Genomic DNA, 57,671 nt, shown 5'->3' with positions numbered 1-57,671 from the left:
TTCATTACGAATATCAGCTGCGTTTTCTTTCATGGTTCTGAACTTATGCATCTTAAATGGAAGCATGCCTGCTCCAAGACGTTTCCCGTTATAGAGAATACTTCCGCGATCTTCTGCTTTAATCGCCAGGCCGACAGGTAAAGCTACTAATAAGAGTATCGGCAATAATACGAGAAACAATACTACATCTAATACACGTTTAATATTTTTCTGGTATTTCATCGTCAAGCAGCTCCATTTCGTGATATATTTCTTGCAAGGCTTCGCCAAAAGCGTATTGCGGTGCATAAGCTATAGTTGCTTCAGCTCGCGCACCATCCATATAAGAAGGCGCAAAGAAATCTTTAACATCTTCGTCTTTGCGTTCAATCGGTGCCTGGTTTGCAAACGCTCTATTGATCTGTTCAGCCACTTCGAGGTTGGTCAAAGTTTCACTGCCTTTGACGTTCAAAATCAAGGCTTTCGTTTCATACTGACTCGCTTGCCAAATTGCTTGTGCGGCATCTTTAGCATACAGAAATTCTCGTTTCACATTGCTCGCCCCCATCACTGTGAGTGGTTGGTTTAAGTACGCTAAGCGCATAAAATAATTAATCATGTAATTATTTTGTTCGTTAGCGCCGAATAAATGTGAAAAGCGTAAACAAGTGATATCCAAACCAAAATGAACTGTATAATATTCTGCTAACATTTCAATATATCTTTTATTCAATCCATATAACGACTTAGGTATCGTTTCAACTGTGTCCCTTTCCTGCCATGGCAAGGTTTCAGTTTCTGAATAGACAGAGATAGAAGAAGCCACAATCACTTTCTTACATTTTTTGGCTGCGGCAGCATCAAATATATTTTGCGCCAGCTGCAATTCTGAAGTATAAGCACTGATTTCTTTCTTCGGCCCTCTGCCGCCTGCTAAGTGAACAATAATGTCACCTTCTTGAAAAATCATTTCTAAAGATGCTTGAGAATAATCAGTTTGAATACGTTTCGATTGCTGGTCAAGATGAGCCGCTTGGCGTGACAGTATTGTATAATCTTCATGATGTTCCTCTAGTAACTCAGTAAAGTAACGTCCTAAAAGACCTGTGCCTCCTGTAATTCGAAAGGCCATTTAGTTTTCCTCCTTTTTCAAAGGATAAATAAAGAAGCCAACTTTATCATAAACGCCATTTACCGGGCGAATTGTATCTCCTTGGTTGTAATAACGGTAGGATTCTACTGTTCCTTTTGGTGATATAAATTGTGTATAATCAATTTTTTGATTGGGCGTTTCACACATAAACTCTAACACAAAAGGATTAACTTTTTCTTCATTTGTAAAAATAGGTTGTTCATCTTCTAAAAGATGTTTAAATGTTTTTTCCAATAAATCATCTTCATTATAATATTGAATCAATTTATGCATATGGCAACCATCAAATCGAGGCGTAATTTCAATAATAAATGCTTCGTCATGCATCACTTTTACTTGCGCGTAAATCGGTCCATTATCGATATGCAGTGTTTCTAAATGTGCTTGGATTGCACTTTCAATCGAGGCCATAGGATAGTCAATTTCCGGATCAATAACGTGTTTATGAATCAACCCAGGATATTGAGGCCAAGTTTCACGCATAGAAACTAAAGTAAATTGTAATTGTCCATCCACTACATAACCATTGACACTGATTTCATAACCTTCTATATAGCGTTCAATAATCGCAGCGCCTTCTCTTGAGTGTTCCACTGCCTTAGCAATAGCTGCAGGTAATTCCTCTTCTGATTCTACTAAAGAAATACCACGTTGTCCTTGCCCATCTGTCGGCTTTACAAATACTGGGTATTCAATAGCTGTTTGATGATTAATTTCGTCAGTTATTTCAAAAGGAACCGCTCCTGAGATGCCTTTCGTTCGATTACGCATGTCATCTTTATGATTGCAAGCGTAGGCAGTTTCATAACTTACGAAGTGCGGTAAACCTAGTTCTTCAGACAATTTGTTAGCTACAGGCATGGCTAAATCCGACCCGACAGAATATACTGCATTAATATCGTTTTCTCGAATATATTCAGAAACCGCCGCTTCATCGATAATATTAATTTCTGCAAAGTGTTGCGCTGCATCTGCACCTGGTCCATCTTTTTTCATCGCAATCGCAAAGGTTTCATAACCCATATCATTCAGTTTTTCAATGGCTTCTGCTTGAACGGGCGCTACACCTAAAATTAATATTTTCTTCATATTAAGACCTCACTGACTGCTTGATTCACCTTTTTAACAACATATCCTACTTCTTCATCTGTCATCTGAGGGTACAGCGGTAACGTCAATTCATTTTGGTAATGTGCAAAGGCGTTCGGAAAGTCTTTAATATCAAATCCATAATTCTTGTAGGCTGTAAAAAGAGGAAGCGGTTTGTAATGTACATTTGTGGCAATTCCTTCTTCAGCTAAGCGTGTAATAATATTATTACGCTGTTCTTCAGTAATACCTTTTATCCACGTTAAGAATAAATGACAACTTGATTCTTTTTCATTGTCAAAGTGCTTTAAGGTTTCTAGATATTCTGGATTTAAATGCGCTTCATAATATTCCACGATTTCTTTTCGACGCTTAAGATTGTCATCATATTTATCTAACTGATCTATCCCTATAGCGGCATTAATATCTGTCATATTAAACTTATAACCTAGTTCTTGTATATCATATTCCCAGTTTCCTTTTTGCATTTTACAAAGTGCATCTTTGCTTTGACCGTGCAAGATTGCAACTTCAAAGATTTTAGCAATATCTATACCATATTGAGAATAATCTTTAGTCCAAGTCACTGCCCCGCCTTCAGCTGTAGTCAAATTCTTTACAGCATGAAAAGAAAAAGTTGTAAAGTCAGCAAAGCGACCGCTAGGCACTCCATTTTTTTGAGCGCCAAAAGAATGTGCGCCGTCATCAATAACAGCAATTCTGTTTAATATTTGATGTATTTTATTTTGCGTAGAAAATAAGTTTTGTTTTCGTTCAGCTATTTCAAAAATCTTTTCATAATCGCATAATTGACCAGCAATATCTATTGGAATAATAGCTTTGGTATTCTTTGTAATTTTGTCTTCTAATTGATTGTAATCCATTTCCAGAGAATCTTTTTGCGTATCTACTAATACAATTTCAGCACCTACATGATGAATAACAGAAGCGGAAGCTGTGTATGTATAGGCAGAAGTAATCACTTCGTCGCCAGGCCCGATGCCTAATAAACGTAAGGTCATTTCAAGGGCGGCAGTAGCAGAATTCATACACACTGTGCCTTCAGTTCCCATATATTCTGTTAAATTTTCTTCGAATTGTTTTGCTTTAGGACCCGTTGTAATCCATCCGTTTCTTAACGTTTCAACAACACTCTCAATTGCATCTTCAGATATTTGCGGCGGACTAAATGGTATTTGCATCCCTATCTTCTCCTTTGATTTTCATCTTATTAAAAGTAAACATGCCATATACGCACACATTGTATTTAAAGTTGTCCTGCGAATTTCACTATTAACGAAAAAAATAAATATAGGGAATCTTTGAATTAATCATCTAATAAGCATAACTATATTTCTTTTCGTATTGATACCATGTTTCAATTTATTAACAGTATAGTCTATCCACTAAAAAACATTCAATTATTATGTATAATCAAAATTATTATTTAACAATCACAAAATTAACAAAACAATATTTTAATGTAAAACTCATAAATTTGACATTACCTTAACAAAGTTTACATTGGTTTAATATAGAGTTAGCTTCTTTATACCGTTATTCTTTATGACACATATTCTTTATATAATATAAATACTATTTACTGTTATTTAACCTTTTTCTATTGGTGCGTTAAAGAAATGGCACATAATGAGATATTCTCCTCCACCATCTCAGCGTGCAATAAGTTAAGTTTTAATAATTATTAAGGTTACTCATCTTTAAGGAGTAAAATGTATAGGCTCCACTCCGCTCCCTATACATTTTGCAGAATCTTTCCATTAAAAAAGCAGGAGCCAGGACAAAATTAAGTCCTGGCTCCTGCAATAATAGAAATTCTGCTCTTATTTAATTGTACCTGCGTCTTTATCATGCACGCCATGTTGATAATAATCTTTATATTCTGGTTCCATAGGCTCATTTCCTAAGATGATATCTGCTGCTTTTTCAGCAATCATTAAGACTGGTGCATGAATATTACCGTTTGTAGTCGTCGGCATGACTGACGCATCGACTACGCGTAAGTTTTCCATGCCATGTACTTTCATTGTTAATGGATCTACAACTGCCATAGGGTCAGAAGCTGGTCCCATTTTCGCACTGCAAGATGGGTGTAGTGCTGTTTCAGCATCACGGCGTACCCAATCTAAAATTTCTTCATCCGTTTGTACTTCTGGTCCTGGAGAAATTTCACCTGCATTATATGGATCCATTGCAGGTTGCGATAAGATATTACGTGCGACACGAATCGCTTCTACCCATTCACGTTTATCTTCTTCAGTTGATAAATAGTTGAAAGTAAAGTCTGGGTGTTCGAATGGATTTTTAGATTTAATCTTCAAGTGACCGCGAGAATTAGAGTACATTGGTCCAACGTGTACTTGATAACCATGTTCTGTATCTGCTTTTTGGCCATCATAACGTACCGCAATCGGCAAGAAGTGGAACATCAAGTTTGGATATTTCACATCATCATTTGAACGGACAAAGCCACCGCCTTCAAAGTGGTTTGACGCTGCTGGTCCTTTACGGCTGAAGATCCATTGTAAACCAATCCAAGGCCATCTTAATAAATTCAAGCTTGGCTGTTCAGAAACTGGTTGTTTAGCCGCATGTTGAATATATACTTCTAAATGGTCTTCAAAGTTTTCGCCTACACCTGGCAAGTTGATACGCGGCTCAATACCTAATGATTTCAAGTGCTCTGGATCACCGATACCAGACAATTGTAGTAATTGCGGTGTATTGAAAGCACCACCTGATAAAATAACTTCTTTAGCAGTAACGGTATGCTCTTTACCATTACGTTTAAATGTTACGCCTGTTACTTTGTTGCCTTCAAAGTTTAATTTAGTCACAAATGAACGTGTTTTAACATGTAAGTTTTTACGTTTCATGGCAGGTCTTAAATAAGCACGTGATGCAGAAACACGACGTCCATTATGCACTTGGCTGTCGAAAGGTCCGAAACCTTCTTGTCGGAATCCGTTAACATCTGGTGTTTTGTTATAGCCTGCTTGTACACCCGCTTCAAAGAACGCTTGGAACAGCGGGTTCTTCGCTGGTCCACGTTTCAGTTTGATTGGGCCGTGGTGACCACGATATTCATCGTCTTTCGTCGAACCGAATGTCTTTTCCAATCTTTTAAAGTAAGGTAAGCAATGCGCGAAATCCCAAGTACTCATACCTTCAGGCGCACCCCATTTTTCATAGTCCATCGGGTTGCCGCGTTGATAAATCATGCCGTTGATTGAGCTTGATCCGCCTAGTACTTTACCACGCGCATGTGCGACTTGACGTCCGCCCATATGCGGTTCATTATTTGTACTGTAAATCCAGTCGTAGAAACGATTGCCTGACGGGAACATTAATGCAGCGGGCATTTGAATGAATAAATCCCAGAAATAGTCGCTGCGTCCTGCTTCTAATACTAATACTTCATTGTTCGGGTTAACGCTTAAACGGTTGCCGAGTACTGATCCAGCACTTCCGCCGCCGATAATAATGTAATCATAATCATAAGATGTTGCCATATATTTATATCCTCCTATTATTATGGTTAGTTTAATGCTGAATAGATGTAGCGATTTCAGCTTTGTTCAACCTATTGTCAAAAAATAAAGCGGGAAAGCAGGGGTATTTAGCGATGAGGCTGAGACATAATAATGTCTCAGCTCTTCTATCTGAACTGGCAGTAGCTATCTGAATAGAAAATGCGCTTGTTCCAAGCTTCTTTCTATTCTAGTTAGCCTTGCCGGGGCGGGAAGACGAAATAATTTTAATCAAAAATTATTTCTGTCCCGCTCCCATTCAGTGACAATCCTGCTTTGCTCGCTCTATCGATACTTTAAATTTAACCTTGGAACCAATTGACTGGCTCTGGTTGATAATTCGTTAAGACATGTTTAGAAACTAAGTACTCTTCAAGGCCTTCTTTTCCTAATTCACGGCCGATACCTGACTGTTTATAACCGCCCCAAGGAGCTTGCGCGAAGTAAGGATGGAAGTCATTGATCCAAACTGTACCCATGCGCATACGGCTAGCGACACGTTGTGCTTTGCCGATATCTTTAGAGAACACCGCGCCGGCAAGTCCATAAATAGAGTCATTCGCTAAACGCACCGCATCTGCTTCATCTTCAAAGCCTTCAACCGTAACAACCGGTCCGAAAACTTCTTCCTGCACGATACGCATTGAAGTGTCACAGTCCGTGATGACTGTTGGTTCGAAAAAGAAACCATCTTGTAAGTCCTTGCGTTCAGGACGCTTGCCTCCTGTGGCAATAGTAGCGCCTTCTTCTTTAGCGACATCCATATAGCCTTCAATTTTAGCTAAATGTTCCGCAGAAATAACAGGTCCCATTTCAGTTGTTTCATCAAAACCATTACCGACACGAATTTTTTTAACTCGGTCAATTAACGCTTTCTCGAATTTATCTTTAATACTGTTTTGAACGATAATACGTGAACCTGCTGAGCATACTTGACCAGCATGGAAGTAACCGCCGTTAAGCGCTTGATCGACTGCTAATTCAAAGTCTGCATCTTCAAATATAACGTTCGGATTCTTACCGCCAAGCTCTAATGCTACGTTTGTCACATGATCAGCAGCTTGTTTCATGATATGTTTACCTGTTTTAATACCGCCTGTGAATGATACGAGGTCGACATCTGGATGGCCAGATAATACGTCGCCGACTTCTGAACCGGCACCTAATATCAAATTGATAACACCTTTAGGGAAACCGACTTCTTCCATCAATTCGAAGACACGAATTGTAGTAAGTGGTGTAATTTCACTTGGTTTCATTACTAGTGAACAACCTGTTGCAAGTGCAGGTGCAATTTTCCAAGATGCTTGCAATAAAGGATAATTCCAAGGTGTAATCTGTGTCACTACTCCGAGAGGTTCTTTCAAGATTTTACTTTCAGTTCCTGGGATTGGAGAGTTGATCACTTCACCGCCATCTTTATCTGCAAGTCCTGCAAAATACATAAATACATTATGGATATCATCCATATCTGCTAATGATTCTTCGTAAGTTTTACCTGTATCTAATGTTTCAAGTTTCGCTAACTCTTCACGATTTTCTTTAATCTTGTCAGCGACAGCTCTAACTTTCTGTCCTTTGACTTCACTTGTTTCATTGGCATATTCGCCTTCATCAAATGCGCGTCTTGCAGCCTCAATGGCACGTTTTGCATCTTCAGGTGCTGCTTCCGCGACTTCAAAAATCACTTCTTGGTTGTACGGATTGATAATTTTGCGTGTTGCTTTATTAGCACTATCTACCCATTCGCCGTCAATAAAATGTTGGCGAGATAAATGGTTTACAAGTTCCATCATTTCGACCTCCGTTAACTTTGTTAAATTTTTATTTAACGAATTTTACAAACTTTATGTTACCATGGAAAAGAGAACAAAGTCAAATTAGGTGGAAAGTAAGGTGCGGAAAAGTGCGATTAGGTTGCGAGCAATAAGAAGCAGAGAGATTAGACTGTTCTTTAGTCTAGTCGAGCTGCGCCTTATTGCCGAGAAACCTGCACTTTGTAGCCCGTATATCTCAAGGTGCTGGTGACAGCGTTTAAGATTTGAGTAATAAGAAGCAAGAAGATTAAACCGCTCTTTGGTTTAGCTCGCCTTGCGCACTTATTATCGAAAATCTTGCTGTCGAAAGCCCGATTATCACAAGGTGCTGGTGAAGACAACGACTTGCTCCCGATTAATAAGCAACTCTGCTCTCTCTTTGTTTTTCCCACCAGCATTGGACTAATTCATTAATTAACTCTAAAATAAATGTAAATGCAGTAGACGGAGGTTTAGTATGGCAAGTTCTAATAAATATGAACAAGAAATTGACGAAGCCAAGGATTTAGTAATCAGTGCCATTGGTGAAACAATGGATTTATATGGTATCAATCGCAGCGTCGGCAACTTATACGGCACAATGGTATTCGAAGACAGCATGACCCTCGATCAAATGCGCGAGGAACTGCAAATGAGCAAACCAAGTATGAGTACAGGTGTAAAAAAACTGCAAGAGTATGACTTAGTGAAACAACAATTTACACGCGGTAGTCGTAAACAACACTTTGTAGCGGAAAAAGATTTCTTTTTATTCTTCCGCAATTTCTTCAACATTAAATTCAATCGCGAAATCACTGTAAATATGGAATCTTTAAAAGAATCCGAGGAGATTATCAAAAAAATCCTTGAGGCAGATGATGTAGATCCAGAAACGAGAGAACATGCTGAAAAAGTATACGCACAACTTGAGCACTCAACTGTTTATTATAAATGGTTATCACAAATCAGCGACGCCATTCAAAGCGGCGAGATTTTCAAATATTTTCCAATACCTGAAGAATAGCGAGTATGAGCGGCAGAGTATCGCTAAGATTTAGAGACAGCTTCGTTATACTGATTTATCAAATATAAGTGTCTAGAAAACATTGGGTTCTAGGCACTATTTTTTTGTGGAAATTGCTGGAAAAGCTAGGAATCTAGACACTAGTTTCCAAGTTGTGTCTAGAAAACACCTTATTCTAGACACTAGTTTTCAAGTTGTGTCTAGAAAACACCTTATTCTAGACATTAGTTTTCGAGTTGTGTCTAGAAAACCTATAATCTAGACACTAGTTTCCGTGTTGTGTCTAGAAAACACCATAATCTAGACACTAGTTCCTGAGTTGTGTCTAGAAAACACCTTATTCTAGACATTAGTTTTCGAGTTGTGTCTAGAAAACCTATAATTTGGTATGTCATCCCACCATCTTGGCCAATATATCCGTTTATTGGACATGTTCGCTCCATTCTTGGCCAATATCCGCATTTATCAGACATGCCTCCATAAATCTCGCGCGATATACACGCCAACAGCCACACCGCCACCCACTAATACCACCACACAAAAATAGCACCAGAATCCCTTCAACCAAAGGATTCTGGTGCTTTTACATTGTTATTTCAGCGGTGTATCATTATCTCTATTTTCAGCGATTTCATGCATATTCAACACCCGCTGCTCTGCTTTTTTCAGTCGTTCAGCCCTTAATTCAAGCTTAATCCGATCTCGCGACAAGGTGATGATAAAGGATATCATCATAAAGACGAATATGACGATTAATGGCACAGAAGCCAGTATCGATGCCGTCTTTAAAACTTCAAGCGCGCGTTGTCCACCTACAAGCATTAATGAGAAAGGCAGCAAGCAAAGTGCGAACGCCCAGAATAGACGATTGGCACGCAATGGTTCGCCCACTACTTTCTTTTGCGAAGCGGATGCTAAAATATATGAGCCTGAATCGAATGTTGTGGCCAAGAATAAGAACGCAGAAATTAAGAACAAGACCACTACGATGTTACCGAACGGCAATTGATGCATAACTTCAATAATTGCTGATTCAGTACCATGTGTATTCAAGAATTCTACTACATTAAATTGATGTGTGATTTGTAAATAAACTGCATAGTTACCAAAGATACCGAAGAATAGAACACAACCTAGTGTTCCGTACACAATCGTACCCAAGATAACTTCTTTCAACGTACGGCCTTTAGAAATACGTGCAATGAACAGTCCAATAAACGGCGCGTACACAATCCACCATGACCAATAGAAAATGGTCCATTGTTGAGGGAAGTGTGTCAACTTACGCCCATCAATACCGCCGAACGGTTCCAGCCATGTGGCCATTTCAAAGAAGTTTTTCAACATGTTACCGAAACTTGTCACTGTCGTATTCATGATAAAGACAGTCGGTCCTACTACAAACACGAAACCTAATAGTAAGAATGACAACCAAACGTTGACGTCACTCAAACGTTGAATTCCTTTTTTCAAGCCAGTGTAAGAACTGACCGCAAACACTACCGTAATCGTTAACAAGATAATCGAACGTAGTACCATATTACTGCCGTCCAGTCCTGTTAACTTCTCAATACCAGCAGAAATCATCGGCACACCTAAAGCTAATGAAGTCGCTGCACCGCCGAGCAATCCGAAGATAAACAGAATGTCGACAATCTTACCAGGCAATTTATCCGTTTGCCCTTTCAAAATCGGACGGCATGCTTGGCTGATCTTATAAACCGGTTTCTTCTTCACGAAGACTAAATAACCGATTGGCAATGCCGGCAACACATAAATCGCCCACGCAATAGGTCCCCAGTGGAACATGCCGTACATCGTCGCATATTCCAACGCGTGGTCCGTCATACCTTTCGCTCCATGCGGCGGAACTTGATAATAATACGCCCATTCAATGACGCCCCAATACAAAATATCAGAACCGATACCCGCACAAAATAGCATCGAAGCCCAGCTGAAATTACCGAACTCCGGACGGTCACTCGCTTTACCTAAAGTCACATTTCCATATTTACCGAATGCAATGTAAAGCACGAAGCCTAAAATTACGAGGCCCAACGTCAGATAAACAGCACCAATCGAGTTCGAAATCGACTCATTAATGTCTGTGATGACTTTTTGACTCGCTTTCGGAAAGGCCATCATCGGCACTACCGCAATGAGCAGCACGATAACCGTTCCATAAAAGGTCGTCCAGTCCATAATGTGGGACTTTTTCGCTTTGCTTTCTTTTTTAGCTTTTTGCAATGTATTTGCACTCCCTATTTATTTTTTTGTGTTGAGAAAAATATATAAATCATTTCCCCGCGAAACATACACATCTCAACAACTTATTTAATAGCTACATAAAGACAGTAACGAATTATTTATAATAATGCAAATTCATGCAGATTAAAATATTGCTTCCAATGAATAAATATATATTTTTTGTAAGCGTTTCAACCCGAGTAACCGGCGATAGCGTAGTGTTAAATTAAAATTTAACGAATTGAACGAACTTAATATACGTAAATTTTGCATATTTATTCTTTTTAACCGAATAAATATTTTTTTAAAAGAAAGCTTTGGAAAGCAAATTTCCCATCCGAAATACTCTACCCCTATTCTGTTAATTTCACATAAAAAACCTCGGCTAAAAAATAACCGAGGCACATCTAATATTATTAACTATTTTGTTTAGCGAACGCTTTACCAATTGCTTCTAATTTATGCGGCGCATCATGCATCGCCATTTTAACTTCTACAAAGTGCATCATATCCGGATAAGCTTTAATTGCTTCAAAGGCTTGATCTAATTCTTCGCTTGTGGAAACATCATGCACTTTCACCACATCTTCGCCGCCAAAGACTGCAGGCAAGGCTTTGTAATCCCACATGTAAATATCATTATATGGTTCATTTTCACCGTGGATTTTACGTTCAACTGTATAACCGTCATTATTAATCACGAACATTACAGGTTTCAAACCTTGACGAATCATAGTTGAAATACCTTGTACCGTCAATTGTAATGAGCCGTCACCAATCAACAATAAGTTACGACGGTTCGGATCTGCAATTTGTGTACCAATTGTAGCCGGCAATGTATAGCCGATAGAACCCCATAAAGGTTGTCCCACGAATTTATTACCTTTATACAACGCTAAATCATAAGCGCCAAAGAAAGAAGTCCCTTGTTCAGCCAAGATTACATCAGAAGGAGCTAAGAAATCTTGCATCATCTTGAAGTAAGTTTCTTGTGTTAATACATCGCCACTCAATTCATATTGACCCGCTTCTGGACGTTTGAATTTCGGATAATCCGCTTCATTCACATAATCCATTTCCAACAAGCCATCCATTAAATCCGGCAACGTCACATCTTCTGCCACTGTTTCATTCATTTTGAAATTGTGATGATTCAACATCACGACATCATCAATATCAAATTCGAATGAGAAGCCAGCTGTTGCAGAATCCGTCAATTTCGCACCAATATTCAAGATTGCATCACTATTATCTACATACTCGCGAATATTTTCTTCGGCAATCGAGCCATCATAAATCCCCATGTAATAAGGACTTTCTTCATTAAACGCACCTTTACCAAGCGATAATTGGGCTACAGGAATATGCGTTTGATTTACTAATTTTTCCAGTGCTGCATGCAATTTGAAACTATTAATTTCATGACCTGCAATAATTACAGGTTGGGAAGCACTTTCCAATTTATCTTTTACCATAGAAATATATTTTGAGACATCATGAGGTTGATGCTCCGGCACTTCATAAGCAGTGTCCACCTCTATTTCCGTCATTGCCACGTCAATCGGCAAATGCAAATGCACCGGACGTTTCTCAGCTAACGCCGCATTCAATAGACGCGGAATTTCCGTTTGTGCATTATCAGGTGTAATGTAACCTTGCGCTGTCGTAATCTCTTTGAACATCTTGCGGTAATTATCAAACGTACCTTCACCAAGAGAATGATGCACATATTTGCCTGCATTTTCAACCGCACGCGTAGGCGCACCAGTAATAGCGACCACCGGCACACGTTCTGCATAAGAGCCCGCGATACCATTTACCGCAGACAACTCGCCTACACCAAACGTTGTGACCATCGCACTGATACCTTTCATACGTGCATAGCCATCTGCCGCATAACTTGCATTCAATTCGTTTGTATTACCAACCCATTCCATATCATCTCTGCTGATAATATCGTCTAAGAATGCCAAGTTGAAATCACCCGGCACACCAAATACCTTCTCAACGCCCGTGTTGCTTAAACAGTCCATTAAATACTCTCCGACACGTTTCTTCATTATTCATTCCACCTTTGTCTCTATTTCTAATACAATTCTAGGATAACGCTTCCAATAGAATTAGGTCAATTATATTGACTTATATGTGCGAAAGAAAGATTTAGAAAGAAGGTCGAAGCTAAAGAGGGCCCCCATCAAAAAAAGCAGACAACGCTGCCTGCTTGTCTGCTACTCTTCACCTTTTAAATATTTCACTTCTTGGAACCCTGGTCGATAACTGGCCATTTCTTCCATCATGGCATTCCAGTCATTGCCGACTTTTGCTTTAATATGTTGCAATAAATCATTTTGCGCTTTGTTGATTTCAGTCACTAATTCATGACCTTTTTGCGTAACGAACAACTCTTTCACGCGGCCATCCTCTTTGGATTTCTTTTCCACAACGAGTCCTTCCTCTTTCAGCTTGCGCAAGGTCTGATGACTGCCTTGTTTCGAGATTTCCATACTCTTCAATAGGTCGCGAATTGTAATACCCGGCACTTTGTCGATAAAGAATAAGAAGCGGTGATGTTGGCGGCTCATACCTTTCTTCTCAATAATTTCATCCGCCGTGTTGATAAATGTCTTGTATGCAAAATAGAACAATAGATGCTCATAATCATTATTGTACTCAGTCAATTCTATACATTCCTTTACTTCAAATTCTCTCTGAAAAATTCAGATAATTATTCCTAGTTTATCATATTATGAACTCAATAATAGCGAAAACAATCATCAAACAACCAACAATTAAGAAAAATTTACCATATTTTTTATCTCCTTTGAAAAGCAGAAAATACAGATTAAAAATAACTAATGCACTAATAAGAGAAGAGACCCAACTTGCTAAATCAATCACATTAAAGAGCGATAGCAAATTTAAAATGATAGCCACTATCATGAGGCCGATACCTAAATAAGTTAACCACAACTTATCAACTTTCAATTTTTTCACCTCATTTAAATTATTCATTTGTCTTATATTATATCGCATAATATGTATTAAAGAATAGTTGCTCAACTAAATAATTGAATAATGCTTAATACTAAGTTAAAACACGTTACGAAAATCATAAAATATGCAGTTTTTTTGTAGCCGTTGCGGTAAGTGATTAATGTGCAAACTAATAAAGTGAACGTCAGCATCAAGTTGATGAGACCATTAGGAATAGAAACAACTTTAAAAACAACTAATATATTTATAAGCATCAAAATAATTAATATACCGACCAAAAAATAATCTATTTTACTTCCTTTTCTCATACATCTCACCTCATCTCTAGCCTAACATATGCAGTTCATTTTATTTATCGCACTAATCCTTGTACAATCACATTAACAATCCACAAAGGAGATGGGCACATGGTTCAATTCAAGACCGTGCAAATTACTGAGTTAACAGATGAAGATTTAGAAGCAATGGGCCACCAAGGCCAACTAATAGATGTGAGAGAAACCGAGGAGTACGAAGCGGGCCATATCGACGGCGCGCAGTCTTACCCACTCTCATCACTCAACACCAAATTCCCTCTCGACCAAAGCAAGACCTACTACATTTATTGCCAAGCCGGCAAACGCAGCCAACAAGCCAGCCAAATGCTGAGCGACAGCGGTTTCACAGTCGTCAATTTAAACGGCGGCTACCAAGCTATTCAAGACAGAGCAGAAGCAGAACAATCCCAAACTGCCCCTGCGGAAAAAGAAACCTTTGAAGAGCAGCCGCATCCTGAAAACACTGCTGCCACTGAACTGAAACCTGACCGCAAGAAAGTCAATTACAGCGGTATGCAATGTCCAGGTCCTTTAATGAATGTCAATCAAGAGCTCAAACAACTGCAACCAGGCGAACAACTTGAAGTACTGGTTACGGATCCAGGCTTCGCGAGTGATATTAAGAGTTGGGCAGCACAAACTGGTAATACTTTAGTAGACTTGAAACAAAATGATAAAGAAATTACTGCAGTTATTGAAAAATCCGCACAGCAACCGCAAGATTTAGCAGTACAGCATACTGAAAAGGGCACTACTATCGTCTTATTCAGCGGTGAATTAGACAAAGCCTTAGCAGCCTTTATTATTGCGAATGGTGCTCGAGCTGCAGGTCGTGACGTTTCAATTTTCTGCACTTTCTGGGGCTTAAATGCCTTAAAACGCCCTCATTCAGGTAAAGTGAAAAAGACAGGTATTGAACGATTATTCGGTATGATGCTGCCTAACGGTCCTGAAAATATGCCGCTTTCTAAAATGAATATGCTCGGCTTAGGTCGACTAATGATGAAAATGATTATGAAACAAAAAAACGTGGATTCACTTCCAACTCTCATTGATAAAGCAATTGATAACGATATTAAACTGATTGCCTGCACCATGAGCATGGATGTGATGGGCATTAAAAAAGAAGAATTACGACCAGAAGTTGAATTTGCAGGTGTCGGCACTTATATCGGAGACACTGAACATGCAAACCACAATTTATTTATCTGATGAAATAATTCAACCCCTTATTGCGTTAAAAGACGCAATAAGGGGTTCTTTAATTATTATGAAACTATCGATTTAATAGTGATACATTGTTTATAAATATTTTTTATAGAAAGGAACTAATCCTTTCAAAGCTTCGTCTACTGCTTTAGGTTGATCATATAAGTCATAGTGAGAAACACCTTTGACAATGTTCAATGTTTTTTTATTACTTAATGCTTGATCAAATAAATTATAAGCACAGCGATAAGAACCAAAGGCACCCGGTATATCACCTGCTACAATATATAACGGTTGATCCAACAATTTATCAGCTAAATGATAAGCATCAAAACCAATAATGTCAGCTTGATTGATAACACGATATCGATTTGTTACATTTTCATGATAGCCGCGATCTGTTCTATAGTAATCTACCGCTTCTTTAATGTCGATATCATCAAGTCCTTGCTCTTTACGTTGTGCTTCGCTGTCAGGCGCATACGGCATCAGTGCTGGTTCTGCACCCTTAGCCTCTGCCTCGCGTTGATCTGCAACTTGATACAAGGTTTTCAATGCAGCATCTGGCATGAAATTTCCTTCTCGTGCTAACATTCCGAAATTGACACCTGCAACAGAACCAACTGCTTTAATACGTTTGTCAGTTAAGCTGGCATTAACTGCATAACCGCCGCCTCCGCAAATACCTAAAATACCAATTCGTTTGTCATCTACAATATCAAGTGTATTTAAATAGTCAATAGCTGCTTTGGCATCATCTACCCGGTAATAAGGCACTTCAATATTTTTTGGTTCTGCAGCAATCTCACCTTGGTGTGACGCATCAAATGCTAAAGTTGCGAAACCTTCTTCAGTTAATCGTTTCGCATAAATGCTTGCAGTTTGTTCTTTTACGCTACTTATAGGGTGCATGACTACAATAGTTGGTAACGCGTTATCTTTCGCATTATCCGGTGTTCTTAAAATCCCTGCAGTTTCCACATCTCTTGTTTTAAAAGTTACATATTGTTCTTTCAAAAATAATCACCCTTCCGTATTTTTAATTCACTCTAGTGTTTTATAACTCAGGTGTGTATAATTTAAATATATCAAGAAATTTCATTTATACAATTTATACCCTCGAACGTTCGTGTATTAATACACAGATCTAGAATATCGGGTTCTAAATGAGGAGATGTTCCAATATGGATAAACGTGTTATCAAAACGCAGCGTAATATTACTAAAACCTTTTTAGATTTATTTTATGAAAATGACTTTGAGAAAATTACTGTTAAAAAAATAGCTGAAGCTGCTGAAATAGAACGCAAAACTTTTTATCTTCATTATCTAGATAAATATGACCTGCTTGATGCAATTGTTCAAAAACACTTTGAGCACTTAGATGAAATATGTGAAGCAAAGAAAGATTTAGGTTTAGAAGAAGGTACGATAATCTGGTTTAATTTTTTCGAAGAACATCAAATATTTTTCAAACGACTTTTCGATATTAAAAATGCTGATGAATACAAACAGAAATTGCAAAAATTTATTATGCGCCAACTAGCGGGTAAATTAAGTACAACATTTATGAAATCACATCATTTAAACGAACAGCTTTTCTCAGAATTTTTTGCTGCAGGCATTGTACAAATGGTAATGCTTTATATTCAAGATGAAGTTTCAAATAAGGGAGCCATTGAGAATCAAGTTGCCCAATTATTGCAAACGGTAGATACATCCAAATAACGAAGGGCGATTCAGAGCTTCGCGATATTAAGCGTAGTTTATAAAGAGTGGGAAATATATTGGACATGTTTCCCATCACCTTGGCCAATATATCCATTTTATTAGCCCTATCTAACTTCACTCCACCCCATACAACCACACACTTTTTTATGTAACAACTTAAAAAAGCGAGACATTCATTCATGCCTCACTTTCCATTTATCGCTCATTTCGCGTGTTTAAATTTTTTAACTGTATAAATAAAGAGCGGGATAACTACAATTAATTCCACTAGAATAGCGATTGAAGAAATCCAACCGATATTCGCATGTGTGATACTTTGTGGCAGCAATGAAAAGTCCCATAGACAATGATATATCATCAAAGGGATAATATTTTTCATTAACACTGCTAAGCAACTGAAGACCAGACCGAACAAGAATGTCGCAAATAGTTGGATTATCGTTGCAATTAAAGATGCTCCACCTAGTACATTCACTGAGTGCAGCAATGCAAATAAAGCGCTACTGAATAAAATAGCAAATTTAGCTGTTCTCTTTTCCAATAATACATTGAGTAAAATTCCTCTAAACATCAATTCTTCTGAAAATCCCACAAAAATCGTCATGATAAAGATTGTAAAAATAAGAGAAGTACGACTACTGAAGTCACCCGTCGTTACCAACATAATAACTGTAGTAAGAATGATAATAATAAACGGAATCAGCCATTTCGTGAAACGTACTTTTTGCGATAAAATCGTCACTTTCATTCTTGTATAAACTATAAAGGTAAATATCGCCATGATAATTTCAAAATAAATTAATACCTTAGCCATGTTTGGATCAGTGTAATTGTAATGGAAGATAAAGTGTTGCGTTATCATTCCGACAGCCATAATCCCAATATAAATAATCGCAGCTATAACGGCATTTTTTTCTCTTCTCGCCAAAGAAAGTACCTCCTCAATAACACGCATTTATTTTTTATATTGTATTTCAACTTAATAACAGAGTATCATTTTTTTTATGAGGAAAGGGTGCAAAAATAAAAACAGAACATTTGTTCGTGTTTTTCTTTGAAAATTGAGATCCAAAATGCTAAACTTAATTCATGAGCCAACAGGCTGTATATTGCAGGTGAGTACCTCACATTCCTTCATTCGGCAAGAAAGTGAGGTGGTATGGATGGACATTATTATCCATGAACTCACGATTAATTTTTCTTCGATTGTTCAAGTGACATTACTCGCAACAGCGATTAAGTTTTTAATCAGCAAGGATAGCAATAAAAAAGACTAGCTATGCTACCACATAACTAGTCTTTGTACACTCATATTGAGGTATTCACAATTTCAGATTGCGAGTCTGTGCTCTGGGGCTGGGACAAAATAATGTCTCAGCTCCTACTTTATTTACAATTAAATCTTACCAAAATTAACAAGTGCTTTCAATCAAAGCGAGGTATGCTTGAAATTTAATTGTGTTCTATTGATTGGACTGTTAGTTGTCCGCTTCTTCCAACATTTCTTGCCCCTCTATAAAGAAGTTCGCCATCACTTCAGCACCATCTTCTCTAAAGAATAGTTCTAAATTATCTTGTGATTCTTGAGCACGTTCTTTAGAACTTGCATACATTTTCTGTTCATAATCATTTAAAGCTTCATCCAAGTTACCGTCTGACGCGGCGATTGCTTGCGCTAACATATACGCGTCATACATGGCCATGTTCACACCTTCTCCGGCAAAAGGACTCATGAGGTGTGCTGCATCCCCTATTAATGTAATATTCTGCTGATGTTGCCATTGAAATCCGATTGGCAAACGATAAATTCGACGAAACATGATATTTTCATCAGAGTAGCGAATATATTTAAGCAAATCTTCGTCCCAATCTTGATACTCTTCTAATATCCGCGCTTTCAATTCTTCATTATTCAACGCTTTGTATTCATCTAACTGATCTCGGTCTAATTGATAAGCAACGTAAACAACAATACGTCCATCTCCGTTCAATTGACCTAAAATCAATTGGTCGCCGCCTAATCCCATCATTTTACCATTTTTATTATATTCAGCTAGGTCAGGATATTTTGTTTGGACATCAGGCACGCTGAGTTCGATAAATGAAACACCTGTGTATATTAAATCAGTATCTGCGAGGAACGGTCTTACTTTTGAAAAGGCACCATCTGAACCTACGACTAAATCAAAAATTTCTGTCTCATTATTAGTAAAATTAACTTCAACACGTCCATCATCTAAAGTTTCCATATTGTTAAACTCATAACCATAATGAATACGCTCTGCATCGATTTTATTTTGAATTAAATCACATAATTCACCGCGATCGATTTCTGGGCGTCCGCCTTCACCTTCAGCATCTTCTTCAAAGTATAATTTTCCGTATTTATCAACGATTTTAGTATCTTCACCTTCAAAGCGGGCAAGTGCTTTGAATGCGTCGAGTAAACCTGCCTCTGCTAAAGGTAATTGTCCTGTATCGTGGTGAATATCTAATGAACCGCCACGAGAACGGTTGACATTACGATCTGCTTTTTCATAGATGTGGACATCTAAACCTTGATTTTGCAAGAGTAGCCCTAACATTAAGCCACCTGGACCACCGCCGATAATTCCGATTCTTTTATTTGTCATGTTCATCATCTTCTTTATATAAGTTTTGCGCTTGGTCTTTAATTTGGGCGAGGAAGCGGTTAAATTGTTGACGTTTCTCTTCATCCGTCATCGCTTCTTTGCTGGCTGTCAGTATTGCATTTACTGTTTCTTTAATATCTGCACCTAGAGTTTGCATGTCTTCTCTATTAAAGTTTTGGAATTGTTTCATACGTTGTGCAAATTCATTTTGATCGGCATTTTCTTTTAAAAAGTTTGCGCCCTCAGCAGTGATTGTATAGATTTTTTTATTGCCTTCTTTTGTAACAGACACAAATTCTCTATCTTCCAACATTTGCAAAATCGGATAAACCGAACCTGGGCTTGGGGAGTAGAAACCTTTAAATTGTTCTTCTAAATCTTTAATCACTTGGTAACCATGTTTAGGTTCCTCTTGTAAAGAACGTAAAATCATAAACTGTAAGTTACCTTTTTTAAACATGCGTTCATGTCCTGGTCCACGACCACCAAACATTTTCTCAAATCCGCCGAAACCTCTTCCGAAATCAAATCCTTCACTATCTCTCATATTTCTAAATTGATCAAATCCACGTCTGAACATATTGAATTCCTTCTTTCGTTTTCTTCATTTCGATATATCGGAAGTATAAGCGATATATCGAAATAAGTCAACGATATATCGTTATAATTTTTACGATATAAAACAAAAAAGCTGCTAAACCTTGTTGTAATAAGGTTTAACAGCTAGAAATTATAATTAGCTTTCAGTCACTTCTTTTGTTTTACATAAAAATTTTGTAGCTAAGAAAGCAAGAATAAATGTTCCAATTCCAACTAAAACGTAAGTTAGAAGTTGATTGAAATTATAGATATACATTAATGGTGATAATATAACAGCAAGGCCATATGAATTAGCTTTAATGTGTAATAAAGCTAAAATTCCGCCTCCTAATGACGATGCTAACAGCATAATAGTCAGAGGTTTCAATCCTGTACGCAACACTACACCGAATAAAGCAGGTTCACTTACTCCGAGCAATTGAGTTACAGTAGCACTGATACCAGCTGTTTTGAATGAAGGTTTTTTACTCTTGAGTGAAAGTGCCAAACACACACCCGCATTTGAGAAACCGTACATTGCAGCTAAAGTAATTAATGGGTTAAATCCTGTAGAAGCAAGTAATGATGTTTCAACAATGATGAACATATGGTGTAATCCAGTCATTACTGCTAATGGATAAATAAATCCAATTAAGAAACCGCCTATTCCAAATGGGAGTCCAATAAATGATTTTACCATTGCAATGCCGCCATTTTCGATTATATGTACAATAGGTCCCATAATTAACAATGAGAAAGCCATCATGATTAAAATAACGAAGAATGGAGTAAATATCAGATCTAATGCACTTGGCATGATTTTACGGAATCTCTTTTCTAACTTAGCACCTAGTATACCTGTAAATAGTGCGGTTAAAATACTACCTTGGTAACCTACAATAGGAATGATATGTGCAACCATAATTGGTTTTGCATCTCCGCTAGCCACTTCATAAGCATTAGGTAAAGCAGGAGATACGAGCATTAAGCCAATCAGGAATCCGATAATAGGTGTGCCGCCAAATGTTTTAAATGCACTCCAAGCAATAAACGCCGGTAAGAATGCAAAGGCTGTATCTGTTAAAACACTCACCAGTGTTTTAAGATATTCAGGTATCATATCTGGTGTCATGCCGAAAACACCTAATACAGATTCATTTAACATTACTCCCTTTAATCCAAGGAATAAACCTGTGGCACCGAGTATAGGAATGATTGGAATAAATACATCAGCAAGTAATCTTATAGCCTTTTGTAATTTATTCTGCTTTTTCTTTTCCATTTCTTGTTTTGTTTCTTGTTTGAAATTATATTGTTGTTCTACTGCGTTATAAACTTTGTCTACTGTTCCCGTTCCCAGAACAATTTGATATTGACCGCCAGTATAAAATACCCCTTTAACTTCGTCTATATCTTCAATTTTTGCATCGTCAATTTTATCTCTGTCGTGAACAGACAATCGTAATCTTGTTACACAATGAGTGGCGCTTTCTATGTTGTCTTTTCCTACAACTTCAACTATTTCCTTAGCAATTTTGTTGTACTTATTACTCATGGTGATAGCCTCCTTTAAATTTCATTCAATTTAATCACAAGTGCTTCGTAAGGTCTTAAGTTAATATCAGTTCCATTCAATTTTGTATTTTTATAATTATGAAGCAGTACTTTAATATCGTTGCTTTGTAATTTAATTTTTTCATTTTGATCAGACAAATTAACAATAATTTGAATGTTTTCATTATCACTAATTCGGTAGTAACTAATGATATTATCCTGTGTCTCTTTATCTGCTTTAAAATCTCCATAGATTAAAGTATTGCTATATCGAGAATCATTTCTTAAATGAATCATATCTTCATAAAAATGCAAGAGTGAGTTAGAATCAGCAATTTGGTCTTGTACATTAATCGTTTTAAAATCATCATTCAGTGCTAACCAAGGCGTTGCTTCTGAAAAACCAGCGTTTTCTTCAGAATCCCATTGCATTGGTGTACGTGTGTTATCTCGACTTCTTAAGTTCACAAAATTGAGTGCTTCTTTTTCGGTGTAACCTTCTTGAAGAGAACGCTCGTAATTATCAATACTAGAAATATCATTAAATGCTTCAATAGAATCCCTCTCAAAGTTTTTCATTCCGATTTCTTGTCCTTGGTAAATAAATGGTGTGCCTCTTAAAAAGAAATACAGAATGCCTAAAGCACTTGCTCCAATATAATTCTGATATTTTGTATTTTTGATAAATTTGGAAACGGCTCTTGGTTGGTCATGATTTTCAATAAAAGATGCACCCCACCCTACTTTTTGGAGAGCTTCTTGACTGTTGAAAATTAAATTTCTCAATTCTTTGGTTGTCCAATTAGTTCTTTTAAACCAGTCGCTGCCGGATTCCACATCAATATCTGCATATTTAAAATCAAAAATCATAGAAAAGTATCCGTTTTCTCCAATAAATTCATCTAATTCGTCATACTGAACTCCAGGCGCTTCTCCTACTGTTACACAGTCGAATTTATCAAAAGTTTTTTCTTTTAATTCATGTAAAAATTTCTCAATTCCCGGTCTATTTCTCGTTTTAAATTTACATGTCACTAAACCATCTGGTCCGTCAGCCGGCAGAGAACTATAATCTTGATCCTTTTTCAAGAAAGTAATTGAATCAATTCTAAATCCAGCTAATCCTTTTTCTAACCAACCATTTATCATATGATAAATTTCTTCTCTTAATTCAGGATTTTCAAAATTCAAATCTGGTTGTTTCTTATCAAATACATGTAAATAATACATGTCTTCATCAGGCACTTTTTCCCAAACGCTCCCTCCAAAGATTGAACGCCAATTATTTGGAGGGTTGCCGTTAATACCTTCTTTGAAAATGTAGTAATCTCTATATTTACTTTCAGGATTGTTGATAGCTTCTTTAAACCACTCGTGCTCATCAGACGTATGATTGATGACTAAATCCAACATGATCTTAATCCCATATTTATGTGCTGTTTCAAAAAGATAATCTAAATCTTCTAAAGAGCCGAATTCAGGATTAATATCATCATAATCAGAGATATCGTATCCATTATCAACCATAGGAGATTTATAAATCGGACAAATCCAAATCATTGTAATACCTAATTTGCTTAAGTAAGGAATTTTTTCAGTAATGCCATTTATATCGCCGATTCCATCATTGTTACTGTCTTTAAAACTTCTTGGATATATTTGATAAACTATTTCTTTTTGCCACCATTTTTTTCTCAAGAAAATTCTCCTCTTCTAGTATGGTATCGATACCATACTCTGTATATTTTTAAGAGCAATACAAATTGCTCTTAAATCAAGTCGATAATCTTTCAATTATATTTAAAGATAAATCTGAATGTTTTAAAGTGTTTTCTGTATCATTAATCAAGTTCATTAACTTTCCAGTAGTCTGTTCACCTATACCTTGGATAGGTTGGGAAATCGTTGTTAAAGGTACTTTAAGCAACGATGCAAAGGGCTGGTTGTCATATCCCATAATCGCTATATCTGAAGGTATTGAGATATTATTTTCAGTTAAAGTTTCTATTAAACCCGCCGCTACTTCGTCACTTCCTGCGAATATTGCATCAGGTCTATTTTCTAATTTTAAGTTTATAATTTGCTTGGCAACGGAATGCCCATCTTCTATGGTATGAATGTCTGTATATATCAAACCAGAGTCGATTTCTTTATGAAATTCTTTCATCGCTGTTTGAAACCCTAAATTTCTAGATAAACCATGATTAGTGTCAGTATAAGAACCACCTGTACAGTAAGCAATTTTTTGATATCCTTTTTCAATCAAATAGCGCGTTGCATTATAAGTTGCTTGTTGTTGATCAGTTGAAACAATAGGTATCAATTCTGAATGAATATTTTGATTCCCAGAAACGACTATAGGTCCATATTGAATATAATCTTCAACTAAAGAAATATCATTCTCTAACGAACACATGATGATACCGTCAATTTGTTTTTGTCTCAGCATATCCAACAACTGCACTTCTTCATCTTTACTGTTATGAGTCTGCATAATTAAAATGCGATATGCAGTTGAAGAAAGTTCTTTTTCAATCACTTCAATGAGCGACGAAAAATAAGGATTTGTAATTCTCGGCACTATAACGCCTATATTATAAGATTTATTTGATCTTAATTGAGTGGCCGCTGAATTAGGTACATAATTCAGTTTTTCCATCGCTGTTTTGATTTTTTCTCTGTTTTCATCTGAAATATAAGGATGATTATTTAAAAAGCGTGAAATAGTAGTGGTTGATAAACCTGCTTCTTTAGCTACATCTTTAATAGTCGCTATTTTCATCACCTACTCTATATATGAAATCGATTTCATATATAATAATAAAGCGTTTTCACAACTGTGTCAATACTTCTTTTTATCTCTAAAAAACAAAAACTGCTGTACCTTATTTCTAAAGTTCAGCAGTCGCATAATCTATTTACTTTCTCTAATTTCCTCTGCCAGTTTATCACTATAGCCAAAGAACCATGTCAGTACAAATCCAACTGCAAATGAAATTATAAGAACGAGTATATAAAGCGGTAGTTGTCCAATATCTTTTAAGAAAAGCAACATTCCGGGTAAAACTGTAATGGCCATTCCTGAAGCTTTCAAATGGAAGATAGCAGCAAAAAAACCACCTACAGCTCCACCAATCAAACCACATACGAAAGGTTTGAAATATCGCAAATTAACCCCGAAAATTGCTGGTTCAGTAATACCTAATAATGCCGAAAATGCAGATGGTAAGGCTAATGCTTTGAGCTTAGCTTTTTTAGTTTTGATTCCCACAGCTACAGCCGCTGCAGCTTGAGCTGTCATCGCCGCAGAAATAATCGGGTTAAATTCATTGTAGTGGAATTTTTCTAATAACTGAATTTCCATAAAGTTAAAGATATGATGTACTCCAGTTACTACAATAATTTGTTGGAAAAATCCAATTAAAATACCCGCAATACCAAAAGGCAAAGCTAATACCCATTCTGTACCAGACAATATAATTGTTTCAATTGAATGGAAAATCGGTCCAATTACAAATAAACCTAATGTAATCATTACAAGCAATACTAAGAAAGGAGTAACTATTAAATCAATAGCGTCAGGAATGCGCTTCCTTAAACTTTTTTCAAATTTTGCTCCAATTAACCCAACAAAGAAAGCGGGCAAAACTGATCCTTGATACCCTACTATTGGAATAAATCCAAAGAAATTTAAAGCTTTTGCAGTACCATTACCAACTTCATACGCATTAGGAAGCGCCGGGTTGACCAGCATTAACCCTAATACTATTCCTAATACTGGGCTTCCCCCAAATACTTTAAATGCACTCCATGCAACTAATGCAGGTAAAAAGGCAAATGCAGTATCAGTCAGTACTTGAGTGAATAATATAAAATTTTGAGGGATATCTTTTGCTGTTAACCCCATCCATCCCAAGATTTGTTCATTCATAACGACCCCGCGTAATCCCATAAATAGCCCTGTTGCCACTAATACTGGAATAATCGGTACGAATACATCACCAAATACACGGATTGCACGTTGAAATGCGTTTCCTTGTTTTGAACCTTTTTCCTTTATTTCTTCCTTACTGCCACTTTCAATTCCAAGTTTCGTAATTTCATTGTAAATTTTATTGACGGTACCGGTTCCAAAAATAATTTGAAACTGTCCTGAGTTATAAAACGCTCCTTTAACTTTATCTATCTCTTCTACTTCATCTTGCTTTACCGCTTCTTGGTTTTTTACCATAATCCTTAATCTGGTAGCACAATGTGCAATAGACTCAATATTATCTTTCCCGCCCACTGCCTGGATAACTGACTCAGCAATCTTCTTATCACTCATTCAATTCACCTCTTATAAATTTTTCCACTTCATCTCTTATAGGAAGGCTTTCAATAGCTCCGTACTCAGTAGTTGCTAATCCTCCTACGGCATTTGCGAATCTCAAATATTGATGTCCTTCTTCTATTAAATGATTCCGATCATGGTTTAACAATTGATAAATAACCGCACCTATAAATGCATCACCTGCACCTGTTGTATCTTTTACGGTCACATTAAATCCATCCTTATTTGCGATTAAGCCCTCTTTAGTGTAAATAGATGCACCACTTTTGCCTTCTGTATAAATAACAATTTCCACATTGCCCTTAAATAATGATGTGATGGCCTCATCTTTATCCTTAATACTAGAAATAAATTCTAATTCTTCATCAGATATTTTTAAAATATGAGCTTTAGGAATAAATTCTAAAACAGTTTCTCTTAGAGCGTCTGGAGAATCCCACAACGGAAAACGTAAGTTCGGATCAAATATTACAGTGCCCTCCGCTTGCAACATCTTGTCTATTAATTCTACATGCGTGTGCTTAATAGGATAATCCACTAAATCTACTGAACAAAAATGCAGAATGTCCGTTGAATCAAACTCTAATCCAGTTAAATCCTCAGTTTGCAACAACATATCCGCTGAAGGCTTTCTATAAAAGGCGAAGTCACGTTCACCTTCCTTAGTTAAACTTACGAAAGCAAGCGCAGTATTGGCTTCAGGGGTTTTCTTTAAATGTTGTGTATCTACACCGATATTTATCAAGGTATCTTCAATTTTTTCGCCAAATGCATCTTCGCCCACTTGGGTAATAATAGAAGATTTGCCACCAAGTTTAGCTACACAACTTGCTACATTCGTTGGTGCCCCTCCAACTTGCGGCTGAAATTGTGTTACTTCTTTTAATTTTGAATCGCGTTCACCGGGTATAAAATCAATCAGTGCCTCACCAACAGCATATAATTTATTCATAATTAACCTTCTTTCAACTTATATTGATTAACTTCTAAATCAGCATTCCCTTTTTCAACCTTAATTTGACATTGGCTATATGGTATTTGTGGAAATACTCTGGAACTCATAACCTTTGAACCATCATTTATAAATATTTCTATACTTGAATTGTCAATAAAAACTTGCATGTTTGAGAAAACTTCACCTAAATCAACACTTCTTCTTTGATCATCTTGATTGCTAGGTAATTGGCCACTATTCAAGCGATTTAATTGAAAAATATTTTTGATGAAATCTATGTCTATTTCAATAGATTCTCCTACTTTATTTGCAAGTAAAATAGTTATCCTTTCAGAACTATTATCTTTAATAGAAAAATCTATTTCTAATCTTCCCGGTTCAATCAAGTCCCATTCTCTACTATTATTTCTAAGTTTAAAAGTTTCTTTTATCCCTTTATCTCTTAGTTTAAAAATATCTGGATGGATACGTTGTTTCAATTGATTTTTTTCAATCGATAGTATTCTAGGTAATGTCATACAGTGTGCCCATTCATATTGGTCAGTTGGATATTCAGTATCTGGAAGCCCCATCCAACCAATTAAAATTCTATCGCCATCAGCAGATAATGTAGTTTGGGGCGCATAAAAATCAAAGCCATTATCTAATTCATTAAATCCATCATGTGATATTTTCAATGTGTCATAATTAAAGTTCCCCACTAAGTAGCCGGATTGATAAATATTATTGTATTTATTACCTTCTTTTTCTAAACCTTGAGGACAAAATAAGAAAACTTCTTTATCTTCAATTCTAAAGATATCAGGACATTCCCACATATAACCGAATTCATTTAAACCTGTGTTAATTTCACCAAGTAAATTAAATTCAAATAGTTCTTTTGATTGATAAATTAATGCCCTTCCTTTTTTATTATCATTTTGAGCTCCTACTACTAAATAGTACTTGTCTTGATTTTTCCAGATTTTAGGATCTCTAACATGTTCTGTGTAACCACTTGGAGGTCCTGAAATAAATGGTACTTTTTTAATAATTTGAAAATCATTATTTAATTGAGCATAAACTTGATATGGAACTCTTTTCCAATCTTTTGTTCTATGGTTACCAGTGTAAAATACATATAATTTATCATCGATTTGAATGCTAGAGCCACTATAAGCCCCGTGAGAATCGTAAAGTGTATCTGGGTATATTACTGGTCCTTCATTTTTAAATGTCGCCAAATCTTCAGACGAAACATGATACCAATATTTCAAACCATGAACCGGGCCTAACGGAAACCATTGATAAAATAAATGATATTTTCCTTTATAATAAATAAATCCATTGGGGTCGTTTAAAAGACCCGTCACAGGTTGAATGTGATAATACTGTCTCCAAGGAGATTTCTCTACTCTCCTTACCATTTGAGTATATTTTTCCTCAGAAATGAAATCCAAACCTTTATATCTATCTTCTCTTGTCCACTCCATTAAACAATCTCCTTTTTGGAACCGGTTCCATTTTTATTTAAAAAAGTAAAACGCTTTCACTTAGCATTTTACTTTCCCTTTTACTTAACGTCAATACTATTGTTTTCTATAAATTGAAAATCCATAACTTGTAGAATTTCAATTTTTTCATTATTAATAATACTAATAAGGTTTCGACTGGCAATTTCTCCGGTTTTTTTGTACGGAAAAGCAATCGTGGTAATTGTTGGACTTACGATAGAAGTAGTATCATAACCTCCAAATCCAGAAATAGATAATTGTGACGGTACTTCTATATCTTGGTCGCGAGCTGCTTTTAAAACACCTAGAGCAATATTGTCGGTTCCACAAATAATGGCATCATATTTAGATACTATGCTTCGAGCAGCTTTTTCAGCATGGTACAAATTGAAATCAGTATAATAAATATCGGGCTTAATATGATAGGTTGATAATCCTTTTATCACACCATTTTTTCTTTCAATACCAACTGATTGATCATATTCTTCAACACCTAAATAAGCCACTTTTTTAAAATCATTGCGTCCGAAAACTTCCCCAATTTTTCTACCAGCAGAAAAATCATTTTGTATTACTGAAGGAATATTTTCATAAGATTGCCCTACTAGAATTACAGGTGCTTTAATTTCTTGAATCGCTTTGATATGTTCCTTTGTGATTTCTGTAGCCAGAAGCATAATGCCATCGACCTTGTTTCTATCTAGTGTATATAAAGCCTCTACTTCTAAGTTTTTATCTTGATTTGTATTTACTATTAAGGTTTGATATTTAATCTTGCGTAAGTACTTTTCTGCTCCCTCTAATGTTTGATTAATTGCATATGAATCTAGGCGCGGAATAATCGCTCCAATCATAAAAGTTTTTTTAGCTTTTAAAGATTGGGCAAATTGATTAGGTAAATAGCCTGTTTCTTTCACTATCTCATCAATTTTATTTCTTGTCTTGACACTCACCGAGCCCCCGTTTAAGTAACGGGAGACTGTACTTTTTGATACTCTAGCCATTTTAGCAATATCCGAAATATTCATTACCGTTCACCTTTCTAATTATTCCCACACTTCTCCATTATGTGAACCTGCCACTAAACGTAACGGCCCATTAAAGACGATACGTGATACATATTTAATCAATGTATCAACGTCCATACGATTGTCATCTTGTACCCAGTACTTAATCACTGAAATCATAGAACCTGTGACATAACTATGAAAATACTCTACTGGAATGCCCGCAATATTATTATTTTCATCTGCTTGATCCATTAAATTCTCTTTAATAATATCTCTGATTTTTTCTTCTAATTTACTGCGTCGGTCCAAAGTCAGAATAACACGGTAAAAATCCATATTTTCTGCTATATGTGTGATGACATTTTTCATAATAGTCTCTGAAAATTCTTTGTTGAATGCTTCAGGGCTATCAGTATTTTTAATATTAACGCGGAAACGTGTTAAATCATATAATTGTTTCGCATACTCATCTTCCATAGATTCCAATAAAATATATTTATCTTCGTAATGCAAGTAAAATGTCCCTCTATTAATATCTGCCGCTTCTGTAATATCACTTACTGTAATGTGATCTAAATCTTTTTCTTCTAATAAATGTATAAATGCATCCTTAATTGCGGCCTGCGTTTTTCGTACGCGTCTATCAACTACCATAAATAATACCCTTCTTTCAAAGTTAATGAACAACTTAGTTTGATGTGTCTATAAATGCACATATCGTTCTAAATTGAGCATTGCATCTATTGATATTCCTATTATAATAGTCAAAGTAATGATAAATCAACACAGTGTTTAATAATTATTTATTGGGAGGCCAAAATATGAACATTTTTAAAAATAAATTACTTTGGATAGCACCAATCGGATTATTGGTAGTCATCATGTTATTAGCAGTTGCATTCTATCCTGCTTATAATCCAAAACCTAAAAATATTCCACTAGCAGTTGTGAACTTAGATAAAGGTACTGATATGCAAGGTAAACATGTAAATATCGGTAAAGACTTAACAGACAACTTATTGAAAAATAAATCAGAAGCAATAGAATGGAAAGAAGTATCTAGTGAGAAAAAAGCACGTGAAGGCATGGATGATGAAAAATACTTCGGTACGGTGGTACTAGAAAAAGATTTTTCAAAACATGCACTCAGCAAAACACAAGCTTCTGTTATGAAAGCTAAAAAACAAGAAATGGAAGATAAAGTAAAATCAGGGGAAATTCCACCAGAAGCAGCACAACAAATGGCTGAGAAAATGAAACAATCAGGTTCACAAGATGTCAAACCTGAATCAGCACAACTTAAAACAATTATCAGCCAAGGCGTTAACTTACAAGGCTCTCAAATCGCAACTAAAGTGTTAGATGGATTAGGCCAAAAAGTGAATGCTAAAATCACAAAACAAAGTTTAGACATTTTAAATAAACAAAATGTAGCTATTCCAGCTAAAGATATTGAAAGTTTAACTCAACCTGTAAATGTAGATAATATTACAATTCACAAAGTGAAAGATCACCAAGCAAATGGTAATGCATCATTCTTAATGTTTATGCCAGTTTGGATGGGATCATTAATCACATCAGTTATCTTGTTCTTCGCATTCCGCACAAGTAACTTGGTAACTCGTAAAAACCGCTTCATTGCAGCACTTAGTCAAATTGTCATGACTGCTGTCAGTGCATTAATTGGTAGCTTTGGCTATATCTACTTTATGAAAGATGTATTAGGCTTCCATTTCGATCATCCGAACCGTGTAGCATTTTATATCATGATTGCATTTATGGGATTCATCGGACTCGTACTTGGTTGTATGACATGGACAGGCATGAAGATTGTTCCAGTCTTCTTCCTATTATTGTTCTTCAGTATGCAACTCTTAATGTTGCCAGAACAAATGCTTCCAGAATTCTACCGCAAATATATTGTTGGTTGGAACCCATTCAGTCACTATGCACATACACTCAGAGATATCATCTATATGAATCAACATATTGAAATGAACGCAACAATCTGGATGTTTATCGGCTTCATGATTTTCGGTATCGTTTCAGTTATCGCAGCTTCATTTGTTCGTAAACACTCAGACAAACGTGCAGAAATTCCAGCATAATTTAATAAATTGGGGAAAAGAAATCCACCGTCAAGTTGGGGCTTGGCGGTGGATTTTTTTATTATTATTTAAAAAGTGACTCAAATTCTTTAATGGATTTGACTTTAAAAGGTTCAAAATCAAATTTTTTAAGAGGTTTGTTTAAATTAAGATGGTGCATAAATCCTTTAGTTAAACCATCCACATTATTTTCTACTATAATTGCTTGATCTTGTTTTAAATATTGAATTGTTTCCTTTAAATTGACAGTTATAACATCTGTATTTACAGCCAGCGCTTCATATACTACTAAACCTAACCCTTCGTAATTAGAAGAAAGCACAAATGCGTCACAATGAGCTAATAGAGGATACGGATTATTCATTCCTGTCAAAATTATAATATTATCTCTTGCAATAGAATTCCTTACTCTATTTATAGTTTTAGATTTTAAAGGTCCGTGCGGAGCAACTATTATCAAAAATATATTAGGGTTTCGCTCAAAGGTTCTTTCAAATGCATCTATTAATTTATCATGACCCTTTTGATAGTCATAACGCCCTATATTAATATATACTTTTATATTTTCATCAAATATAGCATTTAACATTTTAGTCTTTGAAACTCTAAAATAACCATAAAAATCTATATTAGGGTGTTGACTACTTTGTATATTTTCAGGTGTTATATAACTATCTACAAAATCCAGAAATTCACTTTTCTTGTTATCGAATAAAGAATTAAATTTTTCGTTCAAGTTTTCTTCTTTTTTAAGTAGTTTATAATTTTCGACAACGATTTGGCGACTTTTCTTAAGCTGTATCTCAGTTTTGTTTACTAATTCATAATTTTCTTCATTACGTGCAGATTCTAGTCTATTATTTAAAAGTGCTTCGTAATTACTAATTTCCTTCACTAAATTTGGGAAATAATAATTCAACTCATTCTGATTATCCTTTATTTTTGGTAATATAAAATCTTTATATTCTTCAAATAAAAGCTCGGAGATCAGATTGTTTTTTTGTTCACCAAAAATATTTGTTATTCTTTCATGCGCTTCATCCATCATTACTGATGTATTTTCAGCTACATACCGTAAATACGGATTAAAAGAGTATCTCTCATTAATATCCTTAATATTTTTAATTACAACGTCATAATTTGTATGTTTTGATTCTTTAGCTAATTTTACAATTTCATTTATTTCTTTTTTATACTCTTCAAGAAGCATTTGGGTTTCAGTTTTGTAAGCATTATCATTAAAAGAGTAATCTACTTTAACATCAGCTAAAGTTTTAAAAATATTTTCTCTGCCTAAGCGTTTTGTTCTGTCTTCACCTAAAAAGTTGTTAACTGTTACTAACTTTCTTTTTATTCCAGAAATGTTTGCATTTAAGTTTTCTCGTAAGTTTTCATGCACCATTACTACTTTATCAGCATCTTTATAAGCTCCAAAGACTATTTTTTTACTAAAATTCTTCTTAGCCTCATATTCAGCAAACATATCAGTATGCACCCATATTAATTTTTTTGCATTGATATGTCTCATCATTTCTGCTTCTTTGCGCTCAAATCCAGTATAATGGATAAACCAATCTATTTTTAAATCTCCAAAGATTCTTTTGAATTCTTCTTTATAAATTCTACCAAGCTGTTTTTTTCTTCCTTTTGCAGAATAATCCTCGTTCCATAAATATCTTTTCAATAATAGGCGATCAGAAATATTACCATTTACTTCTCCAGTCACAGGATAGAAAAGCACATTATCGGGTAAATTTAATAATCTATAATAATGTTCTGGTTTAATTTTATTTTTTTCAAAAAAACAAATATAATTACGTTTACTTGTATCTAAATTTTCTAAAGTATTTATGAGGGCACTTGTTACCCCATTATTCCAAAAGCCCCCACTTAAAATAGCTACTGTTTCTTTTCCATTATACAAATTATATTCTTTAACTTTTTCATCTATATAATTAAATAATATATTTTTAATTACTCTTTCGGCTCCATCTATACAATCTGAATATGTAAACCTTTCGTTAATTATTGAATAATCTTCAATAGATAGATTATCAATAGCAATTATAAGATCCTCCAAATTTTCAATTCTTTTAAAGGGATATTTATCAATATCTTCATAAACACCTCTGCTCTCGATATATTCCTCATAATCATAAGTATATAATATAACTGGTTTATTCATATTTGCATAATCGTACATAACAGAAGAATAATCTGTAATCAACCCATCGGTAATCGATAAAAATTCATAAGTTTCATAACTGCCAGGGAATTCTTTAATCTTACTGTATTTATCAAAAGAAATATTATTCTTTTCAAAATCATGTAATTTAACATATAAAAGTGTGTCATGGGCAAGTGTTTTTTCAAGATAATTTAGAAGTTCTTGAGTGTGACTAGTTTTCTTTACTTTACCTACTGTCCCCCTCCAAGTGGGCATATAACATAATATTTTTTTGTTCTCAATATTCAAGTTTTCTTTAATTTTGTTCTTTTCGATATCATTTAAAAATATTGAATTTCTCGGGGAAGGACTAACGACAATCTTCCCTTGATAGACATTTTTTAAATTATAGGCTTCTGATAAGATATCTTTAGTATATTCATTGCTTACAAATATTTTATCAGCCATGTAAAAGTTCCTTTGAACATTTGAAACATCAACAACTACAGGCATATCTTTCCCCATATACTTTAATGGAGTGCCATGCCATATAATATAATACTTTTGTCCTTTTTTCTTATTAAAGAAAGGATAAAAAGTTGTATCGTTAATTAAATATTCACTGGTTGCTAACAATTCATAGTATTCTACCGATAAATGTTCAACTATTTGAACATCTTCTATTCCTTTAACTTCAAAAAATCTCTTAGCTTTTTCTACGTTTTTAGCTACTACAAAAATTTTAGCGCGCTTTACTTTGTTTTTTATTTCTTTGATTAAATAATAATTATGTCCCCCTACAGAATCTCCATGAGTTGATTCTAATACAAAATGTTTTTTCTTTATTTTCTTATTTCTAAATGCATCTACATATACAAATTTCCCTTTATTTTTTGTGTAATTTTTTAGCTTATTTCTAATTTCCTTAATCTGTACCATGTTTTAAAATTCTCCTTCAACAACAGAGTTTATTACTTTACTATTTCTTGAATAAACTTTCTTATCTCATCTTTCATCTCACCATTATTTAAAGCAAAATCTATTGTAGTTTTTACAAAACCAACTTTTTCACCAACATCATAGCGTTTGCCTTCAAAATCATATGCAAAGACGTTATCATCTTGATTTAGTCTTTCTATAGCATCGGTAATTTGTACTTCTCCACCAGCACCGAAACCTTGATTTTCCAGATAATCAAAAATTTGTGGCGAAAGAACATATCTGCCCATAATTGCTAAATTTGATGGTGCTGTTCCTGCTGCAGGTTTCTCTACAAAATTATTTACTTGATATAATCTGCCATTAGAAGAATTTGGATTTATAATTCCATATCTGTGAGTTTCTGAAGGTTGAACCTCTTGAACACCGATCACTGACTTTCCAGTTTCTTCATATTTATCCATTAATTGTTTAATGGCCGGAACTTTTCCTTTTACAATATCATCTCCTAATAAAACGGCAAAAGGTTCATTTCCAATAAATTGTTTTGCGCACAAAACTGCATCGCCTAAACCTTTTTGTTCCTTTTGACGAACATAAAATAAATTCACCAAATTAGTAGGCTCTTGTGTCTTTTTTAATTCCTCTATTTTACCTTTTGTTTCTAAATTCATTTCTAATTCTTTTTGATTATCAAAATGATCTTCAATTGCTCTCTTATGCTTTCCAGTAATAATAATTACGTCCTCTATTCCTGCCTCTGCTGCTTCTTCAACAATATATTGAATAGTAGGTTTATCTAATATAGGTAGCATTTCTTTCGGCATTGCTTTTGTAGCAGGTAAAAATCTTGTCCCTAGTCCTGCTGCTGGTATTATCGCTTTCTTAATCATAAATATTCTCCCTAGACATTGAATTTTCATACAAAAAAGACTTCTAATATTTTCCATTAGAAGCAAATTGGTTTCCTTCTATTTTAAAAAGCAAATTTAAAAAGCAAAACTTTCTTAAATCAATGTAAATTATATGTAAATTTTCCATTAAAATCAATGGAATTTTTAGAGACTTTTAAATTTAGTACAATTATTTTTGCTTGTCTGTTATTTTTTCTAACAACAACTAATTAATGTCTTTAAATAACTTGTAATAACCAATTATTTAAATAGGTTAATGTAGATTATTGCAATAGCTACTTCTTAAAAATAATTGTATAAATAAGTCATAAAAGATATACTAAAGTATAGTTTAGTGTAAAGATTGTATACATATTATTAACTAATCTTTAACCTAAAATAAGCAGTCTCGCCTGTAATCATATTTAAATCATTCGAAAAGTAACCGAAAAATAGATAAGAGGAGTTTTTGAAATGAATAAAGTAGGAAAGGTGTTCTTAAACCAAGCAAGCAGAAAATATAAATTCTTTGCACAACCTATTAAAGCAATGTTTACAAGTCCTTATGTTGCTAAGATTACAAGATACGCAAAATATTATAAACACAATAAACTTAAAGATAATTATATTCTATATCAATCACGTGACGGCAAGAGTATGACGGACAGTCCCTATGCCGTCTTTTTATATCTGCTTTCCCATAAGGAGTATAAACATTTAAAACATATTTGGGTCGTGGATACGCAAAAGAAAAAACAAGAATTTGCCAAAATGTACAAGCACTATTCAAATGTGGAATTTGTAGTAAAAGAAAGTAATGATTGTTTACAAATGCTTACAACAGCAAAATACATTTTAAACAACTCAACTTTCCCAGCATATTTTACCAAAAAAGAGAATCAAGTGTACGTCAATACTTGGCACGGTACCCCAATTAAAGCAATGGGATTAGATGTTGAAGATAATTTACTCGGTTCTCAAAATATCATCAGAAACTTCTTAAGTTCTGATATTCTAGTTAGTCCAAATCCTCATACTTCTGAAATCTTCAAGAGAGCTTTCAGCTTAGAGGGTTTATACAGCGGAGAATTATTAGAAATCGGCTATCCTAGAATTGATCTTACGCTTAATGCAGACAAGAAAAGGGTCTTCAAGCATTTAAAACAATCCGGTCTGCATATATCTGACAGAGAAATTATTTTATTTGCGCCAACTTGGAGAGGCAGCGATGTCAATAAACCGGAAGATAGTTTGAAAGATGTCTATCGCATGGTAATGGAATTGAAGAATAATACCGAATATCAAGTACTAGTAAAAGTTCACCCCTTTGTTTATAAAACAGCTTTAAAATATAAAGAACTTAAACCTTACTTGGTGCCAGATTCCTTTGATACTAATGAATTACTCAGCGTAATCGATTTATTAGTAACCGATTATTCTAGTATTTTCTTTGATTATCTTGTTACCGACAAGCCAATGATTTTCTATTCTCCAGATTATGAAGATTATAAGAACGACAGAGGCTTCTATATTAAGCCGGATGCTTTACCAGGTCCATCTGTCTTTAATACGGATGATTTGATAGAAGCAGTCAATCATGCACAAGCAAACACTTCAAAATACGCCAGACAATATCAGGAATTTAAAGACTTATATGTTCCCTATGAAGACGGCAAAGTCACTGAAAGATTAATTAACGCTATGTTCTCTTCTGAAAAAGGGCAATCATTAAAGACTAAAGAAACGATTTTAATGTATCCTGGCGGAATGAAAAATAACGGCATCACTACTTCAGCAATTAACCTCTTAGAAAATATTGATTATGACAGATATGACGTTACGATATTTTTGAATAATACCCACAACACAGAAATCCTTAAGAATCTTTCACAAGTCAATAAAAATGTACGCATTATTTTAAGAAAGGGTCCTCTTCTAGCGAGCACTTCAGAGAAATACAGAGATATTTTCGTAAAAAATAGAGGCCTTAAATCACCATTAGAAAAAATAGCTTATCCAACTAAAGCTTACGAGCGTGAATTCCGAAAAATCTTCGGGAGCTCAGATTTTGATTATGTTATTGATTTCAGCGGCTACTCAATGTTTTGGTCTAAAATTTTACTAGCAACGCAATCCAAACGTAAATTAATATATCTTCATAGTGATATTGAAAGTGATATGAACCGTACAGTTAATGGCAACCGTCCGCACTATGTTAATTTAAAAGGCATTATCAGCTTGTATTATAAATTTGATTATCTGGTAAGTGTCTCTGAAGAAACATGCAAAGTAAATTTAAAAAAACTAGCTACACCAAATACTAGAGAGAAATTTGTATCAGCAATGAATACGATTAATCTTCCTAAAATCCAGCACTTACTCACTGAAGATACGGACTTCTTTATGCATAAAGGACAACAAGTGCTTGCTATTCAAAAAGATAATGAAATCGTCAGTGTTCCTTTTAATGATAAAGATTTTAAAGTCATGGCAATGGGCAGACTTTCTCCTGAAAAAGGCTTTGATATCTTAATCAATGGATTTAGCGGTGTTGTAAAAGACTATCCGACTGCAAAATTATATATCTTAGGAGACGGACCGCTAAGAAAAGCTTTAGAAGATATGATCAAGCGTTTAAAACTCGAAGACAATGTCTTCTTAGTAGGTCAAAAAAGTAATCCGTTTAATATTATGAAACACTGCGACCTCTTCGCTTTGACTTCACATTATGAAGGTCAATCTATGGTATTGTTAGAAGCATTAACAGTCGGTATCAATGCACTTGCTTCTGATATCCCAGCTAATAAATACGTCTTAAAAGCCGGAGATTATGGTATGTTAACTGAAAATACACCAGAACTTGTCGAAGAAAATATACGTAAATTTATAAATCATACTACTCCTACTTTCGAACACTTCGATGCAAACCAGCATAACGCCGAGGCTTTAGAACAACTCTATTCCTTACTGCACTAATGCAAAAAAGCCATGAAACTAATGACACAGTTTCATGGCATTTATAATGAGGTTATTCAGTCAGTTCTCTTTAGCTTCTTGTTTTAAACTATAATTATTCAACACCATCGGATAGAGTGTATTCCTGCCGACGATAAATCTCACGTAAGGAATAAAGGAAAGTACAATGCCAAGTCCTATACAAAATCCTATCGTGAAAATTGTGGTTAATGTGAAAAACATAAATGGATATCTAACAAACGAGGCTAATCCTCTTGAAATGTGTTCTACAATGATTTGATGCGACAGGTAAATGAAAAATGAAATTTCACTAATCATATAAATAAAGGTTAAATGTATACGACATAATATTTTAGATAAACTGATAATGAGCACAAAGAATGCTGCTGAAAAAACAAATAAATCAAAACGATTAGATTCATTAAAGTATACCTCGAACTTAAAGAAATCAATAGCAATAACTGCAGCACTTGCTATAAATAATAAGAGAATCCAATATATCTTTCGTTGTACAAATTCCATTACTACATCGTAATACTTTCCAATATAGAAACCTAGTACAAAGTAAAATAACCAGTTCAATATGATTGTGCGATTATAAAGAATATAGTGTTCATGCCACCAATTTAAATAGGTTGTACTATAATACATTAACAATGCATGAGTAAAACTAATGGCAAGCGAAACAACAATAGGAATTAAAGGTTTCATTTTATCTAATACTTTATAGAAAATCATATGTAGTATAAAGAATTGGAAGATGACTAATACAAACCAACCGAAGAATTTTCCTTCGATAAGTATATTGAGAATAAGATACCAAAGCGTAAAATGCTTGGCAGGATCAAAATAAATTTCTAATATAACAAACAAAGCAAAGACGATATAAGGCAGTAAAATAAATTTTATTCTTTTTGTCAAAAAGTTTTTAGGCAAATATTTTGAATATCGCATTCCTAATAATGTTTCTGATAACATGATAAAACACGGTGTAGCACTCAAAAGCATAATTTGCATAATTTGAACTATTCTCTTTTGAACGTCTCCCACGTGAATATCATTAATAAAGCCAGTCATCGCGTGAACAAGCACAATAATAATACAAAATATAGCTCTAGCATATGTTAATTCAGTTTTCTTTTCCATACTCTACTCCTCAGAATTGTTGATAAAATAACAAATAAAAACACTTCTATTACCGCTTCAATCGGTAAATTAGAAGTATTTCGAAATCGGTTACATCTGTCTGATCAATGTTAATTATATGTAAAATGTATTAAAAATGCAACTTAACTTTGCACAAGCTAAAAATGGTAAAACACTAATCCAATATGATTAGTTAGTGCAATAATTATCCACAGGAGTAATAAGTTATGATTACATTGACAAAATGTAGTTTATTTGTTTAATTATTATTGATTATGTGTAAATATATTGATTATTACAACTAACCAAGAGTATATACTTAACCATTTAAAACGAAATTAAAAGCGCGAGTTTTAAAACAGAAATAGAGAATCACATAAAAATATAAATCTTCAATAAGGATGAATTAAATATGTATGAAAAACTTTTAAGCATTATTGTACCCGTTTATAATGTCCAAGGATATCTACACGATTGTATAAAATCCTTATTAGAACAAAATCTAGATGATAATCTATATGAAATAATTTTAATTAATGATGGATCTCAAGACGGATCCGGTAAAATTATCAATCACTTTAGCGAAATGCACTCCAATGTTAAAGCCTATCATTTTGAAAATAGCGGTCTAGGTGCGACTCGTAATAAAGGGATCGAATTAGCACAAGGAAAGTATATTGCATTTTTAGATAGCGATGATTTTGTTCCTAAAAATGCATATAGTTCATTATTGGACTCTGCCTTTATTAATGAAGCAGAGATAGTAACAGGACCCGTAGAAAGATTTGAGAATAACAAATATAGCCGTTCAGGTTTACATAAAAAAGTAGATTTTACGGAGAAAATAAATACTAATTTTTTTGAAACACCTTCATTAGTTTATGATAGTACTAGTACTAACAAAATATATAAATCTTCTTTCTTAAAAGAAAACCAAATTGTATTTCCAGAAAATATCGTTTATGAAGACATCTATTTTACAATGAAATCTTTCAGCTTAGCTAAAAAAATAAATATCATTCCAACAGTGACTTATGTCTGGAGAATAAGAACTGGAGAAAGTGTTTCAATTTCTCAAGACAGATTCAATATACAGGGCTATAAAGATCGTGTAAATACATGCTTGGATACTCTATCATTTCTTAAAGAGCATGCTTCTAAAAAATTGTGTGCTGAATTCGAAAAGAAAGTAATAGTTTTTGATTTGCCTCTGTTCTTTCCTGAATATACAGAAACCAACAAATCATATACAAAAGAATTTATTAAAATCACAAGAAAAGCGCTCACTAAGCTGGATAAACAATACATTCAAAACTGTGATTACCGCAAGCAAGCAATTTACTATGCCATACAAAAAAAGGATTATAAAACAGTTTTAAACTATAGTGTTGATAAAGTGAAAACCATGCAATTAGGCAAACACTCAAAACCTTCAGACAAGTATTTGAAAAATTATTATTTAAAAAAGATCACTTTCAATCATAGCGATATTTTAAAAACTAAAGTGAAGAAAGCAACATTTAAAGATAATAGCATTTCTATTAATGTAAAAATTACTTCTTCACTTCTAGATACAATTGATGAAAAATGTCTTTCAGCCTTTATTTATAATGATAACGAAAACAAAGAAATTCAAATACGAAAAAAAGATGAAAGATTATATGAAATCAAAATACCTACAGAAATTATACCAACCACAAACCATTCTTCATTAAATAAAATCAAATTAATATATCAAGATGGTGATTTGTATAATGAAAAGGTATTAAGTGAACCAGGAGCCAATAGCAAAGCAACAACAGTTAACAAAAAAACTGAAAAATGGAGCTATAAACTAGACTATACATTCAGTTGGGAATTATATATATCAAAAGAAAATATTACAAATGTCTTCGATAACTTAGACATACAAGATAATAATCTGATTATCAAAGCAGCACATATTGATCCCAATTCACAATTCAAATTAAAAAATTTCCGTGAAAAACCTATTATCGGAGAAGTACACGGGGATGAAATAGTATTTAACTTAAATGATTTTGAAGCTATTCATAGATTATTTGAATTAGAAGTAAGTAATAATGGTGTGCAAACACGAAACTTTAAATTCAGTAAAATTCCTTTTTATTCTTCACAAATAAAACAAGATGAAACGCACGAATATGTAATAAGAGTGTATAATAATCATTCTTTTACTTTAAATAGAAAAGGAAGACACTCTAATGTTCTAGAGATGAGAAAAAACAATAGAGATTTATTAATCCGTTTTGAAAGTCCTTATGACTTAGATGTTTCACTCAGTAAAGTATTTCTTTCGTTAAAATCAACTAATGGTAAGGTAGTGAAGAAATTCCCAGCTGACATTATTGATAAAAATACTTGCCAAGTCGCAATACCTTTAGAAACTGATAACATCAACTATTTTGTTACTTATGGAGAATTCGTATTTTCTGTAGATTATTATTTAAACAATAAATTACTGCCTTCATCGTTATTATTAAATGCAAGTCGTAAAGTGAAATTCCCATTTTCCTTTACTTATAAAAACAGAAAGTATGACTTTAGTTCAAAAAATGGAAACTTGATCTATTTATATAAGAAACAAATATGGGACAAAGTGGATAATACCAGACAAAAAAGAAAAAGAAATTATAAATATCTTTATCCACTATTCCGTCTCTTGCCTAAAAATAAGAAGAAAGTTATTTATTATTCTTATTGGGGAGATCAATATTCTTGCAGTCCAAAAGCTGTTTATGAAACTTTGGAGAAAAAATATCCTAAATATAAAAATATATGGATTATGAACGATGTTAATCTTCCAATTAAAGGTAATGGACAAGTGGTTAAAAAGAATTCCTTAAAATATTGGTTCCATTTAGCTACAGCAAAATATTTCATTCAAAATACAAATATGCCTGTAGATTATAAAAAACGACGGGGACAAAAAGAAGTACAAACTTTCCATGGTACATTTATGAAAACTATGGGATTTGATACACCTGAATTTAAATTTGAAACACGACAAAATAAAATTGATCAGTTCCAAAAGAAAATTAATAATTGGGACTATGTTTCTGTTCCGTCAGATTATATGACTAGCAAGGCTAGAAGCGCGTTTAACACTAATGTTAAATCTATTCCTTCTGGTTTCCCTAGAAATGATATGATTTTCGATGCTCTCAACCATACAGAGTCAATCAAAAAATCTTTAAACATACCTTCAAATAAAAAAATAATACTTTACGCACCAACTTGGAGAGAAGGAAAGTCTTCTGATATCAAATTAGATATCGAAAATATGCAGAAGCAACTAGGCAACGATTTCATATTACTAGTAAGAGCTCATTATATGGTGAGTAATAATATGGATATTCGTCAATACTATCCTTTCGCTATCAACGTTTCTAATTATCCAAGCATAGAAGAATTGTACGCAATAAGCGATGTTTTAATTACCGATTACAGCTCTGTAATGTTTGATTATGCCTATTTAAAACGTCCAATGCTGTTTTACGCTTACGATCTTGAAAAATATTTATATAGCGAAAGAGGCACTTATCTGGATTACGAAAAAATAGTACCAGGACCAGTAATCAGAAACACTGATGCTTTAATTGATGAATTACAGAATCTCAATTCATTAAATTCTAGATATAAAGATAAATACCAACAATTTTATGATGAATTTTGTCAATACGGACGCGATGGAGATGCGTCAGAAACCGTGATAAAAACATTGTTTAAGTGAATTCAAAACTATAAATCTAAATATAAAGGCTGGCGACAATCTCGAAAGATTTTCCGCCAGCCTTTTTAATTCTATGCTAATTTATTTTTTCTTTTTCTTACTTTTCTTCTTGTTGTCTTTTTTCTTTGATGCGTCTTTCTTTTTATCTTTTTTATTTTCCGTTTCCTCGGATTTTTTCTTTTTGTCTTTTTTAGAATCTTTATCTTTTGAAGTGTCAATCTTAGAAGTGTTCTCTTGATTAACTCTCGCTTCTTTAATAATTTCGTCAACTTCAATGGAAGCTTCTACTTCTTCCGGCTTAACGTCCACTGTTTCTACCACTTCTTCATCGACTTCTACTTCTTCAGGTTCTGACCCTTGACCGATTTCGTAAGTTTGTAGATAAACTTGAACTTTGAAGTCGTCATATTTCCCTTTGTACAATTCTTCAATATCACCTTTTTTAATATAGATATCAGAATGTTCCTCTAATATAGGATTGAAGACGGCAGTTTGCAGTCTAGGCTCAATAATTTCTTCAATTGAATAATCGCGTGCTTCACGATGACGGAAAATACTTTTATAGACAAGATCTCCCTCTTTTAATTCAGGATGTGATTTTAGAAATTCAGTTTTCGTTGCTGGTAATTCGAATTTCTTTTTCGCTTGAACATCCACATAGATTGCCGCAAAGTGCAGCTTCGCGCTTTCTGATACTGTGTAAGTCCATGATTTCGGAGGATTCACTATTTTGTTTAAGTTATCCTCGATATCGCGTTTAATCGCTTTAATTGCATTTGATTCTTCCACAGTAGGATTCTGCTCAAAGTCTTGGATATAAACTGATTTTAATTTGATAATATCTGTGAGTACATTATTATCTAAAATAGCTAAATCCAATCGTGCAATTTCTCTAGCTACAGTTTCTTTATCAGAATTTCTTAATAGCTGAATACCTAGCAAATCTTTCAAAGTACTGTCATTACGGCTTGTTAACGTAAGATAAGCCATATCATCTCCATAGTGTTTGAAATTATCATCAAATTTATTTAATCGCTTCTTTAAAAGTTCAGTCACATTGACCTTCATGATTCATTCCCCCATAAAATTAATTTTTTCATGATTTAGTAACTTATACCCTAATTACACCCTTATAATATTAAGATTTTATTGTATTTAACCTTTATCGCTAAATTATGTACATTCTATCATTTCTTAGAGAAGAAAGATTATTAAATATAACTTTAAGGAGTTCAAAAAAATTCATTAAAAAGTAGTGATTTAAAAAGAAAGGAATCTCATTTTGAAGTGTTGCTCAAAAACGGGGGGGGGGGGGAAGTATTCGAAATGATGCTTTTAAAGAAGAAATTAATTTAAAGTGAAGCGTACTTGTATCTCTGTTGACGCTTCATAAATAAATAGACCGGAATTACATTTACGAACTATTGAATTTCAGGAATAATTTTTTCGTCTGGTTGTACAAATTTTAGAATTTCTAAATATACCGAATCCGAAATAATATCTTCATTACTACGATAAACTTGAGAGTGTAGAATAAACTCTCTTGGAGACATGTTAAAGATTTCTTTGAAACGGTTTAAGAAAGTACGATTACTCACAAAACCAAATTCTTTCCATATTTCACCTTCTTCGCCTCTTGTGACTAATAGTTCGGATAGATTAAATACTCTGATATTAGTGAGGTATTCTGAGAAGGTCATTTGCATCTCTTCTCCGAATTTTCTAGAAAGAAAACTTTCGTTCGCAAAGATATCTCTAGCTACCACGCATAATTTCAAAGGTTTTTTATAATGCTCATTAACATACTCAATCACTTGATTTACTAACGGACTCAAAGTCGGTCTGAATAAATAATTATCAAATGTTTCAAAGAAGATACGTAGATAATTTACGAGTTTAATAATACTGATATCAGCATGAGAATATTTTTTCTCATACATACATCGTATGGTATGCACAAATGTTTCTTTAATATGATGGTGAACCTCAAAGTTATTTTCCATATTCAAAGCATTTTTTAAATAGAATCTTTCAAAATAGTCAGTATGAATTTCTAAACAAATTATACTTCCATTTTTAATTTCAATTTTTAAAGGTTTCATGTCTGGTCTTCTAATAAACAACTCGCCTGCATGATAGGTAAGTGAACTTTCTTTTTTTAAAGTTTTAGCATTTCCTGAAAGTACAAAGTAAATATTAATATAGTCCTTTTTATTCGTAAAATCTAAAGTACAAGTTGATGATTTAATAATACTATAATTATAATCCATTGAAGTCCCCCCGATGTCTATTTAATTATGTTTGGGTAATAAAAATTAGAAAGAAAAATATAAAGCAGTAAAACGAAGAAAATTTGAGGAGTGAGTGTTTTTGAGTTGTTATTCATAAATGATTTAATTACCCACAAAATGTAATCGTATCGTTTATTCTATAGGTTTTTTCTCAAATTTCTCACTTTTCATTAATATAATATACTAAAATCCTTAAAAATAAAATACCTATTTTCAAAAGAACTGTTCAATTAGCTACTGCTATTTCAAAATGAGGAGCTAAGATATTGTTATGTCCCAGCTGTAATTTAAAGTTTTATGTAGATAAAGAAAAAAGATCGTACCCATTTCGAGTACGACCTTGAAAACTAAAAATTAGTTATTCTTTTTTTCATTTTTATTTTGACGTTTTCTGAATAATAGTAGTGAACCTAGTAAAGCGAATAATCCACCCACTAAAATTCCACTGCTTGTATTTTCAGCGTTTCCAGTTTCTGGTAAAGCTTTATCTCTTGTTGTTTGAGCTGATTTATTTTCAGCTTTTTCAACTTTTGCAGATGTCGCTTTTTCTGAAACCTTATCAGAATTTTGTCCTTTAGTTACTGATGATTGTTTATCTATTCTATCTTGATTGTTTGAGATTCGTTTAGCTGGTGCTTTTTCTACTTTGCTGCCGCTAGGAGTAGGTACACCTTCTTTATCTCCTACAACCACTGCTGTAGTTACCTTAGAAACATTGCCTGCTTCGTCAGTAGCTATTGCTGTAACTTTATCATCAGCTTTCAAAGTTACATGATTAGGGACTTTTACTGTATAATGACCATTTTCATCAACTAATGAAGATGCAGTTGAACCATCTGGGAATGTCACTGTAACTGTTGTACCCGGTTCTGCTGTACCTGAAATTTCTTTATCTCCATTATGAATTACATTCACTTTTGGAGCTTCTGGACAAATTGTATCTTTAACTGGCTGTTCAGTTCTTTCTGATACGTTGCCTGCTTCGTCAGTAATTACAGCAATTACTTTATCACCATGAGTTAATGTGATGTTATTTGGTACGTCCACTTTCCAGTTGCCATTATTATCTACAGTTGTAGTTACGACCTCTCCGTTAGGGAATGTCACTGCGACTGTTGTGCCCGGTTCTTTACCAGTTCCTGTCACTACTTTAGAACCAGCTTCGATAGGATTGATAACTGGCGCTTCAGGAGCAATTGAATCATGAACAGTTACATGTACACCTATGTTATCAGTTGTACCATCTGGATAATGAACAAGTACTTTAACTATTACTTTATCACCTTCGTGCGCATCTTTAGGTGCTGTTACTTTCACAGTACCAGTATGCGGATCGATAGTTGCTGTCCAGCCGTTTCCTCCTGCAGAATTACCTATAATTTCAAAAGTAGAACCTACAGGTACTTTATCTCCTGTTTGAGGGACCTCTACTGATTGTCCCGGATTTACCTTAACATCATTATAACTTGGTACGTAGATATCTGTATCCGGTTGTGGTTTTACTATCACATGTACTGTGACATGATCTTTTGTGCCGTCTGGATATGTGACTGTGACCGGTATATCATATTCACCTGGTGTTTGACCATTAGGTAATGATGTTGGATCATCGATTGATACTTTCGGTTGCTCTCCTGTTGTCGGATAGCCCGGTACTGTCACTTGAGATACTACATCCCCTGGTGTTGTTGGTTGACCGTATGATTTTTCTACTTCTTTAGCAATCGGTTCGTATTGTTCATTTTCCGGTTGCGGGTTAACCGTTACTTTCACTGTGACTTTGTCAGTTGTGCCGTCCGGATATGTTACTGTCACCGGTACGTCGAAGACGCCTGTTGTATTGCCGGCAGGTACTTTTGTCGGATCATCCACTGTTACTGTTGGTTGATCTTGTCCTGCTGGGAAGTTCGGCACTGTCACTTTGTCTTTTACTTCTTGTTCAGTTGTACCTTGGCCGTATGGTTTTGTGATCGGTTCTGTTGTCGGTTGATAAGTGTCCGAATCCTTCGGTCCTGTTGTTACTTTTACATTGACGACATCTGTTGTGTGGTCCGGATAAGTCACTGTCACCGGAACATTCACTTCACCTGGTGTTTGGCCATCCGGAATTTTTGTTTCATCCACTGTTAATACCGGTTGGTCTCCGTCTTTAGGGAAACCTGGTACTGTTACTTTGCCTTTCACTTCATCAGGTGTTGCTTTTTGACCGAATTTCTTAGTGATTTCTCCGGCTTTTGGATCGTATTTCGCATTATCCGCTTGTTTGCCGACTGTTACTTTAACTGTAACTTTGTCAGTTGTGCCGTCCGGATATGTCACTGTAACCGGTACGTCGAAGACGCCTGTTGTGTTGCCGTCAGGTACTTTCGTTGGGTCATCTACTGTTACCTTCGGTTGTACGCCGTCTTTAGGGAAGTTCGGCACTGTCACTTTGTCTTTTACTTCTTGTTCAGTTGTACCTTGACCATATGGTTTTGTGATCGGTTCGGTTGTCGGTTGGTAAGTATCCGAATCTTTCGGGCCTGTTGTTACTTTCACATTAACCACGTCTGTTGTGTGGTCCGGATAAGTCACTGTCACTGGAACATTCACTTCACCCGGTGTTTGACCATCTGGAATTTTTGTTTCATCTACTGTTAATACCGGTTGGTCTCCGTCTTTAGGGAAGCCTGGCATTGTTACTTTGCCTTTCACTTCGTCCGGTGTTGCTTTTTGGCCGAATTTCTTAGTGATTTCTCCGACTTTAGGGTCATATTTAGCATTATCCGCTTGTTTGCCGACTATTACTTTCACTGTAACTTTGTCAGTTGTGCCGTCCGGATATGTGACTGTGACCGGTACATCGAAGACGCCTGTTGTGTTGCCGTCAGGTACTTTCGTCGGATCATCGATAACGACCTTCGGTTGTACGCCATCTTTAGGGAAGTTCGGCACTGTCACTTTGTCTTTTACTTCTTGTTCAGTTGTACCTTGACCATATGGTTTTGTGATCGGTTCGGTTGTCGGTTGGTAAGTATCCGAATCTTTCGGGCCTGTTGTTACTTTCACATTGACTACATCTGTCGTTTTATCCGGATATGTCACTGTTACCGGAACATTCACTTCGCCCGGTGTTTGGCCGTTCGGTATCTTAGTTTCATCCACCGTTAATACAGGTTGGTCTCCGTCTTTAGGGAAGCCTGGAACCGTTACTTTGCCTTTTACTTCGTCCGGTGTCGCTTTTTGACCGAATTTCTTAGTAATTTCTCCGGCTTTAGGGTCGTATTTCGCATTATCCGCTTGTTTACCGACCGTTACTTTCACTGATGTTTTATCAGTTGTGCCGTCCGGATATGTCACTGTCACCGGTACATCGAAGACGCCTGTTGTATTGCCGTCAGGTACTTTTGTCGGATCATCGATAACGACCTTCGGTTGTATGCCGTCTTTAGGGAAATTAGGCACTGTCACTTTATCTTTTACTTCCTGTTCAGTTGTACCTTGACCGTACGGTTTCGTAATCGGTGTTGTTGTCGGTTGGTAAGTGTCTGAATCCTTCGGTCCTGTTGTTACTTTCACATTGACTACATCTGTCGTTTTATCCGGATAAGTCACTGTTACCGGAACATTCACTTCACCCGGTGTTTGGCCGTTCGGTATCTTAGATTCATCCACTGTTAATACTGGTTGGTTTCCTTCTTTAGGGAAGCCTGGAACCGTTACTTTGCCTTTCACTTCATCAGGTGTTGCTTTTTGACCGAATTTTTTAGTGATGTCTTCTGCAGTCGGTTCATACTTCGCATTATCCGCTTGTTTGCCCACTGTTACTTTCACTGTAACTTTGTCAGTTGTACCGTCCGGATATGTTACTGTCACCGGTACATCGAAGACGCCTGTTGTATTGCCGTCAGGTACTTTTGTCGGATCATCGATAACGACCTTCGGTTGTACGCCGTCTTTAGGGAAATTAGGGACTGTCACTTTATCTTTTATTTCCTGTTCAGTTGTACCTTGTCCATACGGTTTAGTGATCGGTGCTGTTGTCGGTTGATAAGTGTCCGAATCTTTCGGGCCTGTTGTTACTTTCACATTGACGACATCTGTTGTGTTGTCTGGATAAGTTACTGTGACTGGAACGTTCACTTCGCCCGGTGTTTGGCCATCCGGGATTTTTGAAGTATCTACAGTAATAGTAACCGGTTGACCGTTTTCTGGATAACCTGGGATTGCGACTTTTGATTTCACTTCATTTTCATCAGTACGTTGACCAAAAGGTTTGCGAATTTCTTCCGTAGTTGGTTGATATTTATCTTTATCTAGTTGTTCTTTTGTAATAACTGGTACTTCCACAACTTCTTTAGAACCGTCTGGATAAGTTACTGTGACTGGAACATTTTCCGTACCAGATTTAAGTCCATTTGGAATTTTTGCTTCATCTACAGTATAAGTAGGTTGTTTTCCATTAGCTGGGAAATTTGGAACTGTTACTTTGCCTTTCACTTCATCCGGTGTGGCCTTTTCCCCATAATTCTTTTCTATCGATTCAGTTGTTGGTTGATATTTATCTTTATCCTGTTGATCAGCTGTGACCACGGGAACTTTAATAGTAGCCGTAGAACCATCTGGGTAAGTTACTGTAACTGGAACTTCTACTCTTCCTGGAACTGAGCCATCCGGCAATTGATCAGGGTGATCAACCACTACATTAGGTTTTTTATGGTTTGCTGGATAATTAGGAAATGTAACATGCGAAATAACATCGTTTTCATTTGTTGGTTGTCCAAATGCTTTATTCACTACAGTTGCTTTAGGTGGGTATTTGTTGCTATCTGTGACATGCACAACTACAGTGTCACCACCGATGTCGTTACCTCCAGAAACAAGCACTGCTGTATAAGTGTCTCCCTCTTCAGCATTGTTAGGGATAGTAAAGCCACCCACTTTTTCTCCTTCTTTTGGAGTTGTAAAGTCTCGAGATTTACTTACTACATTTCCGTTCTTGTCTCTCCATTCAATATGTGTAGGCATAGGAGGAACATCTCCGTTTGTTAATTCAACCTCAACACGATTACCTGGAGCAGCAGGATTATTTGTAGCATTATATGGTTTTGTTGCAATATCAATAGTATCACTTGGACTTAATACTACCGCAAAGTTTACGTTAGCCCATTGTTGGATTCCACTATACGGTGCTGCTATAGGTGCTATTTCTATGTTTTGATTTGCTCTTCTGAATTCTGGAGAAGTAAAACCAGAATATGTTTGGACGAGTTTTCCTTTAGGATTTAATACAAAACCATAGATATGCTCTACATTTAAAGTTCCAGAAGGAAACTTAGCAGCATATACTCCCGAGCTGTCAGTAGTCGCTACCACTGTAGCAGAAATATATTCTGGATGATCTTGCAAGAGTCGTTTGGCGGCTGTTGCACGTTGATCTTCTGGCAAGCGTTCTACAGCATTTCGATAAGCACTTGCACCTTGAGTAGTCAAGGAACTGAATACTACTTTGTATCCATTGGCCGCCTTATCCCCCATATTCGGGTTGAAGTTCGGACCAGTCGCAGAGTTAGATCTATCTCCACCGGAACTTTCCATCCAGACTCTACCGCGTACGATATTATAACCATCAATAGCTAAAATACCAGGATCGCTATGATTACCATTTGCTTCTACCCATTGATTCTTAGGTTTAGTCATATAGTTTCCGACAGGCACTTCAGCCATAAAAATTCCTGTTCTTCCTATATTTTTTCCTACCACAGGAGTTTGTCCCATATTATTAATTGTAAATGTATCTACAAATACTCCAGGATAAAAACCGCCTGATTGGCGTAACATGGTAGCACGGTTTCCGTTCGGCAAAGTAAAGTCAGGGATAGCAAAACGATATTTTTGACCAGCAAAAGCACTATATAAATGTTTCTTACCTTTTGCGTCAGTCCATCCATTTCTTAAATCAAAAGCATAACCTCCTGGTCCATCTTGTGCGCTATCATCATTATTTCTATTATGTGTGTAAGCTAGATAAATAGGTGAAATGGCTCCATCTCTATCCATCCATTGTAAAAATACCGGTGTATTAACAGGGACAGGTGTCAATCCGTTTGTACCTACCGATGGAATACCTTGGTCTGTCATCCATGCGCGTCCAGATATTAAATGAGCTTTACTCAGTTCATCTGAACCAGAAGACACATATCCGTTTAGCATAGCGTCAGCAAGAATAACATCAGGATTATTAATAGTAAGTGGGGCCGCATAATTTGTAGTACGTTGTCCGTCAATAATCTTAACGTCTTTACGTTCTGTCCCTTCAATTACCGCTACAGGATGATACATTGTTTCATATTCTAAAGAGAGTTGATAAATCAATGCTTGTTGAAGCTCTGCTGGTGTAATACTCTCTTTCAAATTAAGATCTTTAATAAATTCTTTTGCATCAGCTATTGAAACACCCGCTGATTGTGCATAAAAGTTAGTCGCTGTTTCTAAATCTTTAACTTGGTCAATCTTAATAGCAGAATTCAAGTCTATTTTATTTGTTTCTTCAGTTTCTTTTACTATTGTCGGTTGAGGTACGCTTACTTTTTCTTTAGAAACTTGAACATTTTCTGATTTCGGAGCTGCATTTTGTACTTTAGGCTCTAAGTGTTTCTCTTCAACAGCTTTTTCAGTATTTTCATTTGAGGGTTGATTCTCAGGAAGGCTAGTGTTCTCTACTTGTCCTCCTTCCTCTTGAATTTCTTCTTTTTTAACTGTAGTGCTTTCTTCATCTGTTTTTACAACAGAATCGTTTAATACTTCTGCCTCAAAAGCAACTTCGTCTGCATGAGCTTGTTCAACTTCTTGACCAGGGTCTGGTGTCGTCGAGATTTCAGTAGATGTCGGTACATTCTCAGCTGCTTTAGCATCATGGTTCACACCCAAAAACAGAGTGGCTCCCACTAGTATGGAAGCGGTTCCAAAAGTAAACTTACGAATAGAATACTTATTTTGTCTTTGAGGCGTGAAAGATGCATGATTCTTTGATGTGTGTTTGTCTTTCAACTTTGACACTCCTTAAAAAATTTTAGTGCTCTTAATATTCATAGTTCTTACTGAATATCCTTTTTCATTCTCTCAGGCTATGTATGTTTAAACTACAATTCTATACAACACTATATACATTTTACCACTTATATAGTTGCGTGTAACTAAAATATTCTCACATATTATTTTTATAATTCAGATATAGTTAGAAAGTGCTTTTTCAAAAATAAAAAAGCCTATTATATCGTCATAAACTCGATATAATAGGCAAATTATATAAATTATTTAATTTTCTTCGTCTCTATGATCAATCCACTCAAGCATTAAATCAATATGGCGTCCATTAGGTTCAAGACATTGCATATGACCTAAATGGGCAAATGCGTATAAATCTATAGTGTTTTCTTCGTTTTGAGACACATAGGCCAACGTAGATTCAACTTTAACGCCACTGTCATTGAATCCTTGGATAATTAAAGTTTTCGTTTTTAAAGGTAAACGTGACATTGGAGAAGCTGCTTCAAGCGCCGCATCAGTAATATCTCCAAAATACTCGTCTACCGCGTTTCTCCCTAATCCTTGTTCTTTGGTATAGGGAACATCAGTTACGGGAGCCATAGCAATCACACGATCTGCTTCATCTGCATTATTCAATACAAGCTGGCCGCCTACGGAATGACCAATCAATATAATTTCTTGATTATCCACAAACTTTGAAGACTTGAAAGCTTGAATGGCTTTCTTTGTATCTTCCTCTGGTGTCGGCCAAGCATGCTCTCCACGGCGATATTCAACATTCGCCACATTGTATCCTTCTCTTGTGAGCATTTCGATTAATTTATCATTTAATGTGCGGTCGAACTTCTGTCTCCAGTAACCGCCATGAATAAGTACTAACCATTTATCATCATGTTCAGCTAAGGCCTCTGAGGCAGGATAAACATCAATCAGTTGTTCTTCATGGTCACCATAATATAATTCTTCCATTTTGTAGCACTCCTAAATTGGTAGTTTTGTCATAACATTAAATATTTACCCGCTTTATAAGACTGACAACCATTACAACTTTACCCAGCTGATATGAATTTTATGAACAAGCTACAAAGTTTTTAGATTTTTTATTAAAAAGTTGTTGACGGATAGGGTTTCTTATTATACAATAAATCTTGTGTTAAATATTACATGGAGAAATACCCAAGTCCGGCTGAAGGGATCGGTCTTGAAAACCGACAGGGGCTTAACGGCCCGCGGGGGTTCGAATCCCTCTTTCTCCGCTACTTAAAAGACTTCGATTCAGATAACTGTTTCGAAGTCTTTTTTATTATTCTTTTAAAAAAGCGGTATTGAGACTTTATTTTGTCTCAATACCGCTTTGCTCATTCCTTATTTCAAGCTGTCTGTAATTTCTTTGATTTCTTTTTGAGAGAGATCAACGATTTTTTCGCCGTCTTTAGTATCTTCTTTTAAAGCTTTGCGCGCTTCTTTAGAATGATACAATTCAGCAACTTTCTTGTATGTTTTATTATCTTTATCTTTGTCATTTACAGCGATAATGTTGATATAAGGTTTAGAAGTATTAGTATTATCTTTTTCTAAGAAAATCGGATCTTTCTTAGGATCTAAACCGGATTTAGAAGCTACACCATTATTGATAACTGCGATATCTACATCATCTAAAGAGCGTGCTGTTTGTTGTGCATCCACTGCTTTGATGTCTAAATCTTTCTTGTTTTCTACAATATCTTTCTTGCTTCCTTTTAAGCCGAAGTCTTTAGAGAGTTTGATATACCCTGCATTTTCTAAGAGTTTCAATGCACGTGCTTGGTTAGATACATCATTAGGAATTACGACTTTTGCCCCTTTTTTCAAATCTTTAATGTCTTTAATCTTCTTAGAATAAATGCCTAGTGGCGCGAATACTGTTGTACGGATCGGTGTGATATGAGTCCCTTTGTTTGCTTTCTCATATTCATGTAAGAATGCGAAATGTTGGAATGCGTTCATGTCGATATCCCCATCGTTTAGCGCCTTGTTCGGTACGTTGTAATCAGAGAATTTCTTGATTTCAACGTTAATTCCATCTTTCTTCGCAAGTTCTTTCACTTTATCCCAAACCTTTGTATCATCTGATGCTACCCCTACTGTGACGGTCTTGTCATCTTTCTTATTGCCGCCGCAAGCTGCAAGTACTACGACTAATGCCATTAATAATACTAATAACTTTTTCATATCCTAAAAAACCCCTTTGTGTGATTAATTTCTGCGAATCTTCTTAGCCAAAACATTCCCGAGAGATTGAATTAGCTGAACCATAATGACTAAAATAACAACTGTAATAATAATGACGATAGTGTCGAAACGTTGGTAACCATAAGCTAAAGCCAAGTCACCGATACCGCCGCCACCTACTGCACCGGCCATAGCTGTTGAACCGATTAAACCGATAATTGCAGTAGTAATCGCTAAGATTAATGAACCTAAAGCTTCCGGCATTAAGAAATAACGAATAATTTGGAACGGTGATGCACCCATTGCATTCGCTGCTTCGATAACCCCTGAGTCTACTTCCAATAGTGAATTTTCAACGAGACGCGCAATGTATGGTGCTACGTATACCGTTAAAGGTACAATCGCAGCTGCTGTACCAATAGATGTACCTACGATTAATTTAGTAAACGGCACAATCGCGATTAACAAAATAATGAATGGAATTGAACGAAAAATGTTAATAATCGGATTCAAGATATGATAGATCGCTACATTTTCCCAAATACCATTTTTCTTTGTCACTACCAGCAAGATGCCTAAGGGAATCCCGATTAACGCACCAATTACTAGTGAAATCGAAACCATCAATAATGTTTGATAGAGCGCTTCCCATAATTGCGACGAGTCTAAAGATGAACCTAGCATATTATCCGACCTCCTCATATTCGATGTGATGTTGTTTCAAGTAATCATATGCGCGATGTTTCTCTTCGTCAGTCCCTTTAATGCGCAAAGTTAAATAACCGACTGAAGTGTCCTGAATATCCGACATCGAAGCATAAATGACATTCACTTCTAAATTAAAGTCTTTGATTAATGTTTGAATGACAGACAATCCTAATTGAGCGCCTTCCATATAAACTTTCACATCTTGATAATTCGCATCTGTCGGTAATTGATGAATCATCTTCTCACTGATATCTGTACTGATAACTGTAGAAACGAAGTTCTTCGCTGTTTCAGTTTTCGGATGACTGAAGACATCTAATACAGTGCCTTTTTCAATGACGCGCCCTTGTTCCATAACGGCAACTTTATCGCAAATCTTTTGTATCACGCTCATCTCGTGGGTAATCAATAAAATCGTTACTTCAAATGTTTCATTAACACGCTTTAAGAGTCGCAAGATAGAGTCCGTAGTAGCTGGATCGAGTGCACTTGTAGCTTCATCACATAATAAAATTTGAGGATCCGTGACAAGTGCTCTGGCAATAGCTACTCTTTGTTTCTGACCACCAGAAAGTTCATTCGGATATTGCGAACCTTTATCACCAAGTCCGACGAACTCTAACATTTCATCTACTTTCTCTTTTATGTATTTTTTACTCTTGCCTTCCAAAATCAGCGGCATTGCCACATTATTAAATACCGTTTTTGAATTCAGCAAGTTGAAATGCTGGAATATCATTCCGATATTCTTCTTAACTTTACGCAATTCTTTCTTGCTGTATTGATCTATTTGATGTCCATCGACAACGACCTCACCAGATGTTACATTCTCAAGTTTATTTACTAAACGGATTAAAGTACTCTTACCTGCACCGCTGTAGCCAATAACACCGTAGATTTCTTGTCGTTCAACAGTAAAACTGACATCCTTTAAAGCTTGAATTTCTGTTGAGCGCTTATGGAATGTTTTACTCACATCCTTGAACTCAATCATAGGTTAGCCCCCTCTGATATTTTGAAATGAATGAATTTTGCCTCTATTTTGACTTTTATTTTGAAAAATAAAAATTCCGGGGACAATGAAACAAGTCCTCGGAATAATTCGGCTCGTCTCATCTTTACAGCATTTGCTGTAGGAATTGGCACAGTAATCGACTTGTTACGATCTCGATCCTGCTGCCGAGGTTTCATAGGGCCTGTCCCTCCACCTCTCTGGATAAGAGTTATGTATTCAGTTCATTTATTTATATCCCATATATTACATTACTGAGTGAAAAAGTCAACATTAATTTTTAGAAAATTGTTAATTTCAACTTAATTCTAAACTCTAGAGCCCGTAAGCGTTTACAACTTTCATCTCAATAGTAAAACTATTCAAAATCAGTTCATTTATCCGTATATTTTTCTCTTTTCAAAATTAAAAAAGAACCAGGCACGGTGGCCTGGTTCTTAATTTGAAGAAAACTTATTTATTTTTGATTTTTACGGCGTTTCATACCAAACATCATTGCAGTTCCTAAGCCAGCAAAGATAGTACCGTAAAGCATTGGTGCTGTATCGTCAGCGCCTGTATTTGGTAATACTTTTGCTTTTGGTTGTGTTTTTTCTGGTTTCGCTGTGCTTGGTTGAGTAGCTACTTTATTTGTTGTTGAAACTTTTGTCGTTGTTTTTACTTCTGGTTGATGCTTTGGTTCTGGATTTACAACTTTATGACTATCACCATGGTTTGCAACAGGTGTGTGAGTGTCTGTTACTGGTGGAGTCGTTTGAGAATCCTCTGGTGTTGTATTTTGATCTGGTACAACT

The 57,671-nt window shown here is 35.2% G+C and carries 39 protein-coding genes, 1 tRNA gene and 1 riboswitch (2 of these 41 running past the window's edge); of the genes, 7 read left to right on the top strand and 33 right to left on the bottom strand.

Going from position 1 to position 57,671, the window contains the following annotated elements; genetic code table 11:
• The 6 genes from CKV71_RS01830 to betB form a co-directional block, all read right to left on the bottom strand.
• Positions 1 to 222, bottom strand: the 5' portion of a protein-coding gene (locus CKV71_RS01830; RefSeq protein WP_095103209.1) for a sugar transferase. The gene continues 369 nt to the left of window position 1, outside the view; the window shows 222 of its 591 coding nt (coding positions 1-222); it begins with the start codon at positions 220 to 222; the stop codon falls past the left edge of the window.
• Positions 200 to 1,111, bottom strand: coding sequence for an NAD-dependent epimerase/dehydratase family protein (locus tag CKV71_RS01825; protein ID WP_095103207.1), 912 nt, complete (start codon positions 1,109 to 1,111; stop codon positions 200 to 202). The genes CKV71_RS01830 and CKV71_RS01825 overlap by 23 nt, the downstream gene beginning before the upstream one ends.
• Positions 1,112 to 2,221 (bottom strand): ATP-grasp domain-containing protein, encoded by a 1,110-nt coding sequence (locus CKV71_RS01820; RefSeq protein ID WP_095103204.1) that lies wholly within the window; start codon positions 2,219 to 2,221, stop codon positions 1,112 to 1,114. It lies immediately after the preceding gene.
• Positions 2,218 to 3,423 carry a DegT/DnrJ/EryC1/StrS family aminotransferase gene (locus CKV71_RS01815; RefSeq protein WP_095103200.1) on the bottom strand — a complete coding sequence of 402 codons (1,206 nt, stop codon included), beginning with the start codon at positions 3,421 to 3,423 and terminating at the stop codon, positions 2,218 to 2,220. The genes CKV71_RS01820 and CKV71_RS01815 overlap by 4 nt, the downstream gene beginning before the upstream one ends.
• A 642-nt stretch (positions 3,424 to 4,065) precedes the next feature.
• Positions 4,066 to 5,754, bottom strand: a complete 1,689-nt coding sequence (gene betA, locus CKV71_RS01810; protein WP_095103198.1) for a choline dehydrogenase — start codon at positions 5,752 to 5,754, stop codon at positions 4,066 to 4,068.
• Positions 5,755 to 6,074: 320 nt separating this feature from the next.
• On the bottom strand, positions 6,075 to 7,565 hold the full coding sequence (gene betB, locus CKV71_RS01805; RefSeq protein ID WP_095103196.1) for a betaine-aldehyde dehydrogenase: 1,491 nt from the start codon (positions 7,563 to 7,565) through the stop codon (positions 6,075 to 6,077).
• Between the two features lie 481 nt (positions 7,566 to 8,046).
• On the opposite strand from betB, the gene cudC reads away from it, so the two are divergent.
• Positions 8,047 to 8,592 carry a choline uptake/conversion transcriptional regulator CudC gene (gene cudC / locus CKV71_RS01800; protein ID WP_095103194.1) on the top strand — a complete coding sequence of 182 codons (546 nt, stop codon included), beginning with the start codon at positions 8,047 to 8,049 and terminating at the stop codon, positions 8,590 to 8,592.
• A 591-nt stretch (positions 8,593 to 9,183) separates the two neighbouring features.
• On the opposite strand, the gene CKV71_RS01795 is transcribed toward cudC, so the two are convergent.
• The 4 genes from CKV71_RS01795 to CKV71_RS01780 form a co-directional block, all read right to left on the bottom strand.
• Positions 9,184 to 10,794, bottom strand: a complete 1,611-nt coding sequence (locus tag CKV71_RS01795) for a BCCT family transporter (RefSeq protein ID WP_095107201.1) — start codon at positions 10,792 to 10,794, stop codon at positions 9,184 to 9,186.
• A gap of 461 nt (positions 10,795 to 11,255) precedes the next feature.
• Positions 11,256 to 12,899 carry an alpha-keto acid decarboxylase family protein gene (locus CKV71_RS01790; RefSeq protein WP_095103192.1) on the bottom strand — a complete coding sequence of 548 codons (1,644 nt, stop codon included), beginning with the start codon at positions 12,897 to 12,899 and terminating at the stop codon, positions 11,256 to 11,258.
• Between the two features lie 168 nt (positions 12,900 to 13,067).
• Positions 13,068 to 13,517, bottom strand: coding sequence for a MarR family winged helix-turn-helix transcriptional regulator (locus tag CKV71_RS01785; RefSeq protein ID WP_095103190.1), 450 nt, complete (start codon positions 13,515 to 13,517; stop codon positions 13,068 to 13,070).
• A gap of 61 nt (positions 13,518 to 13,578) precedes the next feature.
• Positions 13,579 to 13,872, bottom strand: coding sequence for a hypothetical protein (locus CKV71_RS01780; protein ID WP_167376357.1), 294 nt, complete (start codon positions 13,870 to 13,872; stop codon positions 13,579 to 13,581).
• 368 nt (positions 13,873 to 14,240) lie between these two features.
• Between CKV71_RS01780 and CKV71_RS01770 the strand changes: the two genes are divergently transcribed.
• Entirely contained in the window at positions 14,241 to 15,362 is a 1,122-nt protein-coding gene (locus tag CKV71_RS01770) for a DsrE/DsrF/DrsH-like family protein (protein WP_095103184.1), read from the top strand.
• Between the two features lie 90 nt (positions 15,363 to 15,452).
• Here CKV71_RS01770 and CKV71_RS01765 read toward each other — a convergent pair whose 3' ends face one another.
• Positions 15,453 to 16,376, bottom strand: coding sequence for an alpha/beta hydrolase (locus CKV71_RS01765; RefSeq protein ID WP_095103183.1), 924 nt, complete (start codon positions 16,374 to 16,376; stop codon positions 15,453 to 15,455).
• 167 nt (positions 16,377 to 16,543) lie between these two features.
• Here CKV71_RS01765 and CKV71_RS01760 point away from each other — a divergent pair, with 167 nt between their 5' ends.
• Entirely contained in the window at positions 16,544 to 17,086 is a 543-nt protein-coding gene (locus tag CKV71_RS01760) for a TetR/AcrR family transcriptional regulator (protein WP_231917538.1), read from the top strand.
• A 205-nt stretch (positions 17,087 to 17,291) separates the two neighbouring features.
• Here CKV71_RS01760 and CKV71_RS01755 read toward each other — a convergent pair whose 3' ends face one another.
• From CKV71_RS01755 to CKV71_RS01705, 11 genes are all read right to left on the bottom strand, one after another.
• Positions 17,292 to 18,017 carry a CPBP family intramembrane glutamic endopeptidase gene (locus tag CKV71_RS01755; RefSeq protein ID WP_095103179.1) on the bottom strand — a complete coding sequence of 242 codons (726 nt, stop codon included), beginning with the start codon at positions 18,015 to 18,017 and terminating at the stop codon, positions 17,292 to 17,294.
• A 550-nt stretch (positions 18,018 to 18,567) separates the two neighbouring features.
• Positions 18,568 to 19,722, bottom strand: coding sequence for an FAD-dependent oxidoreductase (locus tag CKV71_RS01750; protein ID WP_371685082.1), 1,155 nt, complete (start codon positions 19,720 to 19,722; stop codon positions 18,568 to 18,570).
• Positions 19,712 to 20,302: a PadR family transcriptional regulator gene (locus CKV71_RS01745; RefSeq protein WP_095103175.1), complete on the bottom strand. Its 591-nt coding sequence runs from the start codon at positions 20,300 to 20,302 to the stop codon at positions 19,712 to 19,714. Before CKV71_RS01745 ends, CKV71_RS01750 begins: the two co-directional genes overlap by 11 nt.
• A 156-nt stretch (positions 20,303 to 20,458) precedes the next feature.
• Complete coding sequence (locus tag CKV71_RS01740) at positions 20,459 to 21,856, bottom strand: PTS transporter subunit EIIC (protein WP_095103173.1); 1,398 nt, start codon at positions 21,854 to 21,856, stop codon at positions 20,459 to 20,461.
• A 14-nt stretch (positions 21,857 to 21,870) separates the two neighbouring features.
• Entirely contained in the window at positions 21,871 to 23,553 is a 1,683-nt protein-coding gene (locus tag CKV71_RS01735; protein ID WP_095103171.1) for an alpha-glucosidase, read from the bottom strand.
• 76 nt (positions 23,554 to 23,629) lie between these two features.
• Positions 23,630 to 24,637: a LacI family DNA-binding transcriptional regulator gene (locus tag CKV71_RS01730; RefSeq protein ID WP_231917537.1), complete on the bottom strand. Its 1,008-nt coding sequence runs from the start codon at positions 24,635 to 24,637 to the stop codon at positions 23,630 to 23,632.
• A 132-nt stretch (positions 24,638 to 24,769) separates the two neighbouring features.
• Entirely contained in the window at positions 24,770 to 26,182 is a 1,413-nt protein-coding gene (locus CKV71_RS01725) for a sucrose-specific PTS transporter subunit IIBC (RefSeq protein WP_095103169.1), read from the bottom strand.
• The gene (locus CKV71_RS01720) at positions 26,175 to 27,140 is read right to left on the bottom strand and encodes a carbohydrate kinase family protein (RefSeq protein WP_095103167.1); all 966 of its coding nucleotides are present in this window, start codon (positions 27,138 to 27,140) and stop codon (positions 26,175 to 26,177) included. The genes CKV71_RS01725 and CKV71_RS01720 overlap by 8 nt, the downstream gene beginning before the upstream one ends.
• A gap of 2 nt (positions 27,141 to 27,142) precedes the next feature.
• The gene (locus tag CKV71_RS01715; RefSeq protein ID WP_095103165.1) at positions 27,143 to 28,615 is read right to left on the bottom strand and encodes a glycoside hydrolase family 32 protein; all 1,473 of its coding nucleotides are present in this window, start codon (positions 28,613 to 28,615) and stop codon (positions 27,143 to 27,145) included.
• 80 nt (positions 28,616 to 28,695) lie between these two features.
• Complete coding sequence (locus CKV71_RS01710) at positions 28,696 to 29,664, bottom strand: LacI family DNA-binding transcriptional regulator (protein ID WP_095103163.1); 969 nt, start codon at positions 29,662 to 29,664, stop codon at positions 28,696 to 28,698.
• 18 nt (positions 29,665 to 29,682) lie between these two features.
• Complete coding sequence (locus tag CKV71_RS01705; RefSeq protein ID WP_095103161.1) at positions 29,683 to 30,300, bottom strand: TetR/AcrR family transcriptional regulator; 618 nt, start codon at positions 30,298 to 30,300, stop codon at positions 29,683 to 29,685.
• Between the two features lie 167 nt (positions 30,301 to 30,467).
• Between CKV71_RS01705 and CKV71_RS01700 the strand changes: the two genes are divergently transcribed.
• The gene (locus tag CKV71_RS01700; protein WP_095103159.1) at positions 30,468 to 31,754 is read left to right on the top strand and encodes a YhgE/Pip domain-containing protein; all 1,287 of its coding nucleotides are present in this window, start codon (positions 30,468 to 30,470) and stop codon (positions 31,752 to 31,754) included.
• 64 nt (positions 31,755 to 31,818) lie between these two features.
• On the opposite strand, the gene CKV71_RS01695 is transcribed toward CKV71_RS01700, so the two are convergent.
• Together CKV71_RS01695 and galU are read right to left on the bottom strand one after the other, a co-directional pair.
• A complete protein-coding gene (locus CKV71_RS01695) occupies positions 31,819 to 34,860 on the bottom strand; it encodes a CDP-glycerol glycerophosphotransferase family protein (protein WP_095103157.1) in 3,042 nt (1,013 codons plus the stop codon).
• Between the two features lie 32 nt (positions 34,861 to 34,892).
• Entirely contained in the window at positions 34,893 to 35,759 is an 867-nt protein-coding gene (gene galU, locus CKV71_RS01690; protein WP_095107197.1) for a UTP--glucose-1-phosphate uridylyltransferase GalU, read from the bottom strand.
• Between the two features lie 468 nt (positions 35,760 to 36,227).
• On the opposite strand from galU, the gene CKV71_RS01685 reads away from it, so the two are divergent.
• Positions 36,228 to 38,729, top strand: a complete 2,502-nt coding sequence (locus tag CKV71_RS01685) for a glycosyltransferase (RefSeq protein WP_095103155.1) — start codon at positions 36,228 to 36,230, stop codon at positions 38,727 to 38,729.
• A 60-nt stretch (positions 38,730 to 38,789) separates the two neighbouring features.
• Here the strand turns inward: CKV71_RS01685 and CKV71_RS01680 are convergent, their stop codons facing one another.
• The gene (locus tag CKV71_RS01680) at positions 38,790 to 39,875 is read right to left on the bottom strand and encodes an acyltransferase family protein (protein WP_095103153.1); all 1,086 of its coding nucleotides are present in this window, start codon (positions 39,873 to 39,875) and stop codon (positions 38,790 to 38,792) included.
• Between the two features lie 412 nt (positions 39,876 to 40,287).
• Here CKV71_RS01680 and CKV71_RS01675 point away from each other — a divergent pair, with 412 nt between their 5' ends.
• On the top strand, positions 40,288 to 43,626 hold the full coding sequence (locus CKV71_RS01675) for a bifunctional glycosyltransferase/CDP-glycerol:glycerophosphate glycerophosphotransferase (protein ID WP_095103151.1): 3,339 nt from the start codon (positions 40,288 to 40,290) through the stop codon (positions 43,624 to 43,626).
• 81 nt (positions 43,627 to 43,707) lie between these two features.
• On the opposite strand, the gene CKV71_RS01670 is transcribed toward CKV71_RS01675, so the two are convergent.
• From CKV71_RS01670 to CKV71_RS01655, 4 genes are all read right to left on the bottom strand, one after another.
• Positions 43,708 to 44,694 carry a hypothetical protein gene (locus tag CKV71_RS01670; protein WP_095103149.1) on the bottom strand — a complete coding sequence of 329 codons (987 nt, stop codon included), beginning with the start codon at positions 44,692 to 44,694 and terminating at the stop codon, positions 43,708 to 43,710.
• A 353-nt stretch (positions 44,695 to 45,047) separates the two neighbouring features.
• Positions 45,048 to 45,896, bottom strand: a complete 849-nt coding sequence (locus tag CKV71_RS01665; RefSeq protein WP_095103147.1) for a helix-turn-helix domain-containing protein — start codon at positions 45,894 to 45,896, stop codon at positions 45,048 to 45,050.
• Positions 45,897 to 46,271: 375 nt separating this feature from the next.
• On the bottom strand, positions 46,272 to 52,946 hold the full coding sequence (locus tag CKV71_RS12640; RefSeq protein ID WP_269457256.1) for a Rib/alpha-like domain-containing protein: 6,675 nt from the start codon (positions 52,944 to 52,946) through the stop codon (positions 46,272 to 46,274).
• Between the two features lie 267 nt (positions 52,947 to 53,213).
• Positions 53,214 to 53,915 (bottom strand): alpha/beta hydrolase family protein, encoded by a 702-nt coding sequence (locus CKV71_RS01655; protein ID WP_095103143.1) that lies wholly within the window; start codon positions 53,913 to 53,915, stop codon positions 53,214 to 53,216.
• A gap of 197 nt (positions 53,916 to 54,112) precedes the next feature.
• Between CKV71_RS01655 and CKV71_RS01650 the strand changes: the two genes are divergently transcribed.
• A tRNA-Ser gene (locus CKV71_RS01650) sits at positions 54,113 to 54,202 on the top strand.
• Positions 54,203 to 54,311: 109 nt separating this feature from the next.
• Here the strand turns inward: CKV71_RS01650 and gmpC are convergent.
• The 4 genes from gmpC to CKV71_RS01630 all read right to left on the bottom strand — a co-directional run.
• Positions 54,312 to 55,157 (bottom strand): dipeptide ABC transporter glycylmethionine-binding lipoprotein, encoded by an 846-nt coding sequence (gene gmpC / locus CKV71_RS01645; RefSeq protein WP_095103141.1) that lies wholly within the window; start codon positions 55,155 to 55,157, stop codon positions 54,312 to 54,314.
• 24 nt (positions 55,158 to 55,181) lie between these two features.
• A complete protein-coding gene (locus CKV71_RS01640; protein WP_095103139.1) occupies positions 55,182 to 55,841 on the bottom strand; it encodes a methionine ABC transporter permease in 660 nt (219 codons plus the stop codon).
• Between the two features lies 1 nt (position 55,842).
• Positions 55,843 to 56,859, bottom strand: a complete 1,017-nt coding sequence (locus CKV71_RS01635; RefSeq protein ID WP_095103137.1) for a methionine ABC transporter ATP-binding protein — start codon at positions 56,857 to 56,859, stop codon at positions 55,843 to 55,845.
• Positions 56,860 to 56,974: 115 nt separating this feature from the next.
• Positions 56,975 to 57,088, bottom strand: a riboswitch (SAM riboswitch).
• Between the two features lie 246 nt (positions 57,089 to 57,334).
• A protein-coding gene (locus CKV71_RS01630) for a G5 domain-containing protein (RefSeq protein WP_095103135.1) crosses the window boundary here: on the bottom strand, positions 57,335 to 57,671 show its 3' end. Its footprint extends 13,112 nt past the window's final position; only the last 337 of its 13,449 coding nucleotides appear in the window; its start codon lies off the right edge, out of view; the stop codon is at positions 57,335 to 57,337.

The sequence above is a fragment of the Staphylococcus piscifermentans genome (genome assembly GCF_900186985.1).
Classification (GTDB): Bacteria; Bacillota; Bacilli; order Staphylococcales; family Staphylococcaceae; genus Staphylococcus; species Staphylococcus piscifermentans.
The sequence above is the reverse complement of the archived record's forward strand: the minus strand, read 5'-3'. Positions and strand labels throughout refer to the sequence as shown.

Excerpts from the sequence above, each read along its gene's own strand:
- CKV71_RS01825 (WP_095103207.1), bottom strand. The coding sequence starts at position 1,111 with ATGGCCTTTCGAATTACAGGAGGCACAGGTCTTTTAGGACGTTACTTT.
- CKV71_RS01820 (WP_095103204.1), bottom strand. The coding sequence starts at position 2,221 with ATGAAGAAAATATTAATTTTAGGTGTAGCGCCCGTTCAAGCAGAAGCC.
- CKV71_RS01815 (WP_095103200.1), bottom strand. The coding sequence starts at position 3,423 with ATGCAAATACCATTTAGTCCGCCGCAAATATCTGAAGATGCAATTGAG.
- betA (WP_095103198.1), bottom strand. The coding sequence starts at position 5,754 with ATGGCAACATCTTATGATTATGATTACATTATTATCGGCGGCGGAAGT.
- betB (WP_095103196.1), bottom strand. The coding sequence starts at position 7,565 with ATGGAACTTGTAAACCATTTATCTCGCCAACATTTTATTGACGGCGAA.
- cudC (WP_095103194.1), top strand. The coding sequence starts at position 8,047 with ATGGCAAGTTCTAATAAATATGAACAAGAAATTGACGAAGCCAAGGAT.
- CKV71_RS01795 (WP_095107201.1), bottom strand. The coding sequence starts at position 10,794 with ATGGACTGGACGACCTTTTATGGAACGGTTATCGTGCTGCTCATTGCG.
- CKV71_RS01790 (WP_095103192.1), bottom strand. The coding sequence starts at position 12,899 with ATGAAGAAACGTGTCGGAGAGTATTTAATGGACTGTTTAAGCAACACG.
- CKV71_RS01780 (WP_167376357.1), bottom strand. The coding sequence starts at position 13,872 with ATGCGATATAATATAAGACAAATGAATAATTTAAATGAGGTGAAAAAA.
- CKV71_RS01770 (WP_095103184.1), top strand. The coding sequence starts at position 14,241 with ATGGTTCAATTCAAGACCGTGCAAATTACTGAGTTAACAGATGAAGAT.
- CKV71_RS01760 (WP_231917538.1), top strand. The coding sequence starts at position 16,544 with ATGGATAAACGTGTTATCAAAACGCAGCGTAATATTACTAAAACCTTT.
- CKV71_RS01750 (WP_371685082.1), bottom strand. The coding sequence starts at position 19,722 with ATGACAAATAAAAGAATCGGAATTATCGGCGGTGGTCCAGGTGGCTTA.
- CKV71_RS01745 (WP_095103175.1), bottom strand. The coding sequence starts at position 20,302 with ATGTTCAGACGTGGATTTGATCAATTTAGAAATATGAGAGATAGTGAA.
- CKV71_RS01740 (WP_095103173.1), bottom strand. The coding sequence starts at position 21,856 with ATGAGTAATAAGTACAACAAAATTGCTAAGGAAATAGTTGAAGTTGTA.
- CKV71_RS01730 (WP_231917537.1), bottom strand. The coding sequence starts at position 24,637 with ATGAAAATAGCGACTATTAAAGATGTAGCTAAAGAAGCAGGTTTATCA.
- CKV71_RS01725 (WP_095103169.1), bottom strand. The coding sequence starts at position 26,182 with ATGAGTGATAAGAAGATTGCTGAGTCAGTTATCCAGGCAGTGGGCGGG.
- CKV71_RS01720 (WP_095103167.1), bottom strand. The coding sequence starts at position 27,140 with ATGAATAAATTATATGCTGTTGGTGAGGCACTGATTGATTTTATACCC.
- CKV71_RS01715 (WP_095103165.1), bottom strand. The coding sequence starts at position 28,615 with ATGGAGTGGACAAGAGAAGATAGATATAAAGGTTTGGATTTCATTTCT.
- CKV71_RS01710 (WP_095103163.1), bottom strand. The coding sequence starts at position 29,664 with ATGAATATTTCGGATATTGCTAAAATGGCTAGAGTATCAAAAAGTACA.
- CKV71_RS01705 (WP_095103161.1), bottom strand. The coding sequence starts at position 30,300 with ATGGTAGTTGATAGACGCGTACGAAAAACGCAGGCCGCAATTAAGGAT.
- CKV71_RS01700 (WP_095103159.1), top strand. The coding sequence starts at position 30,468 with ATGAACATTTTTAAAAATAAATTACTTTGGATAGCACCAATCGGATTA.
- CKV71_RS01695 (WP_095103157.1), bottom strand. The coding sequence starts at position 34,860 with ATGGTACAGATTAAGGAAATTAGAAATAAGCTAAAAAATTACACAAAA.
- CKV71_RS01685 (WP_095103155.1), top strand. The coding sequence starts at position 36,228 with ATGAATAAAGTAGGAAAGGTGTTCTTAAACCAAGCAAGCAGAAAATAT.
- CKV71_RS01680 (WP_095103153.1), bottom strand. The coding sequence starts at position 39,875 with ATGGAAAAGAAAACTGAATTAACATATGCTAGAGCTATATTTTGTATT.
- CKV71_RS01675 (WP_095103151.1), top strand. The coding sequence starts at position 40,288 with ATGTATGAAAAACTTTTAAGCATTATTGTACCCGTTTATAATGTCCAA.
- CKV71_RS01670 (WP_095103149.1), bottom strand. The coding sequence starts at position 44,694 with ATGAAGGTCAATGTGACTGAACTTTTAAAGAAGCGATTAAATAAATTT.
- CKV71_RS01665 (WP_095103147.1), bottom strand. The coding sequence starts at position 45,896 with ATGGATTATAATTATAGTATTATTAAATCATCAACTTGTACTTTAGAT.
- CKV71_RS01655 (WP_095103143.1), bottom strand. The coding sequence starts at position 53,915 with ATGGAAGAATTATATTATGGTGACCATGAAGAACAACTGATTGATGTT.
- gmpC (WP_095103141.1), bottom strand. The coding sequence starts at position 55,157 with ATGAAAAAGTTATTAGTATTATTAATGGCATTAGTCGTAGTACTTGCA.
- CKV71_RS01640 (WP_095103139.1), bottom strand. The coding sequence starts at position 55,841 with ATGCTAGGTTCATCTTTAGACTCGTCGCAATTATGGGAAGCGCTCTAT.
- CKV71_RS01635 (WP_095103137.1), bottom strand. The coding sequence starts at position 56,859 with ATGATTGAGTTCAAGGATGTGAGTAAAACATTCCATAAGCGCTCAACA.